This window comes from Alcanivorax sp. IL2, from assembly GCF_047495475.1.
Lineage (GTDB): Bacteria > Pseudomonadota > Gammaproteobacteria > Pseudomonadales > Alcanivoracaceae > Alcanivorax.
This window is the reverse complement of sequence record NZ_CP179932.1, coordinates 747,797-803,461: the sequence shown is the minus strand read 5'-3', so window position 1 is coordinate 803,461 and position 55,665 is coordinate 747,797. Positions and strand designations below refer to the sequence as shown.

General features: G+C 59.7%; 59 protein-coding genes and 1 pseudogene (2 of these 60 only partly in view). 24 read left to right on the top strand and 36 right to left on the bottom strand.

Annotated features, from left to right (window positions below; all coding sequences use genetic code 11):
- The 5 genes from ACMG4N_RS03720 to ACMG4N_RS03700 form a co-directional block, all read left to right on the top strand.
- A protein-coding gene (locus tag ACMG4N_RS03720) for a hypothetical protein (protein WP_297764612.1) crosses the window boundary here: on the top strand, positions 1–325 show its 3' portion. Its footprint begins 191 nt before the window's first position; only the last 325 of its 516 coding nucleotides appear in the window; its start codon lies beyond the left edge, outside the window; the stop codon is at positions 323–325.
- Between the two features lie 96 nt (positions 326–421).
- Positions 422–1,624, top strand: coding sequence for a homoserine O-succinyltransferase MetX (metX, locus tag ACMG4N_RS03715; protein ID WP_297764609.1), 1,203 nt, complete (start codon positions 422–424; stop codon positions 1,622–1,624).
- Positions 1,617–2,207 carry a methionine biosynthesis protein MetW gene (gene metW, locus ACMG4N_RS03710; RefSeq protein ID WP_035248636.1) on the top strand — a complete coding sequence of 197 codons (591 nt, stop codon included), beginning with the start codon at positions 1,617–1,619 and terminating at the stop codon, positions 2,205–2,207. Before metX ends, metW begins: the two co-directional genes overlap by 8 nt.
- A gap of 119 nt (positions 2,208–2,326) precedes the next feature.
- On the top strand, positions 2,327–2,914 hold the full coding sequence (gene rdgB, locus ACMG4N_RS03705; RefSeq protein WP_297764603.1) for an RdgB/HAM1 family non-canonical purine NTP pyrophosphatase: 588 nt from the start codon (positions 2,327–2,329) through the stop codon (positions 2,912–2,914).
- A gap of 76 nt (positions 2,915–2,990) precedes the next feature.
- A complete protein-coding gene (locus ACMG4N_RS03700; RefSeq protein ID WP_414432917.1) occupies positions 2,991–3,554 on the top strand; it encodes a hypothetical protein in 564 nt (187 codons plus the stop codon).
- 113 nt (positions 3,555–3,667) lie between these two features.
- Here the strand turns inward: ACMG4N_RS03700 and ACMG4N_RS03695 are convergent, their stop codons facing one another.
- Complete coding sequence (locus tag ACMG4N_RS03695; RefSeq protein ID WP_272975161.1) at positions 3,668–4,117, bottom strand: YaiI/YqxD family protein; 450 nt, start codon at positions 4,115–4,117, stop codon at positions 3,668–3,670.
- 147 nt (positions 4,118–4,264) lie between these two features.
- Here ACMG4N_RS03695 and hemW point away from each other — a divergent pair.
- Both hemW and ACMG4N_RS03685 read left to right on the top strand, forming a co-directional pair.
- Positions 4,265–5,412 (top strand): annotated as a pseudogene (hemW, locus tag ACMG4N_RS03690) (radical SAM family heme chaperone HemW).
- A 66-nt stretch (positions 5,413–5,478) separates the two neighbouring features.
- Complete coding sequence (locus ACMG4N_RS03685; RefSeq protein WP_414432916.1) at positions 5,479–6,234, top strand: TetR/AcrR family transcriptional regulator; 756 nt, start codon at positions 5,479–5,481, stop codon at positions 6,232–6,234.
- A gap of 88 nt (positions 6,235–6,322) precedes the next feature.
- Here the strand turns inward: ACMG4N_RS03685 and ACMG4N_RS03680 are convergent, their stop codons facing one another.
- The 3 genes from ACMG4N_RS03680 to mutM all read right to left on the bottom strand — a co-directional run bounded on the left by ACMG4N_RS03680 (position 6,323) and on the right by mutM (position 8,272).
- The gene (locus tag ACMG4N_RS03680) at positions 6,323–6,856 is read right to left on the bottom strand and encodes a porin family protein (RefSeq protein ID WP_297764588.1); all 534 of its coding nucleotides are present in this window, start codon (positions 6,854–6,856) and stop codon (positions 6,323–6,325) included.
- A 30-nt stretch (positions 6,857–6,886) separates the two neighbouring features.
- A complete protein-coding gene (locus ACMG4N_RS03675) occupies positions 6,887–7,252 on the bottom strand; it encodes a hypothetical protein (RefSeq protein WP_297764586.1) in 366 nt (121 codons plus the stop codon).
- 210 nt (positions 7,253–7,462) lie between these two features.
- A complete protein-coding gene (gene mutM, locus ACMG4N_RS03670; RefSeq protein ID WP_297764584.1) occupies positions 7,463–8,272 on the bottom strand; it encodes a bifunctional DNA-formamidopyrimidine glycosylase/DNA-(apurinic or apyrimidinic site) lyase in 810 nt (269 codons plus the stop codon).
- Between the two features lie 157 nt (positions 8,273–8,429).
- On the opposite strand from mutM, the gene ACMG4N_RS03665 reads away from it, so the two are divergent.
- Positions 8,430–10,409, top strand: a complete 1,980-nt coding sequence (locus ACMG4N_RS03665) for a hydantoinase/oxoprolinase family protein (RefSeq protein WP_297764580.1) — start codon at positions 8,430–8,432, stop codon at positions 10,407–10,409.
- A 215-nt stretch (positions 10,410–10,624) separates the two neighbouring features.
- Positions 10,625–11,818: a fatty acid desaturase gene (locus ACMG4N_RS03660; protein WP_297764577.1), complete on the top strand. Its 1,194-nt coding sequence runs from the start codon at positions 10,625–10,627 to the stop codon at positions 11,816–11,818.
- Positions 11,819–12,014: 196 nt separating this feature from the next.
- Here the strand turns inward: ACMG4N_RS03660 and ACMG4N_RS03655 are convergent, their stop codons facing one another.
- The 15 genes from ACMG4N_RS03655 to ACMG4N_RS03585 form a co-directional block, all read right to left on the bottom strand.
- Complete coding sequence (locus ACMG4N_RS03655) at positions 12,015–13,772, bottom strand: hypothetical protein (RefSeq protein ID WP_035248669.1); 1,758 nt, start codon at positions 13,770–13,772, stop codon at positions 12,015–12,017.
- A gap of 22 nt (positions 13,773–13,794) precedes the next feature.
- Entirely contained in the window at positions 13,795–14,067 is a 273-nt protein-coding gene (locus tag ACMG4N_RS03650) for a hypothetical protein (RefSeq protein WP_297764573.1), read from the bottom strand.
- The gene (locus tag ACMG4N_RS03645; RefSeq protein ID WP_414432915.1) at positions 14,064–14,735 is read right to left on the bottom strand and encodes a tetratricopeptide repeat protein; all 672 of its coding nucleotides are present in this window, start codon (positions 14,733–14,735) and stop codon (positions 14,064–14,066) included. Before ACMG4N_RS03645 ends, ACMG4N_RS03650 begins: the two co-directional genes overlap by 4 nt.
- 15 nt (positions 14,736–14,750) lie before the next feature.
- On the bottom strand, positions 14,751–15,620 hold the full coding sequence (locus tag ACMG4N_RS03640) for a type II secretion system F family protein (RefSeq protein ID WP_414432914.1): 870 nt from the start codon (positions 15,618–15,620) through the stop codon (positions 14,751–14,753).
- Positions 15,613–16,533 (bottom strand): type II secretion system F family protein, encoded by a 921-nt coding sequence (locus ACMG4N_RS03635; RefSeq protein WP_297764564.1) that lies wholly within the window; start codon positions 16,531–16,533, stop codon positions 15,613–15,615. Before ACMG4N_RS03635 ends, ACMG4N_RS03640 begins: the two co-directional genes overlap by 8 nt.
- Positions 16,530–17,690, bottom strand: a complete 1,161-nt coding sequence (locus ACMG4N_RS03630) for a CpaF family protein (RefSeq protein ID WP_297764561.1) — start codon at positions 17,688–17,690, stop codon at positions 16,530–16,532. The genes ACMG4N_RS03635 and ACMG4N_RS03630 overlap by 4 nt, the downstream gene beginning before the upstream one ends.
- 11 nt (positions 17,691–17,701) lie before the next feature.
- Positions 17,702–18,892, bottom strand: coding sequence for an AAA family ATPase (locus ACMG4N_RS03625; RefSeq protein WP_297764557.1), 1,191 nt, complete (start codon positions 18,890–18,892; stop codon positions 17,702–17,704).
- 4 nt (positions 18,893–18,896) lie between these two features.
- Positions 18,897–20,000, bottom strand: a complete 1,104-nt coding sequence (locus ACMG4N_RS03620; RefSeq protein ID WP_414433298.1) for a type II and III secretion system protein family protein — start codon at positions 19,998–20,000, stop codon at positions 18,897–18,899.
- 58 nt (positions 20,001–20,058) lie between these two features.
- Positions 20,059–20,901, bottom strand: coding sequence for a Flp pilus assembly protein CpaB (gene cpaB, locus ACMG4N_RS03615; protein ID WP_414432913.1), 843 nt, complete (start codon positions 20,899–20,901; stop codon positions 20,059–20,061).
- A 58-nt stretch (positions 20,902–20,959) separates the two neighbouring features.
- Positions 20,960–21,418, bottom strand: a complete 459-nt coding sequence (locus ACMG4N_RS03610) for a TadE/TadG family type IV pilus assembly protein (RefSeq protein WP_297764548.1) — start codon at positions 21,416–21,418, stop codon at positions 20,960–20,962.
- Between the two features lie 27 nt (positions 21,419–21,445).
- Complete coding sequence (locus ACMG4N_RS03605; RefSeq protein WP_297764546.1) at positions 21,446–21,673, bottom strand: Flp family type IVb pilin; 228 nt, start codon at positions 21,671–21,673, stop codon at positions 21,446–21,448.
- 456 nt (positions 21,674–22,129) lie between these two features.
- Positions 22,130–22,297 carry a 50S ribosomal protein L33 gene (rpmG, locus tag ACMG4N_RS03600; RefSeq protein ID WP_007151127.1) on the bottom strand — a complete coding sequence of 56 codons (168 nt, stop codon included), beginning with the start codon at positions 22,295–22,297 and terminating at the stop codon, positions 22,130–22,132.
- Positions 22,298–22,318: 21 nt separating this feature from the next.
- Positions 22,319–22,555 carry a 50S ribosomal protein L28 gene (rpmB, locus tag ACMG4N_RS03595; RefSeq protein WP_035248690.1) on the bottom strand — a complete coding sequence of 79 codons (237 nt, stop codon included), beginning with the start codon at positions 22,553–22,555 and terminating at the stop codon, positions 22,319–22,321.
- A gap of 194 nt (positions 22,556–22,749) precedes the next feature.
- Positions 22,750–23,424, bottom strand: a complete 675-nt coding sequence (gene radC, locus ACMG4N_RS03590; RefSeq protein WP_297764538.1) for a RadC family protein — start codon at positions 23,422–23,424, stop codon at positions 22,750–22,752.
- 49 nt (positions 23,425–23,473) lie between these two features.
- Complete coding sequence (locus ACMG4N_RS03585; RefSeq protein WP_414432912.1) at positions 23,474–23,659, bottom strand: four helix bundle protein; 186 nt, start codon at positions 23,657–23,659, stop codon at positions 23,474–23,476.
- 194 nt (positions 23,660–23,853) lie between these two features.
- Between ACMG4N_RS03585 and coaBC the strand changes: the two genes are divergently transcribed.
- The 5 genes from coaBC to slmA all read left to right on the top strand — a co-directional run bounded on the left by coaBC (position 23,854) and on the right by slmA (position 29,675).
- On the top strand, positions 23,854–25,053 hold the full coding sequence (gene coaBC, locus ACMG4N_RS03580; RefSeq protein WP_272997416.1) for a bifunctional phosphopantothenoylcysteine decarboxylase/phosphopantothenate--cysteine ligase CoaBC: 1,200 nt from the start codon (positions 23,854–23,856) through the stop codon (positions 25,051–25,053).
- A gap of 87 nt (positions 25,054–25,140) precedes the next feature.
- Positions 25,141–25,593, top strand: coding sequence for a dUTP diphosphatase (dut, locus tag ACMG4N_RS03575; RefSeq protein WP_297764529.1), 453 nt, complete (start codon positions 25,141–25,143; stop codon positions 25,591–25,593).
- Positions 25,594–25,611: 18 nt separating this feature from the next.
- Positions 25,612–28,008 carry a phosphomannomutase/phosphoglucomutase gene (locus ACMG4N_RS03570; protein WP_414432911.1) on the top strand — a complete coding sequence of 799 codons (2,397 nt, stop codon included), beginning with the start codon at positions 25,612–25,614 and terminating at the stop codon, positions 28,006–28,008.
- Between the two features lie 68 nt (positions 28,009–28,076).
- Positions 28,077–28,976, top strand: a complete 900-nt coding sequence (argB, locus tag ACMG4N_RS03565) for an acetylglutamate kinase (RefSeq protein WP_297764524.1) — start codon at positions 28,077–28,079, stop codon at positions 28,974–28,976.
- A 111-nt stretch (positions 28,977–29,087) separates the two neighbouring features.
- Complete coding sequence (slmA, locus tag ACMG4N_RS03560) at positions 29,088–29,675, top strand: nucleoid occlusion factor SlmA (RefSeq protein WP_297764521.1); 588 nt, start codon at positions 29,088–29,090, stop codon at positions 29,673–29,675.
- A gap of 110 nt (positions 29,676–29,785) precedes the next feature.
- Here slmA and ACMG4N_RS03555 read toward each other — a convergent pair whose 3' ends face one another.
- Genes ACMG4N_RS03555 through rph form a run of 3 tightly spaced genes read right to left on the bottom strand, consistent with a single transcriptional unit; the run spans position 29,786 to position 31,797 of the window.
- Complete coding sequence (locus tag ACMG4N_RS03555) at positions 29,786–30,406, bottom strand: hypothetical protein (RefSeq protein WP_297764519.1); 621 nt, start codon at positions 30,404–30,406, stop codon at positions 29,786–29,788.
- 2 nt (positions 30,407–30,408) lie between these two features.
- On the bottom strand, positions 30,409–31,071 hold the full coding sequence (gene pyrE / locus ACMG4N_RS03550; RefSeq protein WP_035248706.1) for an orotate phosphoribosyltransferase: 663 nt from the start codon (positions 31,069–31,071) through the stop codon (positions 30,409–30,411).
- A gap of 9 nt (positions 31,072–31,080) precedes the next feature.
- Positions 31,081–31,797 carry a ribonuclease PH gene (rph, locus tag ACMG4N_RS03545; protein ID WP_035248709.1) on the bottom strand — a complete coding sequence of 239 codons (717 nt, stop codon included), beginning with the start codon at positions 31,795–31,797 and terminating at the stop codon, positions 31,081–31,083.
- 158 nt (positions 31,798–31,955) lie between these two features.
- On the opposite strand from rph, the gene ACMG4N_RS03540 reads away from it, so the two are divergent.
- Positions 31,956–32,807 (top strand): YicC/YloC family endoribonuclease, encoded by an 852-nt coding sequence (locus tag ACMG4N_RS03540; protein ID WP_297764514.1) that lies wholly within the window; start codon positions 31,956–31,958, stop codon positions 32,805–32,807.
- Between the two features lie 21 nt (positions 32,808–32,828).
- On the opposite strand, the gene ACMG4N_RS03535 is transcribed toward ACMG4N_RS03540, so the two are convergent.
- The 3 genes from ACMG4N_RS03535 to ilvD form a co-directional block, all read right to left on the bottom strand.
- Positions 32,829–34,256, bottom strand: a complete 1,428-nt coding sequence (locus ACMG4N_RS03535) for a Glu/Leu/Phe/Val family dehydrogenase (protein ID WP_414432910.1) — start codon at positions 34,254–34,256, stop codon at positions 32,829–32,831.
- Between the two features lie 111 nt (positions 34,257–34,367).
- Positions 34,368–35,357, bottom strand: a complete 990-nt coding sequence (gene doeB, locus ACMG4N_RS03530; protein ID WP_414432909.1) for a N(2)-acetyl-L-2,4-diaminobutanoate deacetylase DoeB — start codon at positions 35,355–35,357, stop codon at positions 34,368–34,370.
- 141 nt (positions 35,358–35,498) lie between these two features.
- A complete protein-coding gene (ilvD, locus tag ACMG4N_RS03525; RefSeq protein WP_414432908.1) occupies positions 35,499–37,184 on the bottom strand; it encodes a dihydroxy-acid dehydratase in 1,686 nt (561 codons plus the stop codon).
- A 172-nt stretch (positions 37,185–37,356) separates the two neighbouring features.
- On the opposite strand from ilvD, the gene gmk reads away from it, so the two are divergent.
- From gmk to ACMG4N_RS03500, 5 genes are all read left to right on the top strand, one after another.
- Positions 37,357–37,980 (top strand): guanylate kinase, encoded by a 624-nt coding sequence (gene gmk, locus ACMG4N_RS03520; protein WP_297768052.1) that lies wholly within the window; start codon positions 37,357–37,359, stop codon positions 37,978–37,980.
- Positions 37,981–38,123: 143 nt separating this feature from the next.
- Complete coding sequence (rpoZ, locus tag ACMG4N_RS03515) at positions 38,124–38,387, top strand: DNA-directed RNA polymerase subunit omega (RefSeq protein WP_035249864.1); 264 nt, start codon at positions 38,124–38,126, stop codon at positions 38,385–38,387.
- A 191-nt stretch (positions 38,388–38,578) separates the two neighbouring features.
- The gene (gene spoT / locus ACMG4N_RS03510) at positions 38,579–40,690 is read left to right on the top strand and encodes a bifunctional GTP diphosphokinase/guanosine-3',5'-bis pyrophosphate 3'-pyrophosphohydrolase (RefSeq protein WP_297768048.1); all 2,112 of its coding nucleotides are present in this window, start codon (positions 38,579–38,581) and stop codon (positions 40,688–40,690) included.
- Positions 40,691–40,999: 309 nt separating this feature from the next.
- Positions 41,000–41,386 (top strand): RidA family protein, encoded by a 387-nt coding sequence (locus tag ACMG4N_RS03505; RefSeq protein ID WP_414432907.1) that lies wholly within the window; start codon positions 41,000–41,002, stop codon positions 41,384–41,386.
- A gap of 148 nt (positions 41,387–41,534) precedes the next feature.
- On the top strand, positions 41,535–41,771 hold the full coding sequence (locus ACMG4N_RS03500) for a DUF2789 domain-containing protein (RefSeq protein ID WP_297768041.1): 237 nt from the start codon (positions 41,535–41,537) through the stop codon (positions 41,769–41,771).
- A gap of 2 nt (positions 41,772–41,773) precedes the next feature.
- Here the strand turns inward: ACMG4N_RS03500 and ACMG4N_RS03495 are convergent, their stop codons facing one another.
- The 4 genes from ACMG4N_RS03495 to ACMG4N_RS03480 all read right to left on the bottom strand — a co-directional run bounded on the left by ACMG4N_RS03495 (position 41,774) and on the right by ACMG4N_RS03480 (position 45,261).
- Entirely contained in the window at positions 41,774–42,352 is a 579-nt protein-coding gene (locus ACMG4N_RS03495; protein ID WP_414432906.1) for a VTT domain-containing protein, read from the bottom strand.
- A 106-nt stretch (positions 42,353–42,458) separates the two neighbouring features.
- Positions 42,459–43,565, bottom strand: coding sequence for a 5-(carboxyamino)imidazole ribonucleotide synthase (locus ACMG4N_RS03490; protein ID WP_297768034.1), 1,107 nt, complete (start codon positions 43,563–43,565; stop codon positions 42,459–42,461).
- Positions 43,565–44,056, bottom strand: coding sequence for a 5-(carboxyamino)imidazole ribonucleotide mutase (gene purE / locus ACMG4N_RS03485; RefSeq protein WP_035249853.1), 492 nt, complete (start codon positions 44,054–44,056; stop codon positions 43,565–43,567). The genes ACMG4N_RS03490 and purE overlap by 1 nt, the downstream gene beginning before the upstream one ends.
- A 359-nt stretch (positions 44,057–44,415) precedes the next feature.
- The gene (locus ACMG4N_RS03480) at positions 44,416–45,261 is read right to left on the bottom strand and encodes an NAD-dependent epimerase/dehydratase family protein (RefSeq protein WP_414432905.1); all 846 of its coding nucleotides are present in this window, start codon (positions 45,259–45,261) and stop codon (positions 44,416–44,418) included.
- Positions 45,262–45,454: 193 nt separating this feature from the next.
- On the opposite strand from ACMG4N_RS03480, the gene ACMG4N_RS03475 reads away from it, so the two are divergent.
- Positions 45,455–46,357 carry a hydrogen peroxide-inducible genes activator gene (locus ACMG4N_RS03475; RefSeq protein ID WP_297768101.1) on the top strand — a complete coding sequence of 301 codons (903 nt, stop codon included), beginning with the start codon at positions 45,455–45,457 and terminating at the stop codon, positions 46,355–46,357.
- Between the two features lie 100 nt (positions 46,358–46,457).
- A complete protein-coding gene (gene recG / locus ACMG4N_RS03470) occupies positions 46,458–48,545 on the top strand; it encodes an ATP-dependent DNA helicase RecG (RefSeq protein WP_297768027.1) in 2,088 nt (695 codons plus the stop codon).
- 6 nt (positions 48,546–48,551) lie between these two features.
- Here the strand turns inward: recG and ACMG4N_RS03465 are convergent, their stop codons facing one another.
- From ACMG4N_RS03465 to ACMG4N_RS03450, 4 genes are all read right to left on the bottom strand, one after another.
- The gene (locus ACMG4N_RS03465; protein ID WP_297768025.1) at positions 48,552–49,670 is read right to left on the bottom strand and encodes a hypothetical protein; all 1,119 of its coding nucleotides are present in this window, start codon (positions 49,668–49,670) and stop codon (positions 48,552–48,554) included.
- A 569-nt stretch (positions 49,671–50,239) separates the two neighbouring features.
- Positions 50,240–50,602 (bottom strand): STAS/SEC14 domain-containing protein, encoded by a 363-nt coding sequence (locus tag ACMG4N_RS03460; RefSeq protein WP_297768022.1) that lies wholly within the window; start codon positions 50,600–50,602, stop codon positions 50,240–50,242.
- 36 nt (positions 50,603–50,638) lie between these two features.
- Positions 50,639–51,115, bottom strand: coding sequence for a hypothetical protein (locus ACMG4N_RS03455; RefSeq protein ID WP_297768019.1), 477 nt, complete (start codon positions 51,113–51,115; stop codon positions 50,639–50,641).
- A 143-nt stretch (positions 51,116–51,258) separates the two neighbouring features.
- Positions 51,259–51,705 carry a YtoQ family protein gene (locus ACMG4N_RS03450; protein ID WP_035249837.1) on the bottom strand — a complete coding sequence of 149 codons (447 nt, stop codon included), beginning with the start codon at positions 51,703–51,705 and terminating at the stop codon, positions 51,259–51,261.
- A 419-nt stretch (positions 51,706–52,124) separates the two neighbouring features.
- On the opposite strand from ACMG4N_RS03450, the gene ACMG4N_RS03445 reads away from it, so the two are divergent.
- Positions 52,125–52,934, top strand: a complete 810-nt coding sequence (locus ACMG4N_RS03445; RefSeq protein ID WP_297768014.1) for a DUF3298 and DUF4163 domain-containing protein — start codon at positions 52,125–52,127, stop codon at positions 52,932–52,934.
- Between the two features lie 39 nt (positions 52,935–52,973).
- On the opposite strand, the gene cobS is transcribed toward ACMG4N_RS03445, so the two are convergent.
- The 3 genes from cobS to ACMG4N_RS03430 are packed head-to-tail and all read right to left on the bottom strand — an operon-like array spanning position 52,974 to position 55,105.
- Complete coding sequence (gene cobS / locus ACMG4N_RS03440; RefSeq protein ID WP_297768011.1) at positions 52,974–53,708, bottom strand: adenosylcobinamide-GDP ribazoletransferase; 735 nt, start codon at positions 53,706–53,708, stop codon at positions 52,974–52,976.
- 9 nt (positions 53,709–53,717) lie between these two features.
- Positions 53,718–54,242, bottom strand: coding sequence for a M23 family metallopeptidase (locus ACMG4N_RS03435; protein ID WP_297768008.1), 525 nt, complete (start codon positions 54,240–54,242; stop codon positions 53,718–53,720).
- Positions 54,221–55,105, bottom strand: coding sequence for a LysR family transcriptional regulator (locus ACMG4N_RS03430; protein WP_297768006.1), 885 nt, complete (start codon positions 55,103–55,105; stop codon positions 54,221–54,223). The genes ACMG4N_RS03435 and ACMG4N_RS03430 overlap by 22 nt, the downstream gene beginning before the upstream one ends.
- A 137-nt stretch (positions 55,106–55,242) precedes the next feature.
- On the opposite strand from ACMG4N_RS03430, the gene ACMG4N_RS03425 reads away from it, so the two are divergent.
- Positions 55,243–55,665, top strand: the 5' portion of a protein-coding gene (locus ACMG4N_RS03425) for a ferredoxin--NADP reductase (RefSeq protein ID WP_272962814.1). Its footprint extends 354 nt past the window's final position; 423 of the gene's 777 nt are visible here — the first part of the coding sequence; its start codon is at positions 55,243–55,245; its stop codon lies off the right edge, out of view.

Here is a 55,665-nt window from a genome sequence, read left to right as displayed (position 1 = left end):
CGCCACCCGCGGCCTGCTGATCGGTCTGCTTGCCGGTTATGCCATCGCGTTCATCGATCCATGGGGCGTGGATGCCCATCTGGGTGTATGGCTGCTTACTGCCCTGTTTTTCACCTGTTTCGGTGCCTGGGCCGGCGGTCTGCGCGGCATTTCCCAGTCCAATCATCATCTGGCCCCCTACCTGCAGTCAGTGAAAAACGGCAATTACCTGCTGCTGATCGATGTGGATCGCAAACATGAACGCAATCGCGTCCACCAGGCGCTGGATCATCACATCGACATCCGCAACCACAGCGAAGAGGAACATTTCTCCCCTCTGGCATAAATCATCCACTGATTCGCAGGCCAACCGCCCGGTCGCCGATTGCACGGCCACCGGGCGGGCTTTAGACTTTGCGGCATCCTTTGCAAGCGAGTCATCATGCCGCAACAGATCCCCGACGACGCTCCATGGTCTGCTGAAGACTCTGTAGGTCTGGTCGAGCCCAAAACGCTCCAGTTTGATACTGCTCTCGAACTGGAATGCGGCCGTACCCTGACGTCCTACGAGCTGGTCTACGAGACCTACGGCACCCTCAACAGCAACGCCTCCAATGCGGTGCTGATTTGCCATGCCCTGTCCGGCCACCACCATGCCGCCGGCTATACCAGCAAGAGCGACAAGCGTCCCGGCTGGTGGGATGCCTGCATTGGCCCCGGCAAGGTGATCGATACCAATCGTTTTTTCGTGGTCAGCCTGAATAACCTGGGTGGCTGCCATGGCTCCACCGGCCCCGCGTCCATCAACCCGGAAAGCGGTCAGCCCTGGGGGCCGGATTTTCCCATGATGACGGTAAAGGACTGGGTGAACAGCCAGGCCCGGCTGGCGGATGTGCTGGGCATTTCCCGCTGGGCCGCGGTCATCGGTGGCAGCATGGGCGGCATGCAGGCACTGCAGTGGTCCATCGACTATCCGGACCGGCTCAGCCATGCGGTGGTCATCGCGGCGGCACCGAAACTGTCTGCCCAGAACATTGCCTTCAATGAAGTGGCGCGCCAGTCGATTCTTACCGATCCCAACTTCCACGGCGGGCGCTATTACCTGCACGACACCTACCCCCGTCAGGGGCTGATCCTGGCGCGCATGGTCGGCCACATCACCTACCTGAGCGACGACGCCATGCGCATGAAGTTCGGCCGCGATCTGCGTGCCGGTCGCTTCCATTTCGGCTTCGACGTGGAATTCCAGGTGGAATCCTATCTGCGCCATCAGGGCGAAGTGTTCTCGCGCAATTTCGACGCCAACACCTACCTGCTGATGACCAAGGCGCTGGATTATTTCGACCCGGCCCGGGAATTCGATAATTCCCTGGAAACCGCCCTGGCAAAACCGGAGTGCAAATTCCTGGTCATGTCGTTCACTTCCGATTGGCGTTTTGCGCCGGAGCGCAGCCGCGAAATCGTCAACGGCCTGGTCCATGCCGGCCGCGATGTGAGCTACGCGGAAATCGATACGCCCAAAGGCCACGACGCCTTCCTGCTGGATATCCCCGAATACACCAAGCTGTTCGGCGCCTATATGCACAGGGTCGCCAACGAAGTGGAAAACGGCGTCAACAATGTGGAGGCAGGCAACCATGCGTGATGACCTGCAACTGATCAGTGACTGGATCCCCGCTGACGCCAGCCTGCTTGACCTGGGCTGTGGTGACGGCACCCTGCTGGCCCATCTGCAGCATCACAAGCAGATTCGCGGCTACGGCCTTGAGATCAACCAGGACAACCTGGCGGCCTGCTTTGAAAAAGGCGTCAATGTTCTGGAGCAGGATCTGGACGAAGGCCTGGGCAATTTCCAGAATCACCGCTTCGATTACGTGGTGATGACCCAGGCCCTGCAGGCCGTGCTGCGCCCGGACCAGATTCTCAATGAAATGCTGCGCGTGGGCCGCGAGGCCATTATCACCTTCCCCAACTTCGGTCACTGGCGAGTGCGCGCCTACCTGGGCCTGAAAGGACGGATGCCGGTGTCTTCCACGCTGCCCTACGAGTGGTACAACACCCCCAACATCCACTTGTGCACCGTGCAGGATTTCGAGACCCACTGTCGCAAGAGCAATATTCGCATCCTGGAACGGCAGGTGATCAACCGCCGTCATCGCAGCGGTCTGCTGGCACGGCTCTGGCCCAACCTGTTCGGGGAAATTGCGATCTATCGGGTGACGGTATAAAAGCAGCTACGAGCTAAACCGTTAGATAACGAAGAGCCGGGCACCCACGTTCCCGGCTTTTCTCTTTTCCTCGCAGCTCGTCGCTAGAAGCTCGCAGCTAACGACGTCAGGAGTTTTTCATGGAAAAAATCGTTCTCGCCTCCGGCAACGCCAAAAAACTCGCCGAAATGCAGCGCCTGCTGGAGCCGCTGAATATCGAGGTGGTGGCCCAGAGTGAGTTTTCCGTGCCGGAAGCGGATGAAACCGGTACCACCTTTGTGGAAAACGCCATCATCAAGGCTCGCAATGCCAGCAAATACACCGGCCTGCCCGCCATCGCCGATGATTCAGGCATTGAAGTGGCAGCGCTGAAGGGGGCACCCGGAGTGTACTCGGCGCGTTTTTCCGGGGTCGGCGCCACCGATGCCAAAAACAATGCCTTGCTGGTGGAGATGCTGACCGATGCGCCCGACGTCTCCCGTGACGCCCGCTATGTGGCCGTGATCGTACTGATGCGCCACGAGGATGATGCCACGCCGTTAATCTGCCAGGGCACCTGGAACGGGGAAATCGTACTGGAGGCCCAGGGAGATCAGGGTTTTGGCTATGACCCGCATTTCTTCGTGAGAGAAAAGCACTGCACCGCCGCCCAGCTACCCGCGGAAGAGAAAAACGCCATCAGCCACCGGGGCAAAGCCATGGCCCAACTGATTCAGGCACTGCAGTAAGCGTCACACGCCGCCTTCACCTGGATATCGCCCCTGCCTGCTAACATGTTCGGCCAATGCAGCAGGGATGCCATATATGCGAAAACACCAACTTGCCACTGCCAGTATCCTGGTATCGCTGGTCTCACTGGCCCAAGGCAGTGGTCTGGAGGGCAGCTTCCAGTCTCAATGGCAAAGCCGCTATGTGACCGAAGGGCGGGACAACCTGGACAGCAACCCACTGGTTTCCGCCGGCGTTGATTTGACTCATCAGGCAGTCACTGCCGGAGTCTGGCAGGCTTGGGCCAATGGCAGTGATTACAGGGAAAACAATCTCTTCGTGGAATACGCTCCCTATGTGGAGCACTGGAGCCCCTACCTCAACGTCACCTACCTGCAGTTTCACCCGCAAGGCGCAGATGATGTGGAAACCGGTGCCGGTTTTACCGCGCCGATTCAGCCCTGGTTATCCGTGTCTCTGGATGGCACCTGGAGCAAACAAGCCTCTGGCGCTTTCTATGCCCTGACGCTGCACACCCAGAGAGAGCTGATCCCTAACTTGACCGGTAAACTGCATATCACCCAGACCTACGATGACGGTTATGCCAGTGACGATTACAACGGCCCGAACCACAGGGAGGCAGGTGCTCATTTACTCTGAGACGTACTGCCTGCACTGGAACTGCATGCGGGCTGGCAGCATAGCTGGGCCGGAGAAGACGTACGCCGGGACGGCGGTGATGATCTCAGCTGGGGCCAGGTCGGCCTGATCCGTTATTTCTGAACGCGGGCCAGCCAGCGATCCAGGGCATTGGCGAATCTCGCCTTGTCCTGGCCAGAATAACTGCTGGGGCCACCGGTCTGCATGCCGGCCGAGCGCATCTCCTCCATGAAATCACGCATGTTCAAGCGTTCGCGCACGGTATCCTTGTCCAGCCAATGTCCGTGTGGGGTTACCGCCTCTGCCCCTTTGGCGACCACCTCTGCCGCCAGCGGGATATCCTGGGTCACGACAAGGTCGCCGGGTTCGCAGCGGCGCACAATTTCGTTATCGGCCACATCAAAACCCTGCCCCACCTGAATGGCACGGATCAACGCAGAACGCGGCACGGCCACCGGCTGATTGGCCACCAGCGTGCACGGAACCTGCACCCGCTGAGCCGCCCGAAACAACACTTCTTTCACCGGCCGCGGACACGCGTCGGCATCTACCCAGATATGCATAAAAGGCAGTTAATAGTGAATAATTAATAGTTAACAGCTAAAGGCAAAAGACCAGCCCCTCAGCCATGGCAGCCTGTTACCATACTCCATGGCAAACCGTATGTTTAACTATTCACTATTAATTATTCACTATTAATTGCAGCTCTCATGCCCCTCAAGAACCCGCCCCTCTCCCTCTACATCCACACTCCCTGGTGTGTGCGCAAATGCCCTTATTGCGATTTCAATTCCCACGAGCGGGGTGAATTGCCAGAGGCGGCTTATCTGCAGGCACTGCTGACGGACCTGGATCAGGATCTGTCGCTGGTCGGGGACCGACCGGTGGAAACCGTGTTTATTGGCGGCGGCACACCGAGCCTGCTGTCCGGGGATTTTTATCAGCAACTGTTTCAGGGTATCCGGCAACGACTATGCCTGAGCGATCAGGCTGAAATCACTCTGGAAGCCAACCCTGGCACGGTGGAAGCGGGTCGCTTTGCCGGCTTTCGAGAGGCCGGCATCAACCGGCTGTCGATCGGGGTGCAGAGCTTCAACAATACCCATCTGCAGGCCCTTGGGCGCATCCATGATGCCAGTGCCGCCATTGATGCCGCCCGCCAGGCCCGGGAAGCCGGCTTCACCACCTTCAACCTGGATATCATGCATGCCCTGCCAAGACAGAGCAGGGCCCAGGCCCTGGAGGACCTGCAACAGGCCATGGAGCTGCAGCCGACACACCTGAGCTGGTACGAACTCACCATCGAGCCCAACACCGTCTTCTACCGCTCCCCCCCGACCAGCCGAGCCCTGACAACATGGCCGATACCGAAGAGGCCGGCTTTGCCCTGCTGGCCAGTCAGGGGTTTCACCGCTATGAGGTTTCTGCCTTTTCCCAAGACGGCCATGCCTGTCGACATAACCTGAATTACTGGCAATTCGGTGATTATCTGGGTATCGGCGCAGGCGCCCACGGCAAGATCACCAATGCAAGCCGAGGCACCATCCACCGCTACCAGAAAACCCGTAAGCCGGAAGACTATCTGGCCAACCCGGAAGAAGCCCGCCGCCAGTACCAGCCAGTGGCAGAAGACGACCGCTTGTTTGAAGCCCTGATGAACGGCCTGCGACTCGTGGACGGAATCCGGTTACAGACTGTAGAGGACAACACCGGCCTTCCTGCGGCACAATGGATAAAGAATCTGGGGGAACTCCGGCAACAGGGATTGCTGGAGATCACCGCTCAGCGACTGCACTGCACCGACAAGGGCATGCACCACCTGAACGGGGTATTGGCGAAGCTGGCAGAGGCGCTATAACAAAGCGCTTGAACCACTCCCCAATGCTATCCAAACTGTTTCCATGCATCACAACAGATACCGACTATGATCAAGACACGGAGCGGGCGCGAACAGGCGCTGGCAGAGCGCGAACAACTGTTTATTGAGGCCACCCGCCAGCAACTGTGCAACGAAGGCCTGCTCGGCATCCAGATGGCTGCCATTGCCCGAAGCTGTAATTTCGCTACCGGCACGCTGTACCACCACTTTGCCTCAAAAGAAGACCTGCTTATTGCGGTGTGTACGGAGCTGACCACGACTCGCCGGGACTACTTCCAACGCGTTGCCGACTCCGACCTGAGCACCCGTGACAAGATGCTGGCCTTCGCCGTGGCCTATGCCCTGTTTGCCCAGCACTACCCGGAACACTTCCGGCTGGAACAATATGTAATGACCGAAGTGGTCTGGCAGGCAGCGTCCGCCAACCGCCGGGAACAAATGCTGGAAGCAACCCAACCCATCGGCCGCATGGTGGAGCAGGTGGTCAAGGACGCCATGGAAAATGGCGAGCTGGAAACCCACGGTCTGGCCCCGCTGGCTTTCAGCATCGGCCAATGGTCCATGAGCATGGGCATGCACACCCTGATCCACGCCGAAGGGATTCTGGACATGTACGACCTGAAAGACCCCTACCGGATGTTGCTGCGCAATATTCAGCTACAGCTCAATGCCATGCAGTGGCAACCGCTGGCTGGCGATCCTTTCGACGATGCTGAACTCGACCAGAAAGTGGATGACTTGTGCAGAACACTTTTCAGCGATCTTTGCAGTGAAAAGAAGCATTGTCTCGCGCTTGGCTGACAAGCCCAGCCCTCCAAGCTTCTTCTCACATAAAAAAACCCCGCGAATGCGGGGTTTTTTTATTAGCCATTTCCAGGGCAGGAAAAGACTAGAACTTCCATACAGCAGACACAGAAGGCCCATCAATGCTGATGTCGTATTCATCATCACGATATTGGGTATATTCAGCATTGATGCCGATACGATCCGTCAGATCCATGTCTACGCCTGCAGCATAGGAGGCATCATTCCAGTTATCACGACCTGAGACACTCCCGTCCAGACGCTCTCGACCACCGGCTGCACCCACAGCCGCATAGGGCGTCAGGGCTGTCTTGTTTTCCCATTTCACCCGCAGATATGCGCCATAAAAATAATCCTGCTTGTACTCCACATCTGCACCGCCGAAGGTTTCTTCGTGATTCACGACGGTGGTGCCCAGTCTCAGTTCGGCACCGAAGTAGGGTGAAATATCAGCACCCAGTTTGGCAACCAGATTCCCGGTATCAAATTCACCATCGCTGAAGGAACGGTCACTGTGGTCAAGCTGCGCGTAACCCACGGCAAGGTACCCATCAGCATGGGCATTACTGGCGGACATCCCAAGCACACACAGCGCCAGAGAGGCATAAACCTTTTTCATGTCGACTCCTTGTTATTCAGCCTTGCCGGCTTATTTTTCCTGAGCTTTTCTTGTTTTCTTTTCAGCAACAAGCTGGTCGTGCTGGGCCGGGGTGCAGCCGAGACAACGCAGAAACGTGCTGCGGGCCGGAGCTCTTACCAGTTTCTCGGCAGCCTCATCTTCATTACCCCCCAGCAGACTGACTGGCAGCGTGACGGTAAAGAGCGCAAAGCCCACCAGCGTTGAGGCCGCCAGCACCGGGCGGGCAATCAGGGCGTCCCCGATCATGGCCACTTCGCCTGGGCGATTATCCACGTCCCCCATGGATCGGGCATGGGTAGCAAGCGGCGTCATTGCACTCAGCACCAAGGTGGAGGCGAGAACAGATGCCACTACCGGGCGCTTTGCTCGCTTCATGGTGAATCCCTCTTGTGTTTTTATAGTTAAAGTATCGCTGACATTGTTCCAGCTAAGTCGTTAATATTCCGACAATTGCATCACAATCTACACCTTTGTTCGTAGCCCAGCAATAGGTTGCATGGTCAATTCATGACCAACTTCCCCTGGCTGCGGACCCGGTCTCACCCGAGGCAAGCTCCTCACAAGACGCCCTGCATGCAAGGGCCCCTAGCGCTGGCACTGCGGGCAATAGCAGGTACTGCGCTGGCCATGGCGATCTGCCTTGAGCAACGCCCCACATTGCAGGCAGGGCTGCCCGGCCCGACCATAGACATTAAGGGACTGGGCAAAATAGCCTGGCTGGCCATCCGCACTGGTAAAGTCTTTCAGGGTCGTGCCGCCCGCCTCGATAGCCTTGGCAAGCACCGCCCGAATGGCATCCGCCAAGCGCTGATACCGCTCCCGGGAAATCCGGCCTGCCGCCCGGGAAGGATGGATGCCAGCAAGAAACAGGCTCTCCTGCGCATAGATATTGCCCACGCCGACCACCGTGGCGTTATCCATGATGAAGCTCTTTACCGCCACCTTGCGACTCCGCGAGCGGGCAAAAAGCCAGTCACCATCGAAACCCTCCCCCAATGGCTCCGGACCAAGCGCCGCCAGTAACGAATGGGGCTCGCCTCCAGGCTGATACAACACGCTGCCAAAACGGCGCGGATCGTTGAAACGAAGCACCTTGCCACTGTCTAGCAGCAGATCCACATGGTCATGCTTGCGCAGCGGCAGAGCGGCTTCGACCACTCGCAGAGTGCCGGACATGCCGAGGTGAATCATCACCTGGCCCGCCTCCAGCTCAATCAGCAGATATTTGGCCCGGCGGCGCAGAGCAATGACGGGGCAGTCCTTCAGCCCATACAGGCCATCGCTGACCGGCCAGCGTAAACGCGACTCACGCACGGTGACGCCTTTCAGGATGCGCCCTTCCAGATGGGGGCGAATGCCTCTGAGGGTGGTTTCCACTTCGGGTAATTCGGGCATGAAAAAAGCAGTGAATGGTTAATAGTTAACAGTGAATAGTTAAAATTCACCCGCTTCGGGTATGGTAGCACCACCGGGGCCAACAGATACGCCCTGTTTTTCGCTGTTAACTTTTCACTGTTCACTGTTCACTGTTCACTGTTCACTGTTCACTGCTATGTCCGTTTCCTACTGGCTCGGCGTCGACACCGGCGGCACTTTTACCGATTTTGTACTGCTCGGGGACGGCGAACCGCGCATTCACAAGGTACTGTCCACGCCCTCAGCTCCCGAACAGGCCATCCTGCAAGGCATAGGCGAGCTTGGGCTCGGGGACGCCATGAGTGCGGGCCAGCTGGCCATCATCCACGGCACTACGGTGGCTACCAATGCGGCACTGGAAGGCAAAGGCGCCCACACAGTGCTGATCACCAACCAGGGGCTGGAGGATATTCTTCGCATCGGCCGGCAGAACCGGGCAGAGCTGTACAACCTGACGCCGACACCACCGCCCTCGGTGCTGGAGACCCTACCCGTTGCCGGAACACCTTGCCGACTTGATGCCCAGGGCAAGGAAGTAACACCACTCAATGACGCCGAGCTGTCAAAACTGGTGGAGGAGGTGCTTGCCCACCAGCCGCAATCTGTGGCCCTGTGCCTGCTGTTTTCCTACCTGAATCCGGCCCATGAGCAGCGCATCCGCCAGGCCCTGGAGGCTGCCGGCCTGCCGGTCAGTGCTTCCCACGCCATTTTGCCCACACGGGGAGAGTATGAGCGTGGCATGGCCACCTGGCTGAATGCCTGGCTGGCTCCGAAAGTGTCGGACTATCTGCAACGCCTGCAGCAGGCGACGACGCCCGCGCCACTGGCCATCATGCAATCCCACGGCGGCACCATTGCCTCCGATCAGGCCGCCGACCTGGCAGTTAATCTGCTGCTGTCCGGCCCTGCCGGCGGCCTTGCCGCCGCCAAGCGGCTGGGCGAGCAACTCCAGCAACCGCAACTGATGACCTTTGACATGGGCGGCACCTCCACGGACGTTGCCCTGCTGGACGGCGACCTGAGGCTAACCCAGCAGGGCCACATTGGCCCCTATCCGGTGGCGGTTCCCATGGTCGATATGCATACCATCGGCGCCGGTGGCGGCTCACTGGCCTATGTGGATGATGCGGGCCTACTCCACGTGGGGCCGCATTCCGCTGGCGCCGACCCGGGGCCAGCCTGTTATGGCCGTGGCGGTGACCGGGTCACAGTCACCGACGCCAATGTAGTGCTCGGCCGTCTGCAACCGGATTTCGCCCTGGGCGGGACCCTGTCACTGGATGTGGCCGCCGCGAAAAATGCCATGCAGCAGCTGGCAACACAGCTTGGGCTCGGCATGGAGGAAACGGCCGAAGGGGTATTGGCACTGGCCAATGAACACATGACCCAGGCACTACGGGTGATTTCCATCCAGAAAGGCTTCGACCCGGCGGATTTTGCCCTGCTCAGTTTTGGCGGTGCCGGTGGCCTTCACGTCTGCGCCCTGGCAGACAATCTGGGCATGCGCCGGGCCATTGTCCCCCGTCGTGCCGGCGTCCTTTCTGCCGAGGGGCTGGTGTATGCGCCACGTAAACGCGAACACCTGCAGGCGCTGCCCGAGGACAGTGACGACAAGGCACTGCAATCCCTGATCGCTGCTCTGCAACTGCAAGGCGACGAAGAGCTGATTCACGAAGGGGTCCCTGAGCGCGACATTCAGCACCGGGTCTTTGTGGATATGTGTTACCAGGGCCAATCATCCGTATTACAGATACCATGGCAAATTGACGCCGCAGTGCGAGAAAAGCAGTTCCACGCTGCCCACGAGCAGCGCTTCGGCCACCGCCTCGCACTGCCAGTACAACAGGTGAATATCCGGGTGCAAAGCCTGGCCACCACCTCGCCGCCTCGCCAACCGCCTTTGCCTGCGCGCACCGGCAAGGCGACCCGACACGCGCAACTGCCCGGCGTGAACCAGCCGGTGACCGTTTATGACCGTGAAGCCCTGGGCACCGGCCAGACCCTGCATGGCCCGGCATTGATCAGCGAAGCGGTGGGAACGACCTGGCTGGCCCAGGGCTGGCAGGCCTCGGTGGATCAATATGGGCATTTCTTGCTGGAACGCTCTCCCACCTGACGCCAATCCGTTTGGGCGATCTCTGGCCGCATCACCCGGGTTTTGCTTTTTTACGTCCTGCGTCAGGCGTCAGGTCCAGGCGCTCTTTTTCCTACCGTTCATCCGCCCCTGGCCAACCCTTGGCCCGAAAGTCCGAATTTGACCCATCCGGCACCTTCTTCCTGTCATCCCGACTGGGCACAATAGGAGCTCCGTTTTTACCTTGTGCGACTTTCATGCTGAATTATCTGAGCAACGGCCTGCTGGCCCCGAGTCTGGGTGTCCTGATTCTGATCACCCTGGCCATGACCCACATCACCATTGTCGGCGTCACCGTATACCTGCACCGCTATTCCGCCCACCGGGCCCTGGAACTGCATCCGGTGCTGAAACATTTCTTCCGGTTCTGGCTGTGGCTGACCACCGCTCAGAACACTCTCGAGTGGACCGCCATCCACCGCAAGCACCATGCTAAATGCGAAACCGAAGACGACCCGCACAGCCCGCAGGTCAAAGGCATCAAAAAGGTCCTCAGCGAAGGTGCCGAGCTTTATCGTGAAGAAGCGGAAAACCAGGAAACCCTGAAAAAGTACGGCGCCGGCTGCCCGGACGACTGGGTTGAGCGCAATATCTATTCCCGTTTCCCCATGGGCGGCGTGACTCTCATGGCCGTGATCGACCTGCTGCTGTTTGGTGCCGCCGGCATCACCGTATGGGCGATTCAGATGATGTGGATTCCACTGTTCGCCGCCGGTGTCATCAACGGCATCGGCCATTACTGGGGCTATCGCAACTTCGAGTGCGCCGATGCTTCCCGCAATATTTCGCCCTGGGGCATCCTGATCGGCGGTGAAGAGCTGCACAACAATCACCACACCTACCCGAACTCCGCGAAACTGTCCGTGCGTCGCTTCGAGTTCGATATGGGCTGGGCCTGGATTCGTCTGTTTGAAATGCTGGGTATGGCCAAGGTGAAAAAAGTCGCCCCCAAACCGGCCTTCGAGAAAAGCGCCAGCAAAGTGGACCTGGATGCACTTCGCGGCATCATGCAGCATCGCTTTCAGGTAATGGCTACCTATCGCAAGACTGTCATCGTGCCAGTTTTCAAACAGGAACAGTCCCGCGCTTGCGACGCTACCCGCGACTTGTACGCCCGTGCCCACGCCCTGTTTCATCGCGACATCAGCCTGATCAAGCCCGGCCAGAAAAAGCGGCTGCAGAAGCTGACGGAAAGCAACGAAACCCTGGATGCCATCTACCAGTTCCGTTTACGCCTGCAGGACATCTGGACCCAGACCAGCCGTAATTCTTCGGAGATGGTAGAAGCTCTGGAGCAGTGGTATCACGATGCCCGAGAGTCAGGCATTGCGGCCCTGCAGGAGTTTGCCGACCAGCTGACTCGCTATCGGCCAGCGACTGTGTCGCACTGATTTTCAGTTGTCGAGCACCACAAAAAAAGGCCGCATTTTTGCGGCCTTTTTTTGTGGTGCCAGGTTGGCAGTCTTCGAAGAACACGAAACTCAATATCCAGGCTGAAGCAGAGGAGAGGGCGCGAATAGGCAGAGTACTCCAGTGCCAACATCACCTCTGATTAGCCGTTTCCTAAAAGAGCGACCGAAAGGGCCATCACTGATCCGGCTGCTCAACCGCAATATTCTCGATCAGTTGGATACCATCCTGGTTGGCCGCACTGACATTAACGCTAATACCCCCCAGCCCAACACCCAGGGTTCGTAGCAAAGGATTGATAACAGCCTCCGCGAGGCTTGATATGACATCATTCAAAAGCACAAGCACCGGATCCACAATAGGGGTCAATAGCGGCGTCAGGTTAATCAAGCCAAAATTGCTCCTGAGAAGCGAAGCCTCATGAACCGTTATATCCAGATCCAGACCAGACAACCCATCACCCAGATCGTTGTGTTGTGACTGATCGCATCCTTCAATTGGATCACAATACAAATTATAGCGAGGGTCCATGAACACCGTTTCTTCAACACCGGGAACCTCCCCCTCCACTTCCGCGTTCAGATAAAGTATGCCTTCGATGGGGGGAAGCAGCCCAGACAACAGCGACAATCTACCAACATTTGCTTCCAATCGCTCTGGCAGTAACTCGCCCCCCGGCCCCAACCGCCCGGTTACAATACGAGCCACTTCCCGCTCAAGATTAACGCCAAACTCCACCGAGTTTGAGCGCCCTCTAGCGCAATCAGCGGAAATTAATTGGCCTTCGCCGCCGCCTGCATTGACGGCCAGAGGGACCGTTAAATCCGCAAGAGAAAATGTCAGCAGGGGACCCAGGCTTATCGGCAACAATTCTACCTGTGCGGATAACTGCAACGTCACATCCGGCGCATAAAAACGGGTGACCCATTCCCCATCCGCGTCCTGACGAGCAGGACCGACAGCTACAGTCGGTGGCTCACCCACGTTCAAGCCAAGGTCCACCGAATTAATATTGGCGATAAGCGGGACAGACAGGTTGTTGATAGTTAGCGGCAACGACAGCAGGCCGCCGGCTCCAGCCTGCTGCTGCTCAGCCAGATTGAGCACCAGGCTGATGACTAGATCATAGACAGGAAACTCACTGGAAGCAGGAACAGAGGCATTTTCCACCACATTGATAATGTCTCCCACTTTGACAGTATCGATTCCTTGGGCCGTTACAATATCATCCAATAGATCGGCAACCGGCGCCGTAACGTCTCCAACATCACCAATGGCCGCCGCTAATTCGGACGCATCAAGCGCCAGGAGATCCACCAGGTCATCAACACCGACTGCTGTCAACAAATCGCCTAATTGCACGGTGGTATTTTCTAGGCTGTTGAGGTCAGTCGGATCAAGACTGAACCCCGGCTGATTGAGAACAACGCCTAGCAAACTGCCCAGCAAGGTGGCATCACCGCCCACGCCTGCAGTGCTGCCAGCCGCACTGACGGTTGCCACCACCTCCTTGCGCACAGCAGCATTGACGGAAATATCAATGCCCCCGAACACCGATTGCGGCAACAGCATGGAAATCGGTTCTGTGCGGGTATAGCTCACCAGCACCGCATTACTTTGTTCGATAATATTGACGGGAGCGAAAGCCACCACACCATCATTATCGGTATCATCAATCACACCGAGCTGCACTTCCAGCTCTTCAGCAGCACCCTGAAAGCCCTGGGCGGCTGCCGCCGCCAATGCGCGCTGCTGGACAAGGGCAGTGCTGGGTGCTTGCCCACCACAGGCCTGAGCCTCTCCTGCTGCAGCCTGGGCCGCCACATTCACTTGAGCCTGCATATCACTGCGCAAACTGTAAAGGCGCGCACCATCCAGCGCCATGACCGTGAGGGTAATGACGATCAACAGCAACAGCGGGGTAATGACTGACAAGGCCCCGCGTTGCCGGAGACGGTTAATTGTCGTCTCGGGTCTGTTCACCGAAGCTTTCCGGAATCGCGGTACGGAAGGAGTCTGCCAGTCGGCGCTGGGTATCCACATAAAGCGGCGCAGCCAGCTCGCTCTGCCCTGCCGGGCGAGAATCGCGCTGCTGGTTGAGCAACCAGTCAGTCACTGTCTCGGATTCATTGCTGACGACCTGCCCGGAAACACCAAAGCTATAGGTTTGCTGCGGTTCCGCCGCCAGAACCGCTCCAGGCAACACGAGTATCAAGGCCAGTTTTTTCATTGTCGGGTCCTCCCGAACTGTTCACTGAGCTTCTCGGCATAGGCGATTTCATCCTCCGAGAACCCATAATTGGACTGTAACGCTTGCAGCCCTTCACGGTCATCGGTCATCAGATAGGCTACTGCCAGATTCTGACGAACCGGTCCCTTGCCATTCGCCAGTTCCAGAGCGGTACGCAACTCGAAGGCGGCATCTTCATAACGCCCAACCAGCATCAGCGCATAGCCATAATCATTACGCACTTGCGACGTGGCAGGCGCAAGACTTCGTGCACGCTCCAGATGCGACAGCGCCGCCATGACTTCATGACGCTTTAACAGCACCATACCCAGTCCATGGCGGCTGCGCCCATCATCACAGCGGTTGGCGAGGGTCCGATATACCTGTTCGGCCTCATCCAGCTTGCCGGAGGCTGCCAGCAACTGGCCGTACCTCAGCCAGTGATCAATGGCGCTCATGGGCTTGCTTTCCAGCTGAGCAAGAGCCGCATAATTACGCCCCTTGGCCATCAGGGTATCGACCATTTCCAGATCCACACGCTGCTCTGGTTGCAATGCGTCCTTGCAAGCAATTGCTGATACATCCACTGTGCCGGGGGCCGACTCCGGAACCGACTGGTGGGCACAACCCGCCAGCAATGCCAGTGCTCCCCAAACCATGCCACGCATGTTGTTACTCCCTTGTTATCGTGCCAATGCATCGGCGATGGAAATCACCGCCGGTCCGCCGATCAAGATAAACAGTGCCGGCAGCATGAATGCCATCATTACCACCGTCATCTTGGCGCCGATCCGGTTGGTTTCCTCACGGATGCGGTTACGTTCCACGTTCTGGGCTTCTTCAATAATCTGATCCAGGCTCGCTGAGACACCCGCACCCAGTTGGCTGCTTTGCTTCATCAGCACCACATAGCTACGCAGCACCGGAATACGTTTGTTTTCACCCAGTTCATCCAGCGCCTGAGTCCGCTCCGCGCCAGACTTCATGAGCCGGTTAAAGCGGTCTATTCGCATAATGAGAATGGGCAAAAGCGGTCGCCCCTGGCGGCCGATGATACGCAGCACTCGTTCCAGAGAGAGCCCCGCCTCCATCAGCATTCGCGTCATGTGACAAAGCTCTACGGCTTCCAGGTTCTGCCGCAACTCGGCCTGAGCACCCATGCCACGAATCGTCCGCCGCGGCACAATAAACCCTAGAGCCGACGCCAGCAGACCACCCAGCAAACCAAAAACCAGAAACCCCACCAACGCCACCAGGCCCGGCAGCAGCCAGCAGGACAGCAGATAGATAACCTGGGATTTTTCGCGGCTCTTGCCCATGCCTGCCAGCGCCTGGCGAATCTCCTGATAATCGCCGGAAGCGACAGAGGAATCCGTCAATGCACTGGAAAGCTTCCAGAGCCAGAACCCCCGATCCTCATCGTCCCGATGACTGCCGCTATCCTGCAAACGCTGACTGACACGCGCGCGAAGCGCCCAGTCCCGAGTCTTGTATACCAGCCACAAGGACAACGCGGACAGAACAATGGCGATTATCAGCAACACATTATTCACGGCCCACCCCCTGGATCATCCGCCAGATCACGAGGACACCCAGACCCTGCAAGATACCGGCGATCAGCAGCATGGTGTGGCCGGTATCCGTGTTCAGCAGAACCTCGGCATACTTCTCATTGATCAACATCATGTACGCGGCCATACCCAACGGCAGCAGGGTAAAAGCGCCGGCGGTAAAACGGGTCTCTGCGGTGGAAGCAAGAAACTCCCGGCGCAGCTCCTGTTGAGAGCGCAGCGAGCCGGCAACCTGCTCCAGAACCGGCCGAATGGAGGAACCAAACCGGGCAGAAGTGCGCAAGGCAATGGAAACCAGCACCAGGGACGACACCTGATAAAGCCGGGAAAAATCTTCAAACAGGCCGGTGTAATCCCGTCCGGATTCAATGGCACTGCGCAACCGGAAGGTCAACGGCGCAAACACGGGCGGCGCATCCTGAAAGGATTCCAGTAGGGATGCCTCCAGAGACCGACCCGCGCTCATATAGCGCAAGGTGGATTCCATGATTCCGGGCAGTGATTCAAAAATCATGCGCCGTTGTTGCTGGAAGCGAAACCGCCAGTACATCCACAGACTTGCTGCCAGCAACGCCATTACCACGGCAGCCGCAATGAAACCCGACGATGCCATAACCAGCACCACGATCAGGAAGATAACGATACCGAGCAATGACAACTGCACTCTGGACAGGCGGATATCCGCACGCAGCAACAGCCGCTCCAACGGCCCGGCCACTACCCGCACCTGCCCGGACTCACTGCCAATTTCCGTACGCTGCTGCAAACGCTGGCGTACCCGCTCGGTGAGCAGGCTACGTTGCCGGTAGCGGAACCAGACGAGCTGCATCAGCACGGTCAGCACGGCAATAATGCCGAGCATCTGTGCCATGCCGAGCAACTCCACCGCACTCATTCCTGACTCCTGTACAGGTAATCCATGTGGTAGAGGTCATTTTCCGTGGGTGTCAGGGCCACCACCTCACTGACTCGGCGGCGGCCATCGGGCAGCCTTTCCAGCTGAATGATGATATCCAGCGCCGAGCCGATCAGTCGGCCGATGGCGGTTTCGCTGGCTTCATAACCACTTACCGCCAGCAGGGTTTCGATTCGCACCAGGGCATCGCGGGTGCTGTTGGCATGAATGGTACTCATGGAGCCGTCATGGCCGGTGTTCATGGCCTGGAGCAATTCGATGATTTCGTTGGAACGCACCTCGCCAAGAATAATCCGGTCAGGGCGCATCCGCAGGGCGTTGATGACCAACTCCCTGGCACTGATTCTACCCTTGCCTTCGGTATTGGCCGGGCGGGTTTCCAGACGAACCACATGGGGATGGTTAAGCACCAGTTCGGCAGAATCCTCAATGGTGAGAATACGCTCCTGACGAGGAATGTACTGGCTGATCAAGTTCAGCATGGTGGTCTTACCGGTACCGGTACCACCACTGATGATGATATTTCGCTGCGACTCCACTGCCTTGACCATGGTGTCCAGGCACGCCTCGGTCAGGGAACCGCTGTCAATCAGCTCCTGGGCACTCAGGTGGTTACCGGTAAATTTGCGGATACTGATACTGGGGCCATCAAGGGCCAGCGGTGGAATAATCGCATTGACCCGGGAACCATCCGGCAGGCGAGCATCCACCATGGGGCTTGATTCATCCAGCCGGCGCCCCAGGGGAGCCAGCATGCGACGAATCACCCGCACCACATGATCATCATTGATGAACCGCACCGATGCCTTTTGCAGCACCCCGGCCACCTCAATGAAGACGCTGTCAGGACCATTCACCAGAATATCGTTGATCCGAGGGTCTGCCAGCAACGGCTCCAGTGGGCCATAGCCGGTAACCTCGTCCAGCGTATCGCGGACCAGCTGATTAAGATCCTGGGTGGACAGGGGCACCCGGTTAAGCGCGATATGCTGCCCTGCTGCGGTCCGGACAAAATCCGCAAGCTGATCGCGGCCGGCATTGCCTACCTCGATGCCCTCTTCATCCAGCCGCTCCACCACCCAGCGATGAGTGCGATCCTTGAGGTGCTGGTACTCCGCGTCGATTCGTCCCGCCACAAGCGCTCCTGCTATCCGTTGCTACGCAGTCGTTGCCACCAGCTGTCACCGGCACCGTTTTCCTGCTGGGACTCCAGTTTGTTCATCAACGTCTGCAGGCTACGGCTGTAACGACAGCGGGGAGACTGCTCTTGAATCGGCAATCCACTGTTCATGGCCATCAGACGATGACGCCAGTCCATGGGCAATCCACCCAGCAGACTCACGCCGGCGGTTTCCGACAGTTCATCCAGCCCCGGCGGCACCTTGCCTTCCATGCCGTCCACAACAAGATGAACCTGGCTATCGCGGCCAAGATGGGAACGCCATTCATTGCCCAGGGTCCGCACGGCATGGGCCTGGTCCACCAGCGGCTGCATGGTGATCAACAGGTGGCGAGCATGGATGCCCAGCGCCCGCACCCAGTGGCGGCTCTCCAGCGTGCCCACATTAATCACGATGCGATCGAACATCTGCATCAGATGATTGAGCGCAATAAACAGATCGGCACTGCGATCTCCCTCCAGCTCACGGCTGTCGATACCGCCGGCCAGCAATCGCAGTCCCGGCCGATACTCTTCCAGAGCGGTGCCGATCAGGGTTTCATCCAGGGTTTCCGGGCTCGCCAGCAAGTTCTCCAGGGTGTATTCGTTATGCACATCCAGATAGAAAATACCGCGCTCGGCGGGCTGGGTATCAATGGCCAGGCAACGCTCATTGGGAAACAGGCGATTCAACCCCAACGCCACATTCTGAGCCAGAAAACGGGTATCCACCGTGGGGCTGGCTGCTGCCACCAGGGTCAGATTATTGGTAGCCGAACGCGCCTGATCATCATAGTGACCGACCCGTAGCAATTGATGGCGGCGCAAGCGATCCCGCACATCACCGGCTTCACTGCCTGCCACAAAACAATCCCGGGCACCGGCACGCATGGACTGCAGCAGCAATTCCTGATTGGCGCGGGCACAGACGGTAATCACGGTTACCCAGGGGCGTGCACTGGTCAGGGCAGTGATAATGGCCAGTGACTGGTCCATATCCACTTCGGAAATTTCCACCATCACCACATGCGCAGTGGTGGCTTCCAGCAAACGCAGCACCCGGGTCAGGTCGCTGCGGCTGACCTGTTCCAGCCGGAAAGGCTCATCCACCACCCGTTCCAGCCAGGCCTCGATGCCTTCATCGTCAACGACGGAAAGAACAATGTCATGATCACTCATAGCATCACCAGCTCAGGCCGTGACGAATGGGCTGGGAACCACGACGGCTTTCCGTGGCCATATCCAGCCAGCCCATGCTGCTACTGTGGTAACCAGCACCGGGCAAGGTCACAGGAGGTTCGGTACTTTTCTGTGGTGTCACCAGATGGGGCGTCACCACCATCACCAGCTCCTTGTCACTTTTCTCGATACGCGAAGAGCGGAAAAAGGCACCCAGCAGCGGAATATTGCCGATACCCGGCAGGCGGTCACTGTTGTTGATGGTATTGCGACTTACCAAACCACTGATGATAAAAGTCTCTCCTGGCGCCAGAGACACGGTGGTCTCTGCTCGCCGCACCCGTAGGCCCGGCACCGCCACGCCGCCCGTTTCCACCCCGGCGGAAAAATCCAGTTCGGACACTTCCGGCGCCACCTTGAGGATAATCTGCCCGGCATCAATCACCGTAGGCGTCAGGCTCAGGCCAATACCGAATTCCTTGAATTCGATCTGTATGCCGCTGTTGTCACTGCGAATGGGAACGGGAAACTCACCGCCTGACAGGAAACTGGCGCTCTGCCCGGACAGGCTGGTCAGCGAGGGTTCCGCCAGGGTATAGGCAAAACCGCCGGCTTCCAGGGCGTTGATCGCCAGGACGGAATTGGGACCGAAACCAAACAAATTAAACCCGTCACTGCTCAGTGGTGCCGGCACCACTCCCGGCACCTGGAAACCGGTCCCCGGCGGAGCAATGCCCACGGCCGACTGGCCATCATTGAAGATATTGCTATAGCTCATGCCCAACTGGTTAAGTTCCGAGCGACTCACTTCCAGCACCCGGATATCTGTCTGCACCTGGGTACCAAAGGGCAACGCTGACCCCAGTGTTGTTGCGACTACCACAGTACTGCGTAGCGGTTTTGACTCACCGCGCAACCATACTGATATCACCGCCGACCCCTCAGCCTTGGCCGTGAGTAACAGCTCCTCACTGCCGGTCACGGTAAGCGCTGCCACCTTGGGGTCCGACGTCGCCACCTTGGCCACAGCATCCGGGAAATTCAGGACTTTCTGATCTCCGGGCGCGACCCGCATGGTGCCTTGAAGGGTTTCCGCCTGCGCCACCATGGCAAGCGACAGGGAGAACCACAGTGCCAGGCAGGTCCCGGCCCCCTTCCACAACCACTTAACGCACATAGGTGCTCCTTGACTCTGATCCCTCATACACTTCCACTTTCTGACCCGGTGTCGCCCGTGGTGCAGGTGCGCGGGCCGCCGGGAACAGATCCTTGTAGTAAACCGGTTTGGCTTTCTTTTCTTCGTCGCTGTCGTCAGCTGCCTTGTCCTGGCTGGCCACCACCGCCAATCGCAACGTACCTTCTTCCGAGGCAAGCAGCAGTGTCGGCACCTTGTCTTTGGGCACCGCCAGAACCACCGTATTGTTGCGGCGCTGGGCCTCGCGATCCTGATCGCTGCTGGCCGCTGCCATGGCACCCTTCACGGCAAGCACCTGAAGGCTGCGCAGCAGCACCATGGCAGCCGGGTTATCCCGTTCCGATTTGCGAAATGCCACCGCCACATCCACCAGATCGCCGGGTTGCAGCAAACCACCGGCCATGACCACATCATCCACCCCTACCGCCACGGCGCGGAAGCCGGAGGGCAGAGTGCTTGGCAGGGTGCCGCCAGGCTCAAGGTGGTTGCGGGAAAGCAGCTCGCCCGGACGGGCGTATTGACGTAATTCCTTGCCGACTACCTTTTCATCGGCGGTCAGCACATTGGGGATGGGGGCCGGCGAGGACACTACCGCCAGAACCTCTTCATCCAGGGAGTCACCAATGTTGAGACTTTCAGTGACGACCCAATAGCGGTAACTGGGCGTTTCCTGATCGCGCACATCCTCGCCAGAGGTATTATCGCGGACTACCAGCGACGGTGCCGGGTCGCGACTTAATCCCACCAGCGCCAGTATCAGCGCAACCAATGCCACCGCCAACGCCGGCAGCATGTAGAGCAGTCTTGATCCCATGTTCTCTCCGGAACATCCCTGTCAAATATTGATTCTTTTGCCGATCCGCATTTCTAGATCAAAACGCAGCCCGGGCATCCACATCCAGTTGTGCCGGCAGGGGCGGAAAATCCCCCAGCATGCCGAAACTCAACACCGGCACAATCGGGTTGGTTTGATAATTGGGGTATACCAGACTGCAGCGAAGCACTACTACCCCCCCCGCGATGGTTTCCAGCCCGCAGGCCGAAGCCGTATTCAGGTTATCCCTCAGGGTTTCCGGTAACTGCGCCACCAGGCCAGCCAGAGCCGTGTTCGCTCTCTGCGTTACAGCTGTGCCGATGTTACTGGCCTCGTTATCGGACCTGTCCACATACAGCGCCGTGGATACTGCGGTATCCACGGCGGCCTGCATACGATACTGGGCAAAGAAGGTCAGGCCGTAGACCGCCGCACCATAAAGCATGGCTATCACGAAGGGGAAAAGCATTAAAAACTCTAATGCCACCGCCCCTGTTACTCTCCGGCGTATCCGCATACTTCGCACCCGAACGTCGGCTAGACCTTACGAACCACCAGCGTTGGAGGCGTCAGAGAACAGATCTGTAAATGCAGTATTAATAGTGGTCTGGACAGTATCATTGGTTGCCAAAACACCAATGATAATTATCAGTGCGGCAGCCAGCACGATGTATTCAAGCGCACTGGCACCACGCTGGTTACGTGCCCGCCCTGGCAATTGGGTGTACAGGCGGATCATCAATAAACGAAACATATCTTTAAAGGTACTCATAGTGCTCTCCGTTGCACGTCCCTTGATGTGAACATTACGTGAATGCATATGCGAAAAAGTGAACTACTTATTTAATGCTATGCATCTGAGAAGTGCATCACAACTTTCAGTGCGTAGTGTTTTGTTGCGATGTACCGCTTTCTGTAAACGTAGCACCAGAGTACCGGCAGCAGCATGGCAAAAGCCCCATTCGGGCCTGAAAGGTGACGAACGGTGTTTCAAAAGCACAGAATTGCACGTATGTGACAGACAAAGGTGGTGGCTTTGTGATATCGATTTGAACATCGGTGAACTATTGCCACCCGTCAGGAGAAAATCCGCCGCGGCCAGCCGACAAAAACCCACCTTCAAACCACCCTTATTTGCCCTCCCTGGCCAGATTTCGGACATAAAAAAACCCGGAACAGAATCCCGGGTTTTTTTATGTCCGTTGCCAGGCAGGCAGGAAGAAAATCGTTACTTGATCTTCGCTTCCTTGTAGGCCACGTGCTTGCGCACGACCGGATCATACTTCTTGGTTTCCATCTTTTCAGGATGGAGACGCTTGTTCTTGGTAGTGGTGTAGAAGTGCCCCGTGCCAGCAGAGGACACCAGGCGGATTTTTTCACGAATAGGACCGGCCATGGGTTAGCTCCTTAATTAGCCTTAAACACGCTCGCCGCGAGAACGGATGTCAGCCAGCACGGCATCAATCCCTTTCTTGTCGATAATACGCATGCCCTTGGAGGTCACACGCAGGCGCACAAAGCGCTTCTCGGACTCAACCCAGAAACGATGGTGGTGCAGATTCGGCTCGAAACGACGCTTGGTCTTGATGTTCGAGTGAGAAACTCTATTGCCCGTTACAGGGCGCTTACCGGTCACCTGGCAAACCTTGGACATTGTCTTGCTCCGTAAATCTTCTTGCGGGGGGACGGTAGAGCCCCGGAAAAGGCGCGTTTTATACCAATCTGCCGGTCAAGTTTCAAGCTAAATCTTGGATATTCGACCGGATGGGCCAGGATTCAGGGACTTACCTCGACCCCGCCAGGACCTGGCAGGGCAAAAATACCCGACAGGGGATTTTCGCAGCCTGACTAAACAGCCCCTCTCGAGGCCAGCGACACCCAGCCACCGTCACCGATTACCAGATGATCCAGCACCCGTATCTCCAACAGCCCAAGCGCCTCTACCAGCCGCCGGGTGATGGCATGGTCCGACTGACTGGGTTCGGCCACGCCGGAAGGGTGGTTGTGAGCCAGAATCACCGCAGCGGCATTGTGCTCCATAGCCCGGCGCACTACTTCCCGCGGATACACCGCTGCCGCATCGATGGTGCCCTGAAACAACTGTTCGAAGGCAATCAGGCGGTGTTTGTTATCCAGAAACAGGCAGGCAAACACTTCGTAAGGCAGCCCGCGCAAGCGCGCGGTGAGTAGCTGCCCGGCCTTGTCCGGGTTATCCAGTGGCAACCCTCGCTCCAGCGGTTCCGCCAGATAACGCCGCCCCAGCTCCAGGGCCGCCAGCAACAGGGCGCGCCGGGCCGTGCCCATACCCGGTAACCGGGCCATGCGCTCCGGCCCGGCATCCAGCAGGGCCCGCAGCCCGCCCCCTGCCGCCAACTGTGTTCTGGCCAGATCCACCGCTGTCATACCCTGTTGGCCAGTGCGCAGAAAGATCGCCAGCAGTTCCGCATCACTCAGTGCTCCCGCCCCTCTCGCCAGCAACTTTTCCCTGGGCCGCTCATCCGCCGGCCAGTCGGTTATGGCCACAGGAACGCCTCACAGGGCATGCGACCCCGCAACACGGAATAATCAGACATCACGCAGCCTCCAGCCTTCCCAGCATTCCCGACATCAGCGCAAACACCTTTTCGATCACGGTGATATTGGACGGGATTCCCAGCGCCGTTCTTTCCATCTGGCCAGCCAGCCCAAAGCGTTCTTCTCTCGACCACCCCTCGGTCATGCCATATATCCTTCGGCCAATTCCACCGCTTCCTGGCAAACTCTCAAGTTCTTATAGCGCCGATTCTCTCTTTCCATCTTCCTGCTCCTGATCTTTCCGTGTTGCGTCCTTGCATGCTGCGTGCCGCGTCTCTTTTACAGTGCTACCCTATGCGCCTCGATTAATAGCATTCCGGGGGCAGCATCGGCAGACGAGATTTGCCATGATTGCCGTCAGCCAATAAGGGTTCTCGCATGCATCGTCTGGTGAACAAACGCATCCTTCTGGGAGTCACGGGCGGAATTGCCGCCTATAAAGCCGCAGACCTGGTTCGCCGCCTGCAAGATGTTGGCGCCCAAGTGCGAGTGGTGATGACCCAGGGAGCCTGCGAATTCATTACCCCGTTGACCATGCAGGCCCTGTCCGGGCATCCGGTGCATACCACCTTGCTGGACCCCACCGCGGAAGCCGCCATGGGCCATATCGAGCTGGCCCGCTGGGCGGATCTGGTGCTGATTGCCCCGGCCTCAGCAAACTTCATGGCGCGCCTGGCCCACGGCCATGGCAACGACCTGCTTGCCACCCTCTGCCTGGCCACCGGCGCCCCCATCGCCATCGCGCCGGCCATGAACCAGCAGATGTGGGCGGATACCAGCACCCAGAAAAACCTGCTGATCCTGCAGGAAAAGGGCATCAAGGTGTTCGGCCCCGGCAGCGGCAGCCAGGCCTGCGGCGAAATCGGCGCAGGGCGGATGCTCGAACCACTGGAGATTCTCCAGCATGCCGCCGAGGTATTCGATTACCAGCTGCTCACCGGCAAGCATGTGGTGATTACCGCAGGTCCTACCCGCGAAGCCATCGACCCGGTGCGCTATATCACCAACAAGAGTTCCGGGAAAATGGGCTTCGCCCTGGCCGAGGCTGCTGCCGAAGCCGGTGCGCGAGTCACCCTGATCGCCGGGCCGGTCAATTTGCCGACCCCGTCACGGGTAGACCGAGTGGACGTGAGCCGTGCGGTGGACATGTTCGATGCCTGCATGAAAACCGTGGACGAGGGCTGTGATGTATTCATTGCCACCGCCGCTGTAGCCGACTACCGCCCCACCGTCACCGCCGACCACAAGATCAAGAAATCCACCGAGGAAATTCACCTCACACTGGTAAAAAACCCGGACATCGTGGCGTCGGTGGCAGAACACGACAAACGCCCCTTCACCGTGGGCTTCGCCGCTGAAACCCGGGATGTAGTGGCGTACGCCCAGGCCAAACTGGTGAACAAGAAACTGGACATGATCGCTACCAACGATGTGTCCGGCAGCAATGTGGGCTTCAACAGCGACAACAACGCTCTCACCGTCATCTGGCCCGGTGGCCACAAGGTGCTGCCGCTGGCCTCCAAAGCCCAGATCGCCAAACAACTGATCGAACTGATTGCGATACGGTATAAAGATTAACAACGCCAGACACCTGACCCCAGATGCCAGACGCCCGCCGCGTCCGGCGTTCAGCATCAGGTGTCCGGCCAATCAGGAACTGACTCCATGAAACTGCAATACCGCGTTCTCGACACCCGACTGGGCGACACGATTCCTCTGCCCCATTACGCCACCGACGGCTCCGCCGGACTGGACCTGCGCGCCATGGTCAAAGAGCCACTGACGCTGGAACCGGGGCAGACCGAGTTACTGCCCACCGGCATGTCCATCCACATCAGCGATCCCGGCTATGCCGGCATGATCCTGCCGCGCTCCGGGCTGGGCCACAAACACGGCATCGTGCTGGGCAATCTGGTGGGACTGATTGATTCCGACTACCAGGGCGAGCTGATGGTGTCCTGCTGGAACCGTGGCAACCAGCCATTCACCGTGGAACCTGGCGAGCGCATTGCCCAGCTGGTGATCGTGCCGGTGATGCAAGTGCAACTGGAACAGGTGGAGACTTTCACCAACACTGAGCGGGGCAGCGGCGGTTTCGGCCACAGCGGCCGCCACTGAGCCTGATCCGGAGGGGATATGGGGAACAACAAGAAGAACAATAAACGCGCCGACGTGAGCGTATTCAAGCCACTGGCGCCCCTGCTGATTGCTGCCCTGGCTGCCATCCTGGTGGCCGGCGGCGCTACCTGGCTTTACCAGACCCGGGTCGCAGACGCGGCACAACAACAGCAAAACGCCACGCAGCTTGCCCAGTCCATCGCCAACCTGGGGCAGAGCCATATCCAGGCACACCAGCAGCAGCTGGCGTTGCTGGCCACCCGCAACGATGTGGAGCAGGCACTATCCGCTGACACCATCGCGAACTTTAACGCCCGTCACCACCAGTGGTTGCCGGATGCCAGCCTGCGCCTGGTGCCACGCCGTGGCGCGAATACTGATGATTTCAGCTATACCGCCCAGGAACTGCTCAAGGAAGTGCGTCTGGGCCAATCACCGGGCCCGGTCATCATCGCCGGCCAGCCCCCCACCCTGATTCTGGTGAAAGCCACCCGCAACCAGAGTGGCGCCCTTCTGCTGCAACTGCCTCTCAACGCATTGGCGAAAAGCCTGCAAGACCTGGCCCCCGCCGGTAGCCAGCTGCAGGTAACCTTCGCTGGCAACAACCTCTTCAAGCAGCCCGGCAGCAACAATGGCACCCGTGCAGACGCTACTGCCGGCCCGGTGGGGGTCCAGCTGACGCTCCCCCCCACCGACAGCAATCTGCTGATGATCAGCACCATCGTTGTGGCCCTGGGCATCGTGCTGTTGTTACTTGGCACCCTGGTGGTAAATCGCTTGCTGGCCCGATTTCTCAAGCAGGATTGTGCCGAGCTGGTCCGTTACTGCGACGAGCTCGCCCGCCAACCCGGGGTCAGCGCCCGCAATCACTTCCATTTTCCGCTTTTTAGCACCGTCAACGACGCCCAGGCGCGCATGGCAAGCAAGCTCCGCGAGCGGAGCGGGCCAGCTCGCCCGGCTGCCAAAAAACAGTCGGAAGACCTGGTCGTGGTGGAAGAGAATGACGACGGCATTCTGCTGATGGACGAGGAGCACGGAGAAACCCTGCCGGACAGCATCTTCCGTGCCTATGACATCCGTGGCGTGGCCGGCGACACACTCACCGCCCAGGGCGTGTATCTGCTTGGCCGCGCCATCGGCACCGAAGCTGGCGAAGCCGGCCAGCAAAGCGTACTGGTGGCCCGGGACGGGCGCCTGTCGAGCCCGGAACTGAGCCGTTCGCTGATCAAGGGCCTGCTGGAATCCGGTCGCGATGTTATCAATCTGGGGCTGGTGCCCACTCCGGTGCTCTACTACGCCACCGAAGTGCTGGAAACCCGTAGCGGCGTCATGCTCACCGGCAGCCACAATCCGCCCAGCCACAACGGTCTGAAAATCGTCATCAATGGCGACACCCTCTACGGCGAGCGCATTGCTGCCCTGCAGGAACGTATCCGCAGCAAGTCGTTCAGCGAAGGCCAGGGCCGCGAGGAAGAGCGCGATGTCGCCGATCGTTATCTGGACGATATTCTCAGCGATATCGTGTTGGCGCGGCCCCTCAAAATCGCCATCGACTGCGGAAACGGCGCTGGCGGCGAACTGGCTCCACAGCTCTTCAGGCAACTTGGCTGTGAGGTCACCCCTCTCTACACCGATATCGACGGCAACTTCCCCAATCACGCTCCAGATCCGGGCAACCCGGAGAACCTGGCCGACCTGATCAGGATAGTGCAGCAGGAAAATCTGGACCTCGGCCTGGCCTTTGATGGCGACGCTGATCGCGTGGCGGTGGTCACCAACAGCGGCGAAATCATCTGGCCCGATCGCCTGTTGATGCTGTTCGCCAAGGATCTGCTGGGGCGCAGCCCGGGCGCGGACATTCTCTTTGACGTAAAATGCAGCCGGGCTCTGCCGGCCATTATCCGCAAGAACGGTGGCCGCCCGATGATGTACAAGACCGGGCACTCGCTGATCAAGGCCAAAATGAAAGAGTGCGGTGCGCCGCTGGCCGGCGAGATCAGCGGCCATATCTTCTTCGCCGACCGCTGGTTCGGCTGCGACGACGGCCTTTACGCCGGCGCTCGTCTACTGGAAATCCTCTCTCTTCAGGATGACAGCGCCAGCCAGGTGTTCGACGGCCTGAAGACCGGCCTCACCACCCCGGCCCTGTACATTGATGTGAGCGAAGAAAACAAATTTGCCCTTGTCGACGCCCTCGCCGCTCGCGCCGAACAATTCGCCGGTGGCCGCCCCAACACCATCGATGGTTTACGGGTGGACTACCCGGACGGCTGGGGCCTGGTGCGCGCCTCCAACACGACACCGTCGCTGGTAGCCCGTTTCGAAGGCCGCGACGAGGAAGCCCTGGCAAGGGTCAAGGAACAGTTCCGCAAGCACCTGCAGGCCGTGGACGACAGCCTGGAATTGCCGTTTTAAGTTAGAATCAGACAGCCGAGGCGTTGAGTGTTCAACGCCCTGGCTAACGCCATGCCCTAGGAGACCCAATGGACACCAACAGTGCCCACGACACCGCCCGGATTCTGATTGAGGCGCTGCCCTATATTCAGCGCTTTTCCGGTGCCACCGTGGTGATCAAGTACGGCGGCAACGCCATGGAAAACGACGAGCTGAAAAACAGCTTCGCCCGCGACGTGGTGATGCTGAAACAGGTTGGCCTCAACCCGGTGATCGTTCACGGCGGTGGCCCGCAGATCGGTAGCCTGCTGGAACGCCTGGGCAAGGAGTCGAAGTTTGTTCAGGGCATGCGCGTCACCGATCAGGAAACCATGGACGTGGTACAGATGGTGCTCGGCGGTCTGGTCAACAAGGACATCGTCAACCTGATCCAGCACAACGGCGGCCAGGCCATCGGCCTCACCGGCAAGGATGGACGCCTGATCAAGGCCCGCAAGATGCTGCTAAAGGCTCAGGACGAAAACGATCCGGCCCTGCAGACCTCGGAAATTATCGACATCGGCCATGTGGGCGAAGTGCAGGGTATCGACACCACCATCATCGACCTGATCGCCGGCAGTGATTTCATTCCGGTGATCGCCCCTATCGGCGTAGATGAAAAGGGTATCAGCTACAACATCAACGCGGACCTCGTCGCCGGCAAAATGGCCGAGGTGCTGCGCGCCGAGAAACTGATCCTGCTCACCAATGTGGCAGGCTTGAAAGACAAGCAGGGCAAAGTACTCACCGGCCTTAGCGCCGAGCGGGTCGATGAACTGATCAAGGACGGCACCATCCACGGCGGCATGCTGCCCAAGATCGGCTGCGCCCTGGACGCGGTGAAAAACGGCGTGCACACCGCCCACATCATTGATGGTCGGGTATCCCACGCGGTGCTGCTGGAAATTCTTACCGATCAGGGTATCGGGACTCTGATCAGTAAGAACTGAGATTGTAGGACCCATGCTCGCATGGCGAACATGGCAACGCCCTTCAGGGATTTCGCCATGCAAGCATAGCTCCTACGAGGGCTGACAATATAACAACGGGAACGACGCTACATGACCGAAAAAAAACCGTCGCGCAAAGAGCAGATTCTGCAGTCGCTCGCCCACATGCTGGAAGCCGGGCCCGGGGGGCGTATCACCACCGCCGGTCTGGCTCGGGAAGTGGGGGTCTCAGAGGCGGCGCTGTACCGGCATTTTCCCAGCAAGGCGAAGATGTTCGAGGGGCTGATCGAGTTTATTGAAGAGGCGATCTTCTCCCGCATCAACCGCATTACCGAAGAAGGGGATGCCACCGGCCAGGTGGAACAGATCCTGACCCTGATGCTGGCCTTTACCGAGCGCAACCCGGGGATTACCCGGCTGCTCACCGGTGATGCCCTGACCGGCGAGAATGAACGCCTGCACCAGCGCATCCTGCAGTTCTATGATCGGGTGGAAAGTCAGCTCAAGCAGGTGCTGCGCGACGCGGAGCTGAAAGAAGGGCTGCGCACCCGGGCCACTCCCACCATTACTGCCAACCTGTTGCTGGCAGTGGTCGAGGGGCGCATTGCCCAATTTGTTCGCTCAGGTTTCAAAATCCGCCCTGGCCAGGACTGGCAGGCGCAGTGGGAATTGCTGATCCCCACCTTGTTCCGGGAATAGCCCTGCAGGCGCGGCGTGTAACGACGCAGCGATCGCAGGGCGCGCCCCGACGGGATGAGCGAAGCGAATAACCTGCCCGCTGGCAGGCCCTGCCAGATAAGGGCCAGGGTTTAACGTTCTGCCTTCTCGATTTCCTTCAGCCGCTGGATGATCGGCGCGTATTCCTTTTTTGCCGCGTCGATATCGGTTTCGAACTCCACCAGCTTTTCTTCCGTTACTTCAATCTGGCGCTTCAGACGCTCAATGGCTTCCTGGACACCCTCCGGCACATCGCGACCGGCTCGTTCATTCCGGGCCGCCACCGCGATCTCGTCATCCAGCTTCATCTGTAGCTGAGCCAGGCTGTTTTCTTCATAGCTGATGCTCAGCTCCAGGGAGTCGATCTTGCGGTCCCTGGCGCGTACCGCATCTTCCGGCCCCGCATACAGACGCACCAGTTCCTTGTCTTCACGGGCCTGACGAGCCCGCTGCAGACGAACCTGCCGGGCCTCTTCATCATTCAGATTAACGCCATCCACATCTTCCAGAACCCGCCCATGCTGATCCAGCAGCTGATAACCGCTACGCATGGCATCGGTGGTCAGAGTACGGTTCAAGTGGACCACCCCATCGGCAGTCACATGCCGAAAATAGGCACCGTCCGGCATGCGCTCACTGGCGCGCTGCCCAAATCGCGCCGCCAGTGTTGGCGCTGACAGAATCAGCACCAGAATCAGAGCAATACATCTCATTATTATTCCACTCCATAACGCTCCCGGTACTGCCGCATACGGTACACCATGGGCTCGCTATCCGGTTGCTGTTCCAGCCAGTGAATAATATCGTTCATCGCCACGATACTGCCCACCGGTACCCCCAACGATTGCTCCACTTCCTGAATCGCTGACAGCCCTCTCCCCGCTTCGGAAGGCTCCTTACCGCACTCCTGGCGATCCAGTGCCACCATGACCCCCGCCATGGTGGCATCGGTCTTCTCGAACAACGCTGCCACTTCACGGATGGCCGTGCCCGCGGTAATCACATCATCAATCACCAGCACCCGGCCCTGTAAGGGCGCCCCGACCAGCCAGCCGCCTTCGCCATGATCCTTGGCTTCCTTGCGGTTAAAGGCCCAGGGCAAATCGCGGCCATGGTGCTCGGCCAGCGCCACTGCCACCGCTGCCACCAGCGGAATCCCTTTATAGGCAGGCCCGAACAGCATATCGAATTCCTGCCCGGAGGCGACGATGGCGTCCGCATAATAGCGGCCCAGTCGCGCCAGGGCCTCACCGGTGTTGAAGGTGCCCGCATTGAAGAAGTACGGGCTCTTGCGACCGGATTTGAGGGTAAATTCGCCGAACTTCAGCGCCTCACGCTCCTGGGCAAAACGCAGAAAATGCTTCTTGTAGTTCTTCATTGTCTATCCTTACCAACCCAGCACCTGCTGCTGTGCCTGAATGATTTCACCGATGCCCTTCTCCGCCAGCCCCAGCAGGGTGTCGGACTGTTCGCGGGTAAAGGGAGCCCCTTCAGCGGAGCCCTGGATCTCGATAAAGCCGCCCTGCTGGGTCATCACCACGTTCATATCGGTGCCGGCGTTGGAGTCTTCCGCATAATCCAGATCCAGCACCGGCTCGTCCTTGTAAACGCCCACGGATACCGCGCCAACCAGACCGGTAAGCGGGTCATCCTTGATCTTCTTGGTTTCCAGCAGATGGGAAAAGGCATCCACCAGGGCCACGCAGGCACCGGAAATGGAGGCGGTGCGGGTGCCGCCATCAGCCTGCAGTACATCACAATCCAGGAAGATGGTGCGCTCACCCAGCTTTTTCATATCTACGGCAGCACGCAGGGAACGACCGATCAGACGCTGGATTTCAAGGGTACGGCCACCTTGCTTGCCCCGGGAAGCCTCGCGACCGGAGCGGGTGTGGGTGGAACGGGGCAGCATGCCGTACTCGGCAGTGATCCAGCCCTGGCCCTTGCCCTTCAGAAAGCGCGGCACACCTTCCTCCACGGACGCGGTACACAGCACCTTGGTATCCCCGAAAGCGACCAGCACGCTGCCCTCGGCGTGAACGGTGTAGTTGCGGGTGAAGCTCAGTTCACGCAGCTGATCATGGGCTCGGCCGGAAGGACGCATGGAAACTCCTGAAGTGTCTTGAATGCAAAAGGGCCGCCATTGTAGCAAAGGCAGGGGCGGTTCTGCCTGCTTGGTGGGTCATTAGGCCCGATGGGCCCTCGTGGTCTAGACTATGGGGCCCGTCCAACCGCTGTTTCGAGGTTCACATGATCTGCAGTATGACCGCTTTCGCCCGCGCCGACCGTCATCTGGAAGGCTACAGCCTGGTCTGGGAGATCAAAGCCGTGAATCACCGCTACCTGGAAGTGAGCCCGCGCCTGCCCGACGCCCTGCGCGCCCTGGAAAACGGCGTGCGTGAGAAATGCCGCAAGGCGCTGGCCCGGGGCAAGGTGGAAGTGACCCTGCGCTACCAGCAGGACGACAGCGAGGTGTCCCTGGAGCTCAACGAGGAACTGGTGAAGCAGCTTTCCGATGTATCCCGTCGGGTCGGCGACCTGGTCCAGCATCCCGGCCAGGTAAACCCCATGGAAATCCTCCGCCATCCTGGCGTACTCAGCACCCGCAAGCTGGATGTGGAACTGCTGCAGAACGAATCCCAGTCCCTGCTGGATGAAGCCCTTGACGCCCTGATCGACACACGCCGCCGGGAAGGCGAGCAATTGGGCCAGCTGATCGTCGACCGGCTGGATGGCATCGGCACCCAGATCGATATCGTCAAAGCCGCCATCCCCCGCATCAAGGAGGCGCAGCGCGACCGCCTGCGCACTCGTATCCAGGACGTGATCGAGTCCCCGGACCCGGATCGCCTGGAGCAGGAGCTGGTCATGCTGGCCCAGAAAATGGACGTGGACGAAGAGCTGGACCGCCTGGTGACACACGTCAGCGAAGTACGGCGCATCCTCAAGAAAGGCGGCCACATCGGCCGCCGACTGGATTTTTTGATGCAGGAACTCAACCGCGAAGCCAATACCCTGGCAAGCAAATCCGTGGACAGCGAAACCACGGCGGCGGCAGTGGAACTGAAAGTGCTCATCGAGCAGATGCGGGAACAGATCCAGAATATCGAATAAGCCCCGCGCGCCGCTTCTTTTTCAGAAGCCGATATCCCGGTAATGCCGGGATACTTTCTCAATGGCAATCACATAGGCCGCCATCCGATAATCGTCAATTTTCGGATTCTCGTTACGGGTACGGATGATTTCCTGCAGGGCCAGTCGCATGGAATCATCCAGGCCCGAGCGCACCAGGTCGAACTCGTCGGCGCCACGGGCCAGCTCCTTGACGATATGCTCAGGCACCTTGGTATCGGTGGCCTGTTCAATGGCATCAATCACATGCTGACCGCGGGCTTCGTGGAAACGTTTGTCCAGGCGCCCGAAACGCACATGGTTCAGGTTACGAATCCATTCGAAGTAGGAAACGATCACGCCACCCGCATTGCAGTAGGCATCGGGAATGATTTCCACGCCCTTTTCGCGGAGAATCCGGTCGGCTTCAAAGGTGACCGGACCGTTGGCCGCTTCCGCGATCAGACTGGCCTGAATGCGTGGCGCGTTTTCCGTGGTGATGACCCCTTCCAGGGCCGCCGGGATGAGAATATCGCACTCTCTTTCCAGGGCCTTGATGCCATCTTCCAGATACTCGGCCCCGGGGAAGCCCTTCACCCCGCCGCTTTCGACAATATGCTGACGCACCGCGCCCACATTCAGCCCGTCTTCATTAATGAGGGCGCCATCACGCTCGATGATCGCCGTGATAAGGCAGTCATCCTCGGTTTCCAGGAAGTGGGCCGCGTGATAACCCACGTTCCCCAACCCCTGGACAATGACTCGTTTTCCGGAGAGTGAACCGGACAGCCCGGCACGCTTGATTTCTTCCGGGTGACGGAACAGCTCGCGTAGCGCGTATTGCACGCCCCGACCGGTGGCCTCATTTCGGCCACGCACGCCACCGTGCTCCACCGGCTTGCCGGTCAGCGCACCCATATAATTGATGTCGTTGGGGAACATCTGCTTGTAGGTGTCCACCATCCAGCCCATTTCCTGGGGACCGGTGCCCATATCCGGGGCCGGCACATTCTGGGAGGGACTCAGGTAGCCCTTGTTGATCAGCTCACGGGCAAAGCGGCGGGTGATGGCTTCCAGCTGGTGGCGCTGGTATTTTTTCGGGTCGATCACCAGCCCGCCTTTCGAACCGCCGAAGGGCACATCAACGATGGCGCACTTGTAGGTCATCAGCGCCGCCAACGCCTCCACTTCATCCTGATCCACAATCGGGGCGTAACGGATACCGCCCTTGGAAGGCAGACGGTGATCACTGTGGGTGGCGCGCCAGCCGGTGAAGATCTCCGCCTTGCCGTTGATCTCCACCGGAAAGGACACCTGCACCACGCTCTGGCACACCTTCATGGCATTGCCCATGCCGGCATCAAGACCCATGATGCCGATGGCATGGTCGACCATGTGTTCAACGCTTTCCCGAAATGACATGCCCTTCTGGGCATACTTGGTATCGCTCATGGCTGCTCCGTCAGTCCTGTTATTCTTGATAGGACTTGAACATTAGCAGCGCTTTCACAGCAAGGGTGTTTGTGCTTTGTTATGCCCTGTTAACGTGCACGGAAGTGCCAGTCAACGCGGCACCGCCAGCACCGCAAAGGTGTCCCCCACATTCACCAACGCCGGATGCCGGCGTCCGATCAACAGACCATCATAGGGAGCGCAATACTCCACCGGGGGCTCACCGGTACGTTCCAGGGAATGCACCCGGGCCAGCACCTCACCGGCGCGCACGGCATCACCCAAAGCCACGGCAAATTCCAGCAGGCCACGCTGTTCGCTGACCCGGTAATACTCACTGCCGGGAATCTCCAGGGCCTGCGAGGCCACTACCTCCGGATCGCCGGGCAGGATGCCGGCAAACCGCAGCAGGTTCTCCACCCCCTGTTCTGCCAGCGCCACAGTCTCGGGCGTGGTGGTGCCGCCGCCGCGCAGTTCCGTGCTGACAAACACCTTGCCACCCCCCTCTACCACGCTGTCGTAAAGCACATCGCCTTCCAGCTCTGCCATGAACAGCGTGTAGGGCGCACCGAAGGCGGTGGCGGCGGCCAGGCAACGGGCTTCGAACTCCCGGTCCGCCATGCGGTGGGTGGCGGCAAAGGGCAGCAGATCCAGGGTGCGGCCACCGGAGTGAATATCCAGCGCCAGATCACACAGCGGCACCAGGTAGCGGGTGAGGTAATCGGCGATCTTTTCCGTCAGGGTGCCCGCAGGATTACCGGGAAAGGCCCGGTTCAGATTGCCGCCATCCAGCGGCGAAGTGCGGGAGCCATTAAGCACCGCGGGATGGTTGAGCATGGGCACGATAATCACGCGCCCGGTGATCTGCTCAGGCTGCAACCGGTTGGCCAGTTTCAGCAGCGCGGTAATGCCTTCGTACTCGTCACCGTGATTGCCGCCGGAGAGCAGCGCGGTGGGCCCCTCGCCGTTGCGAACCACGGTGATCGGGATCATCACATTGCCCCAGGCGGAGCCGTCATGGGAATGAGGCAGTTTGAGAAAACCGTGCTGAACGCCGTCCCGGTCGAAGTCCACGGTGGCGGTGATGGGGCTGTCTTGCATAACGGCATCGGGTCCGGGCTGAGAATGGTGGCGGGGGCGTCTGTCACGCCCCCGGTGACTCTCTATGATGCGCGCTTTGCCGGGATCGCGAACAGTGCAATTTCGCGCCGTCAGCGATACCGGAAGCCGGGACCTTCCGGCTCAGAAGTCGTCGGTCACCGCCCCCTCGCTGGCGGAGCCCACCAGGCGCGCATATTTTGCCAGCACACCACGGGTATAACGCGGCGGCGGTTGCTGCCAGTTGGCTCGTCGCCGAGCCAGCTCCTCATCGGACAGATCCACCGTGAGGCTGTTGGCCTCGGCATCGATGGTGATGCGGTCGCCGTCTTCCAGTAGTGCCAACGGGCCGCCGTCGAACGCTTCCGGGGTGACATGGCCCACCACGAAACCATGGCTGCCGCCGGAAAAACGCCCATCGGTGATCAAGGCAACATCGTTGCCCAGACCCCTGCCCATGATCGCCGAAGTAGGGGTGAGCATTTCGCGCATGCCCGGGCCGCCACGAGGGCCTTCATAGCGGATCACCACCACATCGCCGGCAACCACTGTGCCGTCATTGATGCGTGCCTGGGCCTCTTCTTCCGAACCGAACACCCGCGCCGAGCCGGAAAAATGAGTACCTTCCTTGCCGGTGATCTTGGCCACCGCGCCCTCCGGGGCCAGGTTGCCATAAAGAATGCGCAGGTGGCTTTCCGCTTTCAGCGGTGCGGACAATGGCGCAATGATGTCCTGGTCCACCGGATACGGCGCTACCTCGGCCAGATTCTCTGCCAGGGTGCGACCGGTGACAGTCAGACAGTCGCCGTGCAGCAGGCCAGCTTCCAGCAAGATTTTCATCAGCGGCTGAATGCCACCGATGGCCACCAGCTCGCTCATCATGTACTGACCGCTGGGGCGCAGGTCCGCCAGCACCGGTACCCGCTTGCCGATGTCCGTGAAGTCGTCCAGTGACAACGGCACCCCCACCGTGCGGGCCATACCGAGAAGGTGCAGCACCGCATTGGTGGAACCGCCCAGGGCGATCACGATGGTGATGGCATTTTCAAAGGCCTCGCGCGTCATGATGTCGGAGGGCTTGATGTCCTTCTCCAGCAGGTGCAATACCGCCGCACCGGCTCGCACGCAGTCTTCCTGCTTTTCCTCGGACACCGCATTCTGCGCCGAGCTGCCCGGCAGACTCATGCCCAGCGCCTCAATGGCCGAGGCCATGGTATTGGCGGTGTACATGCCACCGCAGGAGCCGGGACCGGGGATGGCGGTTTCTTCAATCTGCTTGAGCTCAATCAGGTCCATGTCACCACGGGAATGGGCGCCCATGGCCTCGAACACGGAGACGATATCGGTATGGCCCTTGCCGGGCAGGATGGTGCCGCCGTAGACAAACACACTGGGACGGTCGAGCCGGGCCAGGCCGATCAGACAGCCGGGCATGTTCTTGTCGCAACCGCCAATGGCCACCAGCCCATCAAAGCCTTCACAGCCGGCCACTGTCTCGATGGAATCGGCAATCACTTCGCGGGACACCAGCGAATACTTCATCCCCTCGGTGCCGTTGGCGATGCCATCGGAAATGGTGATGGTATTGAATATCACCCCTTTACCGCCGGCACCGTCAGCGCCTTCACAGGCCCGCTCTGCCAGTTCGCCGATATGGCTGTTACAGGGGGTCACCTGGCTCCAGGTGGAAGCAATACCCACCTGGGGCTTGCGAAAATCCTCATCGGTAAAGCCCACCGCCCGCAACATGGCACGGCCGGCCGACTTGCCCGGGCCATCTACCACCTTCGATGAATGACGACGGCGCGGGTCGTCCTGGATATCACTCATAATCTCTCCTTGTCCGGTGCAGGGAAGTGTCCGACTCATTCGTGGCGGGCTCGGCACAGCATTGCATACGGTACCCTGCCATGGCCCTGGCATCGAGTCGCATATGACGTGCCGCCCCCTTTACGCCTATAATGCGCGCTTTACCGGGATCGCGAACAGGACCGTCCTCACTATGGCCGACAAAGGCACGCTGTATATCATTTCCGCCCCGTCCGGCGCCGGCAAGACCAGCCTGGTGGCGGCGTTGGTCGACAAGCTGGAGCAGGTGCGCATCTCCGTCTCCCATACCACCCGCGCCATGCGTGCCGGTGAGGAAGACGGGGTGAACTACCACTTCACCGACCGCAACAGCTTTGTCCAGAAAGTGGAACAGGGGCGATTCCTGGAGCATGCCGAAGTCTTTGGCAACCTCTACGGCACCAGTGCCGACTGGGTAGCCCAGACCCTGCGCAGCGGCGAAGATGTAATTCTGGAAATCGATTGGCAGGGTGCCACGCAGATCCGCAAGCAGCTGCCAGACTCGGTGAGCATCTTTATTCTGCCACCCTCTCTGGAAACTCTGGCCGAACGCCTGCGTGGCCGTGACACCGACGACGAGACGGTGATCCAGCAACGTCTGGACGGCGCCCAGGACGAGATGAGCCATTACGGCGAATTCGACTATCTGGTGGTAAACGACGACTTCCAGCGCGCGCTCTACGAACTGGAAGCCATCCTGGAAGCCCGTCGACTGATCACCGCCCGTCAGTCCGCGCGGCTGGCCGACACCCTGAGCAACCTGCTCGCCCAGCGGTAACCCGGCGAAACAGGGGCATTGCCCGCCTTTCCGCCCCGCGGCAGGCCCTTGTGCTGGACTGGTCACCGATTCACCAGTAAAATCGCCCATTGCGAATTTCAGGCGCTGCCGACTTCGGCACCGCCACCCTGTAGGAGAACAGCATGGCCCGTGTAACCGTTGAAGACTGCCTGGAAAAACTGGACAACCGCTTTGAGCTGGTACTGGTTGCCGGCAAGCGCTCCCGTCAATTGCAGACTGGCGGCAAAGAGCCCCGCGTGGCCTGGGAAAACGACAAGCCCACCGTGGTCGCCCTGCGCGAAATCGCCGAAGGTCACGTGACCGCGGAATCCGTGGACAACCCGATTGCTGACCGCAGCGCCGACGTAGACGAGCTGGCTCTGCTGACCCAGTCTTTCGGCGAGTAACACTGTTTCCGGCAAGTGCCCGCCCGGGCACTTGCCTGTATTTCCCCACTCTCTTCTGCTTTTCCTTTCCGGCACCTGCCACAAAACTGATTGCCCGTGACTATCGCGCTTGTCATAGACAAACCTCGCCCTCAAATCTAAGCTAAGGTTAATCCCTAATCATTACTCCGCCCCGGGCGTGACGAGGACTTTTGCCCACCATCCATAACCTGGAAAAACGGTTACGCAGTTATCTGGACGATGATCAGATCGCCCAGGTCGTACGCGCCTACCATTTTGCCGAGCAAGCGCACGAGGGGCAGTACCGCCGCACCGGGGATCCGTATATCACCCACCCGCTGGCCGTGGCCAACATCCTCACCGACATGCACATGGACCACTCTTCACTGATGGCCGCCATGCTGCACGACGTGATCGAGGATACCGGCATCTCCAAGGAACAGCTGGCCGGGGAATTCAGCGAGGAAGTCGCCGAGCTGGTGGATGGCGTCTCCAAGATCGCCCAGATCAAGTTCGAGTCCAAGGCGGAGCAACAGGCGGAAAACCTGCGCAAGATGATGCTGGCCATGACCCGGGACATCCGCGTCATCCTGATCAAGCTGGCCGACCGCCTGCACAACATGCGCACGCTGCATGTGATGCGCGCGGAAAAACGCCGCCGCATCGCCACCGAAACCCTGGAACTGTACGCCCCCATCGCCTTCCGGCTGGGCATGTACAACATGCGGGTGGAGTACGAGGATCTTGCCTTCCACGCCATCTATCCCATGCGTGCCCGCCTGATCGGCCAGGCGGTGAAAAAGGCCCGTGGCAACCGCAAGGAAATCCTCACCACCATCAAGGCCAGCCTGGAACACTGCCTGGAAGAAGAAGGCATCGAAGCCCGGGTGCTGGGCCGCGAGAAGCATCTGTACAGCATTTACACCAAGATGAAGGAACAACACAAACCGTTCGCCGACATCATGGATGTATTCGGCTTCCGCATCATCGTCGACCGGGTGGATACCTGTTACCGGGTGCTGGGTGCGGTGCACAACTACTTCACCCCGATCCCCGGCCGCTTCAAGGACTACATCGCCATTCCCAAGGCCAACGGCTACCAGTCCCTGCATACCACCCTCAAGGCGCGCTCCGGCATTCCCCTGGAAATGCAGATCCGCACCGAGGAAATGGAGGCCATGGCCAACAACGGCATCGCCGCCCACTGGCTGTACAAGGCCGAGGACGAGCCCGGCTCACCCACCCACAGCCGCACCCAGAGCTGGATGCAGCGGCTGCTTGAGCTGCAGCAAAAAGCCGGCAACTCCATGGAGTTCATCGAGAACGTAAAGGTGGATCTGTTCCCGGACGAGGCCTATGTGTTCACCCCCAAGGGCGACATCAAGGAACTGCCCGGCGGCGCCACCGCGGTGGACTTTGCCTATGCGGTGCATACCAAGGTGGGCAATCAGTGCGTGGCCGCCCGCATCGACGGCAAACTGGCGGCACTTTCCACGCCTCTGGAATCCGGCCAGACGGTAAAAATCATCACCGCCCCCAATGCCACCCCCAACCCGGCCTGGCTCAACTTCGTGGTCACCGGCAAGGCCCGCACCAACATTCGCCATTTCCTCAAGCACCAGCGTCGTGAAGACGCGGTGGAGCTGGGCGAACGGCTACTGGAAAAGGCCCTGCATTCCTATGACATCGGCATGGACGAGCTGCCCATCGAGCGGGTGGTGAGCGAGCTGGCCGGCAACGGCTACGTGGAACTGGACGACCTGCTGGAAGATATCGGCATGGGCAACCGCCTGGCACCGCTGGTGGCCCGCAAACTGGCCGGCGCCCGCGATGACGACGAACGCCAGCACGAAGACGACCGCCGCCCGCTGGCCATCCGCGGCAGCGAAGGCCTGATGGTCAGCTATGCCAAGTGCTGCCTGCCGCTGCCCGGCGATACCATCATCGGCCACCTGAGCGCCGGCCGCGGCATCGTGGTCCACCGGGACACCTGCAAGAACCTGCTGGCGGAAATGCGCAACGCCCCGGAAAAATGCATCGCCCTGAGCTGGGATAAACAGGTCGAGCAGGAGTTCACCGCCGCCCTGCGCATCGAGCTGATCAACAAGCGCGGCGTGCTGGCTACCCTGGCCAACAGCGTTTCCGAACTGGGCTCCAACATCGACACCATCGACATGGCAGAGAAGGACCCGACGCTCACCTCCCTCAACGTGACCATGACGGTAAAAGACCGCATCCACCTGGCCCGCATCATCAAGAAGCTACGCACGCTGGACAGCATCGTCCGCATTCACCGGCTTTAATAGCACGCCACCCGTCGCCTCGTAGGAGCGCCGCTCGCGGCGATAAACCCAACCCGGATCAACAGCATTGTCACCACAGAGGGCACTGAGACAGAGAGAAAACCCTTCTTTTTCTCAGTGAGCTCTGTGTCCTCTGTGGTAAATCGATCTTTCCAGAGGGTCGTTATCGCGCCGCCAGCGACGCTCCTACAAACAGGGAGGAACCTCCCATGTTGCGTGCGGGCCTGCTGCGTGCAAGCATAGCGCCTTTCCTGATTTCCGCTTGCCAGCGCTGCGGCGCTGACAGCTCAACCAAGTGAAGAACCGACCATGTCCAACCATTCCGTTATCAGCACCGACAAGGCGCCTCAAGCCATTGGCACCTATTCCCAGGCCATCAAGGCAGGCGCCACCGTTTACCTGTCCGGCCAGATTCCGTTGGTTCCTGACACCATGGAGTTGGTGGACGGGGATATGGAAACGCAGATCGAACAGGTATTCAGCAACCTGACCGCCGTCTGCGAAGCCGCCGGCGGCACCCTGCAGGACATCGTCAAACTGAATATTTTCCTCACCGATCTGAGCCACTTTGCCCTGGTCAACGAGGTAATGGCCCGCCACTTCAAACAACCCTATCCCGCTCGGGCCGCCATCGGCGTGGCCGCCCTGCCCAAGGGCGCCGGGGTGGAAATGGACGGCATCATGGATATTGCATAACCGCCGCAACAGGCCGCATTCACCATGCAACACGCCCGCTACTCGCGGGCGTTTTTGTTACCAATCTCTACGCCTCAAGGGGAAGACAACAGCGCCCCAAAAGCGCACCATCTGGATATAACGTCATCCGACCCGGAGGGACTGCGATATGGACACCGCAACCCACGACCTACCCACCCTGTTTGCCCAGCTTGGCCTGGATAACAGCGATGCGGCCATCGAAGACTTCATCCATCAGTACGCCGGCACCCTGAAAGACAGCATGCATCTACATCAGGCGCCGTTCTGGAACGATTCTCAGGCACGCTTTCTGGCTGATGCCATACGCGATGACGCGGACTGGGCCGAAGCCGTGGACAGCCTGAGTGCCCTGCTGCGCCACTAGTCTCAAGCCAGTTGCAGCACCCGGGCGATACGATCGAAGAAAAAGCAGTACACCAGCAGCGGGAGCGGCAGGCCAAGCAGCGAGCCAAGCAGATAATCGCGGCGCCTTACCCCGCTCAATGCCAGGGTGTAGTTCAGGGCAGGCATGGTCTGGAACAGCAGCCGCAGCAACACCACGCTGCGTACCGGGTGTCGGTCCAGGCGGGCGAGAATCTTTCTGGCCAGGGGCTTGTCGATATCGCGCAGGGCACTGCCGCCCACGCCTTGCACCACCTGAAAGGTCACCAGGCAGGATACGCAGGCCGCCACATACGTCACCAGCCCGCCGGCCACCGTACCCAAGGCCAGTATCGCCGCCGCCAGAAACGGCCAGCCCGGCAACTGAATCAGGTTACCGATGGCAAACGCCAACACAAAAAGCAGGACCCCCGCCGCCAGGTTGGCTTCCAGTAACGCCCGCAAGGCAGGCAGGGAGAACTGCTCACGCAGCCCGGTGAGTTCTACCAATAACAGCACTGTCACCAGCACCACGGCCAGCAGGATCAGTCGTCGATAACGTGTCATGGCAAGCGGCAAGGCCACATCCGGATTCCTGTCTCAAAGTCAGGATCCAGTGTAACCGATTGGGGGAAAGCGGGAACGTGAAGGGGTCGGAGGAGTTGCAAGTTTCACGTTGAACTTTTGCAACTCACCCCAGCGCCAATTCGGAATCCAGGACGGCCTGATAGCCCTCCGGCAGCACATCTGCCCAGGCATCCAGACCGGCGCGCAGACCTTCCAGGCTGTCCGCCACCAGATTGGCGTGGCCCAGCTTGCGCCCCGGGCGCACGCCCTTGCCGTACCAGTGCACCACACCCGGGTGCTGCAACCAGGCGCTTTCAAAGGGGGTACCGATCAGGTTCACCATGGCAGTGGGGCCATGCACGTTCAGCGCGTGCAAGGGCACCCCGGCCAGGGCGTGGACGTGCAGGTCGAACTGGGACCAGTCCGCGCCTTCGTGGGTCCAGTGGCCGGAATTGTGCACACGCGGGGCAATTTCGTTGACCATCAGCTGGCCATCGGTTTCGAAAAATTCCACCGCCATCACACCGGCATAGTCCAACTCTTCCATGATGCCCTTGAGCATCTGCTCCGCGGGCTTCTGCAGCTCTGCGCAGGCGTTGGCCGGCGCCAGGCTCAGGCGCAGGATGCCGTCCACATGCCAATTGCGGGTGAGCGGATAGAACAGGGTTTCGCCGCTGGTACTGCGGGCACCGACAATGGACAGCTCGCGGCGAAAAGGGATTTTCTGTTCGATGATGGCCTTGCCAGCCAGCTCGCTGGCAGGCACCGCACTCAGATCACCGCCTTCGCCAATGATCCAGGTTCCTCGCCCGTCATAACCGCCGGTACGGGCCTTGACCACAACGCCGCCAAACTTTTCTACGGCCGCAGCCAGATCTTCCGGCCGATCCAGGGTCACCCAGGGAGCAGTGGGAATGCCCAGCTTGTCGAGCATGGTTTTCTGGGTGAAGCGATCGGGAATCACCTCAAGTGCTCCGCGCGCCACACAACGGTCGCTTTTTGCCAGATCCGCGGACAGGCCGGCTTCCGGAAAGGCTTCGCGCTCCACGGTGATCACCGGATAGCGCTCCTGGCATTCTTCCCAGCTGATCGGCACGGCCAGATCCGAGGTGCCGGGCAGCAGCAGGGCCCGCTCCGGATCGTAACGATCCACCACCAGGCCCAGACGCGCCGCTGCTTCCGCCATCATCAGGCCGAGCTGGCCACCACCGAGAACGAGTACACGATTCATCAGCCTTCACCCAGCTCGGCGTTGGCCAGCACATCGTCGGCACGGGACGCTTTCCAGTCGGCGATCTTCTGCAACTGCTCCGGGTTGCCGGCGGCCAGCATCTGCGCCGCCAGCAGGCCCGCATTCCAGGCGCCAGCGGCGCCGATGGCCAGGGTGCCCACGGCCACGCCCTTGGGCATCTGCACGATGGACAGCAGGCTGTCCCAGCCGGACAGGGTGCGGCTTTTCACCGGCACGCCCAGCACCGGCAGCGGAGTCAGGGACGCAATCATGCCGGGCAGGTGAGCGGCGCCACCGGCGCCGGCAATGATTACCTGATAGCCATTGTCGTGGGCGCTTTTGGCGAAGTCATACATGCGCTGGGGGGTCCGGTGGGCAGACACCACTTCCGCCTTCCAGCCCACACCGAACTGGGTCAGGGCGTCACAGGCTTCTTTCATGGTTTCCCAATCGGACTGGGAGCCCATTACCACGGCAACCGGTGTGCTCATTCGCTTCACTCCATCGCGCCCACCACGGGCTTTTGCGGGCCCAGGGCCCGCCACAGAAAAAATTGAGGCGCACACTTTACTAGCGCGTGCGCGGGAGGCAAGTCCGCTTTAGAGGCAGTGAATAGTTAACAGTGAATAGTTAATAGTTAAAAGTTAAAAATAAACTCTAAATTCAACTGGTTACCGATCATTTGAGCACTTTCCCCCGGTTTTGATGGATCGCGCCGTTTATCGGCTGATCAGGGCGGCGTAGGTTGGGTTGAGCTCTGCGAAACCCAACATCACAACCAGATATCGGTCAAACGCCCGGCATTGTTGGGTTTCGCTGCACTCAACCCAACCTACGCGGTTTTCCATTTTCAACGTTTAACCTGCCACTCTTTTTCCGCCAGCACTTGGCTGTACCCATCCTGATAACCCGGATAGCGCAGGGTGTAATGCCCCTGGCGAATGTACTGGCTGCGGATCCGCTTGCCAGCAGGCGCGTCATCGGGCACCGCCAGAGTCAGCCCCTGTTGCTGAGCCAACCATTGCAGCACGTCCAGATTGCGTCCGCCCACGTTGTCGGTACCGATCACCAACGGCGGCATGTCCTGTCCCGCCAACCAGCCATCGGCGACCTGCTTCAGCAAGCCCACACAATCGTCACGATGAATGCGATTGGTCCACTGGGCGCGAGGCAGTGCCTCCTCCCCCCGGGCGAGGCGCGCCGCCTTGTCGATCTGACGATAACGACCCGGCCCGTAGATGCCGGAGAAGCGCACCACTGTGCAATGGGAGCGGATGCTGAGCTCCTCTTCCGCGGCCAGCAGCACCTTGCCGTTGTAGCGAGACGGCTTTGGCGGCGTCAGCTCGTCCACGTCGCCTTCAACGTCACCAAAGACCGCCGTGCTGGAGACGAACACCACCGGCGGCAGCGGCTGCTGGGCCGCCAGGGCATCCAGCAGGGTCTGCGGCGCCCGCACGTAGGCCTTCAGATACCCTTCCTCGCTGTATTCAGACGGCGTCATGATGATAATGACCAGATCCACCGGGTCCGGTGGCAGCATGGCGGCGCCTGCAAGCAAATCCTGGCTGTATAGCTCCACACCGGCGGGACAGCGGCTGCCCCGTCGAATGGCGCTGACCCGGTGACCCTCGGCCAGAAATTGCTCCGCCAGGCCGGTGCCCAGGTCACCCAGGCCGGCAATCAGAATGTGGGACATAAATGCACAACCAGTTAATAGTTAATAATGAATAGTTAACAGCGAAAGACACCCTTAATCCCAGGTTCACACGCATCTCCCATGACCGCACTCCCCTAGCCTTTCTCGCACGCTATTAACTATTCACTGTTAACTATTCACTGCCTTTTTTTCTAGGCACAATGAGCAGTAATTGGATAAGCGAATCAGTGCCATGACATTAACAGAACTACGCTATCTCGTCGCCCTGGCCCGGGAGCGCCATTTCGGCCACGCCGCCCAGGCCTGCAACGTGAGCCAGCCCACCCTCAGTGCAGCCATCAAGAAGCTGGAAGACCAGCTCGGCATGCCGCTGTTCGAACGCCGCCCTCGGGAAGTGGTGGTGACACCCCAGGCGGGGCCCATTGTCGCCCAGGCCCAACGGGTTCTGGAACAGGCAGACCTGCTGACGCAGATGGCCATGAGCCAGCAGGATCAACTGGGGTCGCCACTACGGGTAGGCGCCATTTTTACTGTGGCCCCCTATCTGTTCCCCACCATGGTGCCAAAGGTTCGCGCCGCGGCCCCGGAAATGCCCCTGTTCATCGAAGAAAACTACACCCACGTGCTGCGTCGCAAGCTGGAACAAGGCGACCTGGATGCCATTATCGTCGCGCTGCCCTTCTCCGGCGGCGGGCTGGTACGGGCACGCATGTATGAGGAATCTTTCTCGGTGCTGTTGCCCGGCGATCACCCCTGGACCAGCCAGACGGAAATCGCGCCGGATCAACTGCTCGACGAAACCTTGCTGCTGCTGGGCGAAGGCCATTGCTTCCGCGATCAGGTGCTGGAGCTGTGCCCGGCCATCGACTCCCAGCGACAACGCAATCTGGTACAAATTGAAGGTGGCTCCCTGGAAACCCTCCGCCATATGGTGGCCAGTGGCCTGGGCATCACCGTGCTGCCCAACTCGGCGCTCCACCAGCATGGCTATGACAAGGCCACTTTCGCGGTGCGCCCTTTCAAGGCCCCGGTTCCGGCGCGCACCATCGCCCTGATCTGGCGGGACAGCTTCCCGCGGCCGAAAGCCATCGAGGTGCTACGCCAGGCGGTGCCAAAGGAAGGACTGGCCGGCTGATAAGGAACGAGAAGCGAGGTTCGAGTTGCGAAAACCCGAACCGCTTTTTGCTTTTCGCAACTCGAACCTCGTTACTCGCACAGGAATCAACGGCTGACTGATGTCCGGTGACAATCTCGCATCCCTACCCATCACCCGCCTGAAAGGCGTCGGGCCCGCTGCTGCCGAACGGCTGGCCAAGCTGGGCCTGCACAACCTGGAGGATGTGCTGTTCCATCTGCCGTTCCGCTACGAAGACCGCACCCGGATTACCCCCATCGGCAGCCTGCGCCCGGAAACCGGGGTGGTCATCGAAGGCGAAGTGATGGCGGCGGATGTGGTATTCGGGCGCCGGCGCTCGTTGCTGTGCAAGGTGGCCGATGGCACCGGCATGGTGACCCTGCGCTTTTATCATTTCAGCGCCGCGCAGAAGAACAACATGGAACGGGGCAAGCCCATTCGCGTGTATGGCGAACCGCGCCCCGGGGCCGCCGGGCTGGAGTTTTATCACCCCGAATACCAAATCGGCACCAGCCTGCCTCCGCTGGAAAAAGCACTGACTCCTGTTTATCCCACCACCGAAGGTGTCAGCCAGAAACTGCTGCGCAACCTGGCCGGTCAGGCCCTGCAGTACCTGCAGGGTCACCCGCCGGCGGAACTGATCCCCGGGGAGCTGCTGGATCAACGCGGCCTGCCGTCACTCACCGACGCGCTGAGCAAGCTGCACAACCCGCGCCCGGATGATCCGGTCAACCTGCTGCTGGACGGCAAGCACCCGGCAGTAAAGCGACTGGTCATGGAAGAGATGGTGGCCCACCAGCTGGGCATGCTGCAGAAACGGGCGGGTCAGAAAGCCTTCCACGCCCCGCGCCTGCACGCGGATGATTTATTCCAACAACTACAGGCCAGCCTGCCCTTCACCCTCACCGGGGCCCAGCAGCGGGTGATTGGAGAGTTGCTTGGCGATATGGGCCAGCCCCACCCCATGCTACGACTGGTACAGGGGGATGTGGGCTCGGGTAAGACCCTGGTCGCCGCGGCTGCAGCGCTGGCCGCTATTGAATCCGGCTACCAGGTGGCGCTGATGGCGCCCACGGAACTGCTCGCCGAGCAGCATCGGGACAACTTCCACCACTGGCTGGCGCCGCTGGGCATTGAGGTGCACTGGCTGGCTGGCAGCCTGGGGGCCAAGGCCCGCCGGGACACCCAGGCGGCGCTGGCTGATGGCCGCGCCCCTATCGTGGTGGGTACCCATGCCCTGTTCCAGGAGGCGGTGCAGTTCCATCGCCTGGGCCTGACCATCATCGATGAACAGCACCGCTTCGGCGTGCAACAGCGCCTGGCCCTGCGCGAAAAAGGCCGCTTCGATACCCGCCATGGCATCCAGGTGCCCCACCAACTGGTGCTCACCGCCACGCCGATCCCCCGTACCCTGGCCATGAGCGTCTACGGTGATCTGGATACCTCGGTGATCGATGAAATGCCCCCCGGGCGTAAACCCATCGACACCCTGGTGCTGCCGGAAGGGCGCCGCCCCCAGGTGATCGAGCGCATCAACGACGCCTGCCAGCAGGGTACGCAAGCCTACTGGGTATGCCCGCTGATTGAGGAGTCCGAGGAAATTCAGGCCAGGGCGGCGGAAGCGTCATTCACAGAGCTGCAGGCCGCCCTGCCCGATCTCACCGTGGAGCTGGTACACGGCCGCATGAAGGCAAAGGAAAAGGCCGAACGCATGGCCCGTTTTGCCAGTGGCGAGGCCCAACTACTGGTGGCCACCACCGTCATCGAGGTGGGCGTGGATGTGCCCAACGCCACCCTGATGGTGATGGAAAATGCGGAACGGCTGGGCCTTGCCCAGCTCCATCAGCTGCGTGGTCGAGTGGGCCGGGGCGGCGAGCAAAGTTATTGCCTGCTGCTCTACCAGACGCCCCTGTCGCTCACCGCCAAACGACGCCTGGCAGTGATGCGCGACACCACCGACGGCTTTGTGATTGCCGAGGAAGATCTGAAATTGCGCGGTCCCGGCGAGTGGCTGGGCACCCGCCAGACCGGCGATATGGCCTTTCGCATTGCTGATCTGATGCGCGATGAAGCGCTGATGGAGCCCGCCCGGGACGTGGCAGACAGTCTGTTGCAACGTTGCCCGGCAAGCGTGGAGCCGCTACTGCGTCGCTGGCTCAAGGGCGGGCAGGATTACGCAGATATCTGAGCGTGCTTAATTGCTGCCACTATCCGCCTGTACCGGTAGTAACGGAATATCCAGGGAACCCTCCCAGTTTTCCGGCGTCGCCAGCCCCCGCACCCATTTTACCGAGAGAATCTGCCAGTCGGGATCCTGTTCGCGAAGCAAGGCAACTACGCCGGGAAGGTGCGCCGCGCCATAGGTGATGTAGATCTTGTTTGCCGGATCTGCCAGCAGCCGCTCCACCAGCTTGCGATTGCGGAAATCCAGCACCACCTTGTCCAGATCCCGGTCACGGATATTATCTTCATCAAGCGCAATGGAAATAAAACCCCGGCACAGCACACCGATCAGTTCCCGCTGGGAATCGTTGGCCTGACCATGCCAGTCCAGAAGACGGTCCACCAGATTCGGTGGGCGAGGCGTGGGGAGCTTGCCGCGGCGGCGCATGCGTTCATCGAATTCCGGATCGTTCATGATCAGACGCTGGTATTCCTGCTTCATATCCAGGGTCGTCACGTCGGCCACCACATGACGGCCAGGATTGCGCCGGGCGGACTCCTCCATCAGCGAGAAATAGTCCATCTGAAACGTCACACCACAAGCATCCGCCAATGCCTTGAAATGCTCCGCCAGGTCACCGCCACCAGCCTGATTGGCGTTGTACCAATCGTCCCCCTCCCCCGGCGAAGACTGAATGCCTTCGTAGTAGAGTCGATAGCCGGACTGCATGGCGGATTCCAGGTCATAGACCACGGATTTAAAGAAACTTTCCATGCCCACATGAACCATACCCTGGAAAACTACCGTCTTTTCTCCATTGGTGAGCACCACATTGGGTAACAGAGGCGGGTCCGCCTCTACCTTGTAGATCAGGTAGTAAATGGGGAAGGCAACGGCGATAGTGAGAAGGCTGAAGGTAACAATCAGGGTCGCCAGGGTATGGCCACGACGCTCCGTCCCCATTAACAGCAATGCCAGACCGCGCACCAGCAAACCCACTACAAGGGCGGCGGCCAGCACAGCCCAGAACAACCACAGGGTCCAGATAAACAGCACCGGCAGGCTGACAACAAACAAGACTACCAGCAGAAACTCGCCGATTGCCGTCAGACTGATCCTGCGCCGCTCTGCCGGTGACACCCCTGTCATTGGCTATCCTCTTCCTTGGTCGGCCCGGCGGTAGATAGTGGCCAGGCGTGGCCTGTCGGCCGGGAACGTCCAGTATCCCCATAACCGAAGACCGGTACCACCTCCCTCACAGGCCAAAAATCCTCGGCCCGGATGGCCCGCCACGGCGGCCTCGGGCGGCAAGCGGCTGACAACCCTGTCAGCCATTATTTATAACGCTTTTTTTATCTGCCGACGCTAGTGAATCGCGCAGCCGCGGCGTAATATCGCGCCGCCTTCCAGATGCAGCCAGACTGATACGGGAGGATTTCCACTACCAGACAGCAACTGTCTGACTTAAAAAGGAAAACGGCAATGGCAAAAGGCCCCAAACCGCTGCGCAACTGGGCGGCAATGGATCCACTGATGCGCAAGGGCGGCGCTCATCAAACCGCCAGGGAACAGACCCGGCCCCGTATGGACTGGCGCCAGGCGCTGGACGAATTCGAGGACCTGCAGGTGCGCCTGCCGGATGCACAGGAAGGAGAAATCAACGAAGGGCCGGATGGCCCTTCTTTTTTATCTGCGGGTGCGGCAACAAAATGGTGCGATCAGTCCGCGCAGATCCATGCCCTGGCACTGTCCACATCATCACCGGCAAAAACCTTTACGTCGATGGAAGGCAACAGCTTGTCGGCCAGCAGCGCCAGACGCCGCATCCAGTCCCGATCGGTGACCACGGCCTCACGCTCGAACTGTTGCCAGTGACGCAAACCGAACTTCAGGTCCTGGAACAGAGCATCCATGGCGACACCACCAAAGGTCTCCATTTCCGCATAGAAGCGCACCTTGTCGTGTTTCGCCAGCGCCGCTTCCAGAGCCTCTGCCACCGCATCGAATTCCGGGCGAGTGATCTTGCCGGAAATTCTTGCCCCAACCACCCGGTCATCCTCGAACGGAATCAACGTCAGCATGCCAGCTCCTCCTTGTGTGCTGCACGGCCCTCAGTTTTACTCAGGATTATCCGTGCCTTCAGCCACGGGCGCATTCAACGCCTGCCAGCTCTGTTTGGCGGCTTCCCAACCTTGGGAAAATTTCGCCTTGGCAGCTTCCCAGTTATCCGCACCGGCCTGCTGCAATGCCTGGTAACGGGTTTCCAGCTCCGCGCGTTGCTCTTTCAGGGCTGCCATGGCGGACTGTTTGTCCAGGCGGGCCTGCTGGGAAAGCTCTTTCCAGCCGCTGTCAATTTCGCTCTGCAGCAGCGTGATCTGCCGATCCAGATCATCCAGCGCATGGCGGGCAGTGCGCATGGCATCGTTTTTCTGTTCCACCGTGAATTCCTGAATATCCTCCAGGGTGTCTTCCATCTGCACGGCGACTTTATCCGGGTCCGGGGTCTTCACATTGGGCACCCCTTGGGTGTCCGCCCAGGAGGTGGCCGTGGTTACCAACATGAATGCGGCGGCGGCGAGTAAACGGTGTGTCATCGGAGCACTCCTTAGTATTGCCTGTTAATGCCTGTCATCCGATAGGACAAGCAGAACACAGGAAATGCTCCTGAGGAGATGAAAAATGGGGTAAAACGGGGCCCGAACTGACCATTGCCAGGAAGCTCTGACCCCGCGCCCCGTCAGGCGTTGAGGATGTAAACCAGCATCTCCACCACCTGCTCGGGAGTGCGCGCCACGGCATCGGCGGCGGCATCCACTTCCTTGAGGGGATGGTCGTGTTCTTCATCGTGAAGAATGATCATGGGCGTGCCCAGAGCAGCGGTGTAACCCGCATCAAAGGCCGCATTCCACTGCTTGTATTTGGGGCCGAAACGGACAATAACCAGATCTGCCTCATCGATCAGCTTGCGAGTTCGGATGCCGTTGATTCCGGCACCCAGGCGGTCTTCCCAGAAGCGCTTTTCTTCCGCGCCGAGAATATTCACTCCCACCTTGTCGCTGGCTTCGTGATCGGTCACCGGACCGCTAAATTCGATATCCAGTTCTTTCTCGGCACACCCCTGAATGATCCGCTCGCGCCAATCGGTGTGGATTTCCCCGGAAAGGTAAACCGTCCAGAAGCTCATTGCATTTCTCCCATCAATAACAGTGTCAGTAAGCCCGGCCAGCATAGCAGGCTACTGAAAAACCCGTTGCGTGCTCAGTCTTTCAGGCTGGCTCGTAATCTATACCCGCAGGGCACAGAGGGCGCAATTTTGATGGCATGCTGGTTGCCTGTCGATCCTTCTACCTTCAAAGAACGGCAACGACGAGTACGGGCCAGCCTGGAAGACCCGAAGGGCGCGGCCTGAAGCGTACATCTGCTGCGCCTTGTCTCTAGGAAAGGGAGCCACCCTGCCCGTCAAGACAAGACACAACAGCTGCACACTTCAGGCCACGCTGAGCATGCAACGGGTTTTTCAGTAGCCTGCCAGGTCCATGGTTGCAAAAGGCAAGGCGCCTGCCGTTAAATGCCCGCATCCCGAATTTTCCGAAAGGCTATCTCATGCGCATGACATTTGTGTTCCTGCTCGCAGCCGCACTGCTGGCAGGTTGTGATAACAACAATCAGGATACCGACCCGGCTGGCGCGCAGCAGGGCACCGCCGACCCACAGTCTGGTGACGGGCAGGGGCATACCGGTGAGCTGGTGCGCGTTCTCCATACCCTGGAAAAAACGGATGAACAATGCCAGGGCGACGGCTGCCCGAAAGTGGATCTGGCCTGGCCAACCTTTGAAAACCAGCCGACCCTCAACGACGCGATCACCACCCAACTTGCCGGCATGCTCGTTCAGAACCAGGGTAGCACTCCCCATGACGGCACCATCGAAAGCCTGGTAGATGCCTTCCTCGCCGATGCGTCAGACATGGCCATGGCGTCCCAACAAGGCTGGGAGCTGAATGCCACCATCAAGCGCCAGACCCGCCGGGGCGACCTGCTCACCCTGCGCATGGACAGCTACGAATACACCGGTGGCGCCCATGGCCAGCCCGGCGTGCAGTACTTTCACTGGGACCTGGCACGCAAGCAAAAACTGGCCCTTGCTGACCTGCTGGAACCCGGTAAACAACAGGCGTTCTGGGAGCTGGCCCGAAACCAGCACCAGCAATGGCTGGACAAGGAAAAGCTGGACCAGACCTTTCGCGACAGCTGGCCCTTCGATCGCACCGACAATGTCTACTTCGGCAAGGGCGGCCTGGTGCTGCACTACAATGTCTACCACATTGCCCCTTACGCCATGGGGCAGCCGGAGTTGACGATTCCCTATGAAAAACTCGATGGCATTGTGCGCGATGAATACCTGAACCCCTGATGAAAACGCAGGGTGGATTACGCCTGCGGCTAATCCACCCTACAAAGTCAGGCCCAACAGGAACACCAACTCGGTAAACACCACGCTGGCCCCCAATGCATCCCCGGTATAACCACCAAGCTGCCGCTTCAGGCTGGCGCCCCACAGCAACGCAACCACCCCCACCGCCAGCAAGGCTGGCAGCCACACCGAAAACAACAGCGCCACAACCACGGTGAAGAGTGTGGCCAGTAGCAGCCTTTGTCCGCTGAAGGCTTCCGCCACCGGTTTGCTTTTACTGGTATCCGGGTCGGTCACGTAGGGCAGAAAACGCATCAGCAGCAAGGGCGTCAGCCGCCCGATGGCGGGCGTCACCAGCAGGGCCAGCCAGACCGGCTCGGCATCCATCAGCAATACCGCTTTCAGGCCCAGCGCCACTACCAGCGCCACCGCACCATAAGTGCCGATACGACTGTCCTTCATGATCTCCAGCCGCCACGCCACCGTGTAGCCACCGCCCAGGGCATCCATGCTGTCCGCCAGGCCATCCTCGTGGAAGGCACCGGTAATCCAGAGATGGAAGGCCAACACCAGACCGATACAGACCGGCAGGCTCCAGAACGCGGCCAGGCCCGTAAAAAGGGCCGCATAAAGACCGCCCAGCAACAGCCCCACCAACGGAAAATACAGGCTTGAGCGGTTCATCAACGTCTGTGAATAGTCGATCTTCACCGGCATGGGAATCCGGGTCAGAAAGCCCAGGGCCAGCCAGAAGGCCTGCCACTCCTGTTTCACGGCAACTCCTTATTGAACATCGAAATGCATCAGTGGGTTGAGGTAGAACATCTTCTTCCAGCCCTGCGGAGCACCATCTGCCAGCCACACCAGCGGCAGCATGCTGACCAGCGAATAATGCAGATGGGGCGGCTTACCTGTCGCATTGCCAGTACTGCCCACGGAGCCCACCGGTTCCCCGGCCCATAACCAGGGCCCGGTCTCGGCTATGTCTGCCAGATGCGCATAATAGTGAAGCCGCCAGCGGGGGCCGAGCAGCAGAACGACCTTGCCGCCCCGAGCCAGTTCGCCGCGAAATAGCACCAGACCGCCACTACTGGCCAACACCGGCGTGCCGCTGGGGGCAAAAATATCCACGCCCTTGTGCACTCCGGACTGGCCCCAGGGGTGATACCAGAACGTCTGCGGATGCCAGTCTTTGCTATCGGCGCCCTGCACGGGAACTTGCCGTCCCTCCGGCAGCAGCAACCCGAGAACCAGCAGTAGTGCCAGCCCGATCAGGCTGTAACCGGTTATCCGGCGGAAGCGCGACATAATTCCAGCCACCTCTCAATGCCCGGGCTGCGGTATTTCTGACGATGCAGCACAAAGTAGAAATCACGACTGAAATCCCGCTGGGGCACCGGCAATTCCACCAGCGACCCGCGCTTGAAGGCCTCACGCAGACACACCCGCGACAGGCAACTGATGCCCAGCCCGGCTTCCACCGCCCGCTTGATCGCCTCGGTATGCTCCAGCTCCAGGGCCAGATCCAACTCCGGCACCAGGCCATGCAGGCCACGTTCAAAGGTCTGCCGGGTGCCGGAGCCAGATTCGCGGACAATCCAGTGGGCCGCCCGCAAGTCTTCGTCGGTAAGTGCTTCCTTACCGGCAAGGGCATGATTCGGGCTACAGAACACCACCAGCTCGTCCTCCCGCCAGGGCAATAACTCCAGATCTGGGTGGTTCAGCTCACCTTCAATCAGCCCCAGATCCAGCTCGAACGCCAGCACACGCTCCACGATGGTTCGGGTGTTGGCCACCTCCAGATGCACCCGGGCGCCGGGCTGTTCGGCCATGTAATCGGCCATGATGCCCACCGCCAGATAATTGCCGATGGTCAGGGTGGCGCCCACATTGAGACGCCCCAGATCCCGGTGCGAGAGCAGGTCCGCCTCCAGATCCCGGGCCTGGGCCAGTAACGCCTCAGCTCGCGGCCAGAACTGGCGCCCCAGCTCATTGAGCTTGAGGCGCTTGCCGGCCCGCTCGAAGAACTTCAGATCGTACAGGGATTCCAGCTCCTTGAGCGCCCCGGACGCGGCGGACTGGCTCATGCTCAGACTCTCCGCCGCCTTGCTGATGTTCTCGTGGTGCGCCGTGGCCAGGAACACCTGTAGCTGTCGCAGAGTAAATTTCACGGGGGCTCCCTACAGTCGAATCAGACTCCTATATCGTTAATGCCGATATAATACATCGGAATTACCCATTTTACCGATAAACCCATTTCGATTAAATTTCCATCATCTGGAGTTTTGGAATAAGCGCTGAATTAATTATGTCTAATTTGAATACTGAAACCGTCACCAGCGTGCGCCACTGGAACGACACCCTGTTCAGCTTCACCACCAGCCGGGACCCGGGTTTCCGTTTCAAGAATGGCCACTTCACCATGATCGGCCTGGAACAGGACAACGGCCGCCCGCTGTTGCGTGCCTACTCCATCGCCAGCGCCAACTATGAGGAAGAACTGGAGTTCTTCAGCATCAAGGTGCCGGACGGCCCGCTCACCTCCCAGCTGCAGAACATCCAGCCGGGTGACAAGATCTATGTGAGCCGCAAGCCCACCGGCACCCTGGTAGCCGACCACCTGCTGCCGGGCAAGAACCTGTGGCTGTTGTCCACCGGCACCGGTCTGGCGCCGTTCATGAGCATCATCAAGGACCCGGAGGTCTACGACCAGTACGACCGGGTGATTCTC

What these genes read in the sequence shown, in the direction of transcription:
- ACMG4N_RS03675 (WP_297764586.1), bottom strand. Translation starts at nt 7,252, where the DNA reads ATGAAGCGAGCAAAGCGCCCGGTAGTGGCATCTGTTCTCGCCTCCACC.
- ACMG4N_RS03460 (WP_297768022.1), bottom strand. Translation starts at nt 50,602, where the DNA reads ATGCTGACGTTGATTCCGTTCGAGGATGACCGGGTGGTTGGGGCAAGA.
- ACMG4N_RS03535 (WP_414432910.1), bottom strand. Translation starts at nt 34,256, where the DNA reads ATGAGCGATACCAAGTATGCCCAGAAGGGCATGTCATTTCGGGAAAGC.
- purE (WP_035249853.1), bottom strand. Translation starts at nt 44,056, where the DNA reads ATGAGCACACCGGTTGCCGTGGTAATGGGCTCCCAGTCCGATTGGGAA.
- cpaB (WP_414432913.1), bottom strand. Translation starts at nt 20,901, where the DNA reads ATGGGATCAAGACTGCTCTACATGCTGCCGGCGTTGGCGGTGGCATTG.
- ACMG4N_RS03540 (WP_297764514.1), top strand. Translation starts at nt 31,956, where the DNA reads ATGACCGCTTTCGCCCGCGCCGACCGTCATCTGGAAGGCTACAGCCTG.
- ACMG4N_RS03445 (WP_297768014.1), top strand. Translation starts at nt 52,125, where the DNA reads ATGCGCATGACATTTGTGTTCCTGCTCGCAGCCGCACTGCTGGCAGGT.
- rph (WP_035248709.1), bottom strand. Translation starts at nt 31,797, where the DNA reads ATGCGTCCTTCCGGCCGAGCCCATGATCAGCTGCGTGAACTGAGCTTC.
- pyrE (WP_035248706.1), bottom strand. Translation starts at nt 31,071, where the DNA reads ATGAAGAACTACAAGAAGCATTTTCTGCGTTTTGCCCAGGAGCGTGAG.
- ACMG4N_RS03435 (WP_297768008.1), bottom strand. Translation starts at nt 54,242, where the DNA reads ATGTCGCGCTTCCGCCGGATAACCGGTTACAGCCTGATCGGGCTGGCA.
- ACMG4N_RS03475 (WP_297768101.1), top strand. Translation starts at nt 45,455, where the DNA reads ATGACATTAACAGAACTACGCTATCTCGTCGCCCTGGCCCGGGAGCGC.
- ACMG4N_RS03660 (WP_297764577.1), top strand. Translation starts at nt 10,625, where the DNA reads ATGCTGAATTATCTGAGCAACGGCCTGCTGGCCCCGAGTCTGGGTGTC.
- doeB (WP_414432909.1), bottom strand. Translation starts at nt 35,357, where the DNA reads ATGCAAGACAGCCCCATCACCGCCACCGTGGACTTCGACCGGGACGGC.
- ACMG4N_RS03700 (WP_414432917.1), top strand. Translation starts at nt 2,991, where the DNA reads ATGCGAAAACACCAACTTGCCACTGCCAGTATCCTGGTATCGCTGGTC.
- ACMG4N_RS03555 (WP_297764519.1), bottom strand. Translation starts at nt 30,406, where the DNA reads ATGAGATGTATTGCTCTGATTCTGGTGCTGATTCTGTCAGCGCCAACA.
- argB (WP_297764524.1), top strand. Translation starts at nt 28,077, where the DNA reads ATGGACACCAACAGTGCCCACGACACCGCCCGGATTCTGATTGAGGCG.
- ACMG4N_RS03455 (WP_297768019.1), bottom strand. Translation starts at nt 51,115, where the DNA reads ATGACACACCGTTTACTCGCCGCCGCCGCATTCATGTTGGTAACCACG.
- gmk (WP_297768052.1), top strand. Translation starts at nt 37,357, where the DNA reads ATGGCCGACAAAGGCACGCTGTATATCATTTCCGCCCCGTCCGGCGCC.
- ACMG4N_RS03620 (WP_414433298.1), bottom strand. Translation starts at nt 20,000, where the DNA reads ATGGTGGCGCAGGCGGAAACCCTTCAAGGCACCATGCGGGTCGCGCCC.
- rpmG (WP_007151127.1), bottom strand. Translation starts at nt 22,297, where the DNA reads ATGGCCGGTCCTATTCGTGAAAAAATCCGCCTGGTGTCCTCTGCTGGC.
- rdgB (WP_297764603.1), top strand. Translation starts at nt 2,327, where the DNA reads ATGGAAAAAATCGTTCTCGCCTCCGGCAACGCCAAAAAACTCGCCGAA.
- rpoZ (WP_035249864.1), top strand. Translation starts at nt 38,124, where the DNA reads ATGGCCCGTGTAACCGTTGAAGACTGCCTGGAAAAACTGGACAACCGC.
- ACMG4N_RS03685 (WP_414432916.1), top strand. Translation starts at nt 5,479, where the DNA reads ATGATCAAGACACGGAGCGGGCGCGAACAGGCGCTGGCAGAGCGCGAA.
- ACMG4N_RS03480 (WP_414432905.1), bottom strand. Translation starts at nt 45,261, where the DNA reads ATGTCCCACATTCTGATTGCCGGCCTGGGTGACCTGGGCACCGGCCTG.
- ACMG4N_RS03635 (WP_297764564.1), bottom strand. Translation starts at nt 16,533, where the DNA reads ATGAGTGCGGTGGAGTTGCTCGGCATGGCACAGATGCTCGGCATTATT.
- metX (WP_297764609.1), top strand. Translation starts at nt 422, where the DNA reads ATGCCGCAACAGATCCCCGACGACGCTCCATGGTCTGCTGAAGACTCT.
- ACMG4N_RS03505 (WP_414432907.1), top strand. Translation starts at nt 41,000, where the DNA reads ATGTCCAACCATTCCGTTATCAGCACCGACAAGGCGCCTCAAGCCATT.
- coaBC (WP_272997416.1), top strand. Translation starts at nt 23,854, where the DNA reads ATGCATCGTCTGGTGAACAAACGCATCCTTCTGGGAGTCACGGGCGGA.
- ACMG4N_RS03625 (WP_297764557.1), bottom strand. Translation starts at nt 18,892, where the DNA reads ATGAGTGATCATGACATTGTTCTTTCCGTCGTTGACGATGAAGGCATC.
- ACMG4N_RS03570 (WP_414432911.1), top strand. Translation starts at nt 25,612, where the DNA reads ATGGGGAACAACAAGAAGAACAATAAACGCGCCGACGTGAGCGTATTC.
- ACMG4N_RS03650 (WP_297764573.1), bottom strand. Translation starts at nt 14,067, where the DNA reads ATGAAAAAACTGGCCTTGATACTCGTGTTGCCTGGAGCGGTTCTGGCG.
- ACMG4N_RS03465 (WP_297768025.1), bottom strand. Translation starts at nt 49,670, where the DNA reads ATGACAGGGGTGTCACCGGCAGAGCGGCGCAGGATCAGTCTGACGGCA.
- ACMG4N_RS03665 (WP_297764580.1), top strand. Translation starts at nt 8,430, where the DNA reads ATGTCCGTTTCCTACTGGCTCGGCGTCGACACCGGCGGCACTTTTACC.
- ACMG4N_RS03645 (WP_414432915.1), bottom strand. Translation starts at nt 14,735, where the DNA reads ATGCGTGGCATGGTTTGGGGAGCACTGGCATTGCTGGCGGGTTGTGCC.
- ACMG4N_RS03695 (WP_272975161.1), bottom strand. Translation starts at nt 4,117, where the DNA reads ATGCATATCTGGGTAGATGCCGACGCGTGTCCGCGGCCGGTGAAAGAA.
- ACMG4N_RS03680 (WP_297764588.1), bottom strand. Translation starts at nt 6,856, where the DNA reads ATGAAAAAGGTTTATGCCTCTCTGGCGCTGTGTGTGCTTGGGATGTCC.
- ACMG4N_RS03610 (WP_297764548.1), bottom strand. Translation starts at nt 21,418, where the DNA reads ATGCGGATACGCCGGAGAGTAACAGGGGCGGTGGCATTAGAGTTTTTA.
- recG (WP_297768027.1), top strand. Translation starts at nt 46,458, where the DNA reads ATGTCCGGTGACAATCTCGCATCCCTACCCATCACCCGCCTGAAAGGC.
- ACMG4N_RS03450 (WP_035249837.1), bottom strand. Translation starts at nt 51,705, where the DNA reads ATGAGCTTCTGGACGGTTTACCTTTCCGGGGAAATCCACACCGATTGG.
- metW (WP_035248636.1), top strand. Translation starts at nt 1,617, where the DNA reads ATGCGTGATGACCTGCAACTGATCAGTGACTGGATCCCCGCTGACGCC.
- ilvD (WP_414432908.1), bottom strand. Translation starts at nt 37,184, where the DNA reads ATGAGTGATATCCAGGACGACCCGCGCCGTCGTCATTCATCGAAGGTG.
- ACMG4N_RS03500 (WP_297768041.1), top strand. Translation starts at nt 41,535, where the DNA reads ATGGACACCGCAACCCACGACCTACCCACCCTGTTTGCCCAGCTTGGC.
- dut (WP_297764529.1), top strand. Translation starts at nt 25,141, where the DNA reads ATGAAACTGCAATACCGCGTTCTCGACACCCGACTGGGCGACACGATT.
- slmA (WP_297764521.1), top strand. Translation starts at nt 29,088, where the DNA reads ATGACCGAAAAAAAACCGTCGCGCAAAGAGCAGATTCTGCAGTCGCTC.
- ACMG4N_RS03605 (WP_297764546.1), bottom strand. Translation starts at nt 21,673, where the DNA reads ATGAGTACCTTTAAAGATATGTTTCGTTTATTGATGATCCGCCTGTAC.
- rpmB (WP_035248690.1), bottom strand. Translation starts at nt 22,555, where the DNA reads ATGTCCAAGGTTTGCCAGGTGACCGGTAAGCGCCCTGTAACGGGCAAT.
- ACMG4N_RS03490 (WP_297768034.1), bottom strand. Translation starts at nt 43,565, where the DNA reads ATGAATCGTGTACTCGTTCTCGGTGGTGGCCAGCTCGGCCTGATGATG.
- mutM (WP_297764584.1), bottom strand. Translation starts at nt 8,272, where the DNA reads ATGCCCGAATTACCCGAAGTGGAAACCACCCTCAGAGGCATTCGCCCC.